Origin of the sequence: Ruegeria sp. HKCCSP351 (assembly GCF_017872535.1) — a bacterium.
GTDB lineage: Bacteria > Pseudomonadota > Alphaproteobacteria > Rhodobacterales > Rhodobacteraceae > Ruegeria.
Map to the genome: position 1 here is coordinate 1 of NZ_JAEDOV010000012.1, position 57,671 is coordinate 57,671.

A 57,671-nucleotide genomic window follows, 5' to 3' on the forward strand; every position below is an offset into this window, starting at 1 on the left:
GCGTGCCGCGCACATAAAGATCGGTGAGCGCCTCCTGATCTTCTGCGGAGAGGGCCGGGGAGGGGCTGGGGAGGTAAGGCGCAAGGGGCTTCATGAGGCACATTCTGCGCGCATTTTCCGGCGAAATCAATCAATCATGATAAGGGGTACTTATCGAGTATAATAGGCAAAATTTCAAAAAAGCAAAGCGCTAAACAATTTGGTTATATTTTGTCTATTATGTTGGTAATATATTGATTTAAATCTAAAAAACTTCTCCAATTCTAAAGCTGCGGCTCTTCCGTGAAGCTATGTATCTGTTGTGGGCTTTTGGTCATTGGACGTCCCAAGATATAGAATGTCACTCAGGTCATGGCTTGGGTTTCGACTGGTAATCGCTGAGATCAATGGGTCTTTGTTCTGGGTTCAAAGAGTTCTGCGTTGGCCCGTCGTTTTTCGATTATTAATGTTTGCCTATAGCCTCGAAGTGCTGCGCGCCGCGCATCGGATACTGTTGGGGTTCCTTCGCCCGGCCAAGTGACCAACCAGACACGGGCACTTGGATGAGCACGCAAGGCGGCCTCATGCTCCGATACAATAAAATTAGCGTCGTTGATGTAATAGAACAGAGGTGTATCCGTCCAATCGCGTGCCTGCCGCATAAAGACAAGGTCATCAGGGCGCATTTCAGGCAGCATCGCTTGTGCAATTCCCTGGTAATCGTTTGGAGCACCGGGCTTTTGGGCGGCATAAGGTATACTGAACACAAACACGATGACGCATATCCCTATCGACACCAGCTTGAGGGGCGGGCGTCGGAACATCCAGACGGCTCCCGCTGCACAGAGGATTAGATAGTAGGGTATGAAGAGTAAAAAGGCCCGGTCGGCCAGAACATATACCTTGTAGGACGCCACAAAAATGATCAGCGGAGAAGCCACTGCAAGAAGCCATAGGAGCAAGGTTCGTTCCTGAGGGTAGTGCAGGGTTTTCGATGGCAGTCTCGGGATCAGCGCGCGCCATGCCGTGCCCATGGTCGGAATAAGGAGCGCAAGAAAGGGTAAAACGGACATTGCCGTCAGCATTTCGGTCCGGCGGTGAGCGATTGAGGCAAGCCACAGCATGAAACAGGCTGAACAGATAGCTGCAAAACCCAAAATCCAAAAAGGAATGTTTCGCTCCAAGCTTACAACCGGCGCTTCGCGCTTTGGCGCTCTCAGACTGGCTGCCAGCAACACGAGGGCAAAGATAAGAATAATCCAGGTCCAGGCTGGCCCGATCTGTAGCATCGGAATGATGCGGTGATCCTTCGCATATAGAAACCCGAAGGAGAAGTATTCTACCAGAAATTCGGGATTTGGATCGCGTACCGCAGCTTTTCGCGCGCGGTAAACTGCATGCGTCAGTGCTGGCGCGGACAGGATGAAGGCCAGGGCTTGTATTTGGAACAGCCTGGGGGTCCGCCACCGATGCGCAAGATATTCAACCTCTACATTGGGCCGGGGCAGAACCAATATTGTCCAGAACAGGTGAAGCAGGATCAATGGCCAGAAGAACTCGACCGTCAGAATTCCGGCCATGACCGAAGCAACATAAGCAATCTCGATTCCAGGTCTCGGTCTGCGTGTCCTTACAAGGGTAATCAAAAGCCAGGTTGCTAAGAGTGACAGGAAAGCCCCGGCAACATACATGCGGGCCATCTGACTCCATGCGATGTGAAAGCCATGGAGCGCCAGCAATAGCGCGGCCAGGCATGCCACGGTCGATCCGAATACGCTTCGCGCGATCAGGAAAATCAGCGGGATGGAGCCCAAGGCAAACAGGACACCCGGAAACCGTAGCGCGAGATGAGAGGTTCCGAACGTTTTGGTCCAGCCCAACATGGCCACATACCACCCCATGGGGTGCGGCTCGTCATGAAAGTGCCACCAGATCGTTTCCGTAAGCCCAAGTCGTGGGGGAGGCTCGGAGATGCCGGGAACAAGAGAGATACCGGGAACGTAGATTTCCGGATGAGAAAGACTACGGGCTTCAATTCCCCATAACCGCAAGATAATCGTCAGTACAATTGTGATTGCCAGCGCAATGAAGACGGCCACGTTTCGGCGCTCACGCCTAATTAAGAACACGCTATCTTTTTCGAGTATGCTCATGACTTCTATTTAACAAAAACAAAGTGTGCCCGGTGGTGACAGGGCCAAGTATTCTTGGGCAACATTACAATAAGTGCCCTGAATTAGAAAATATTTGCGATGGGGATGCATAGGTTCGTGACCCTAACAGCCGCTGTCAGAGATGGCTTTCAGGGCTTTCTCGCCGTGAGGTTGAGATATGTAACGTGACCATCCCAGGGAATAAGTCTCTCCGTTTTGTGCCCTGTTGACGAATGTAGCGACAATCTGACCAGCGCTATTGAGTGCGAATACGCGGCCACGGTTTGCTTCTTCGAAAATCAAGTGCCCGGACGGTGTGAAATCCTGCAAACCTTCCGATACTGTCGCGGCCCCCAAATCTTCCAATGCCGCACGAAAGGGGCTTTTCACTGAACCATCCTCAAAATCATAGATCAAAGTTTCGCTTATGCCTTCCACACGTGCGCCAAGCCCGCGATCATAGGCGTTATTGTTGAACACCGCGATCCGGTGATCATCAAGGATGTCCACGTCATGCTGCGACAACCAGGGGCCTGCCTGGGACCAGATGATTTCGTGGGTCGACGGCCGGTAGAGCATAACAAGAGACGGTGTGCGCAAACTCAGAAACAGGTCCCCACTTTTCCAATGAGGCCCATTGGTAAGAACCGGCTCGATGTCGTTCAGGTGCATTGGGTCGTGATAAAAATTGGCGGCGGGGAACAGCAGGTGGCGCAAACCGTTGCTATCTAAAATTTCATCCAGCGCCTCTTCGAAAACCACTTCACCTTTGGCATTTACTCGCACCAGAGATTCGCGGGCAAATTTAGGTGACAGGTTTTCAGGCCAGTCATTCAGCTTGTAGCTTGGGATCCAGAAACCACCCTGTCCGTCAGGGCTGGTTGAATGGTGAAACAAATATTCGCTTCGTGACCATCGGACGTCACCGCAAGGTGTTAACATGAACAGCGGCGCAATGTGGTTTTTGACCAGAAGATCCCCTTCTTCGGTCAGGTACGGGTGGATATAGCGAAAATAGGCGTTATTCCAGTTTTCGTAGCGTGCGAACCCATCAAATTCCGGAAGTCGGTTAACAGTGGCCAGCAACGTTTCGGGCTCTGGTGACCAAGTCCTGAGAATCTCTCCGGTCTCCAGAGACATCAACTCGATCACGTGTCGCGCCTGATCGCCGTTATAGCGGCTTATTAACAAGTACCCGGTCAGTCCACCAGAGCCAGGCGGTTGCCTCCATGACCATCCGGCGGGCAAATCTGCATCCGCTGAAAGACGAAGAAAGGGCATCATTTTGGTGTCCGGTCGCCCAATCTGCTTAATTGCTTGCCGCGCGTTCTCGGGGATTTCGGCCAGTGCCAGTGCCACTTCACCTATCGCTCCGAAGTGATCGCCGCCCCGGTCTTCATTTCCCCGCTCTTCGTCGAGAACGACCGCACCAAATAAGACCATGCCTAACAGCCCCGTGACCAGAACCAGTCCCAAGACCCAAAGCTCGACTTTCTTAAAAAGAAGCTTTTCCATCACCGGTTTTGACCTTGAGATGATCAGCTCGAAAAAAAAGAAAACTTATGAATTCTGGGGGACCTTACACCAAAACAGGTCGCTTTTCAAAAAAACGCAGCCATCCCTCAGAATGCAGGCAATCACCGTAAGGGAATAAGTCACTTTTTAGTCAGGCAGTTAGATGTCTTGGAACTTATCTTGTCTGTAAGAAAATATGATCAGGGTGAGGGCTCCAAGCCAAACGTTCGGAGCGATTGTCATGGGCTGGATTTTCTAGTTGTCCCGAGTTCCGCTATCTCACGGCCAGCTTATCAAGGTTAGTGTAGAGTGCGTTCGCCGTATGCAGCAATTCGGCGTCAAACAAGTGGTCAGGGGTTTGGTCTGGTGTGTTGCGAAAATAGCCGTCGAAGCACTGGCCTTTTCGGGGAAGCTCCAGCGTCTCGCACAAAGCGTGCATTGTCTGATCAGGACGGGCTCTGAGATCATCCTGCGTGACGATCAAGCATCTGTCGCTTTGCTTTTCGACGTTGTGGAAAGCAGCAATCCAGTAGTGCAGCCAGTAATCCGGTTGCTTTGGATCGATCTGGCCGGGATCGAACGTGTCGAACGCGATGGGCCGGTGCAGCAGGCCAAATTCGAGATGCCCGATGTCCAGCATATAGCGGCGAACGAAATCATCTTCAGCCTGAAGGTTAAGAAAGTTTTTGTGCTGGCGCAGCAGTGAGGCCGCATGTGCGGCCGGTCGGCGCAGCGGGACAATGATGTCGCAGCCGGGGAAATAAGACGGCAACACATTCAATCGCGCGATGTTTGCGTTATTCTTTGACAGATATCGCGCCTGCACCTGCCCGGGGCGCCGTAGCGCAACGATCTTGTCAAAATGTCTACGCAGCCGATCACAGGCTGGTTCGTTTTTGTCACCCTCTTGCCAAAGATCGATGGCTTTCTGGTGATATTTGTCCGGCCAGTAGAGGCGCCATAGCACTTCGTCAAATGCCTCGGGGCTGTCGAGGTCAATCTCAAGCCCGTCACCATGGGCCCGTTCGCGGCGTGTCACCCGATCTGATCGTTTTCCGCCGAGGACTGACCAGAGATAGGGGGCGGTGATAAATGGCATGTCCCGGTATTGGTGCGTTGCGATCACGGGCATATCAAAAAATGCGTTCAAGAGCGCGGTTGTGCCACCTCGGGCCAGGGAAGTGATGAAGATCGGAGGTCGTGATCCCCTTGTCTTATTGGTGAACCTAAAGACCCTGTCATCTGCGGCCGCCAGGGATTTCATTAATAATGGCGTTGAAAAAGCCAAAGCGTGAACCAGGCGGTCACCTTCCGAATAGGCTTCGGTTTCGGAGGGCTCGTTTCCGGGCAAACGCTTCGAGACGAACCGGGCAATAAGGATCGCTGCCACAGTGACGGCGACGATATAATCAAGGCGGAGCATCAGCCCCATCACCTCATCGGTGGTTGCAAGGCCAGCGATATCAGCCAGAAGTATTGGTGCTCCGGCAGCGACAAGCGACAGGCTGAAACGCCAGGCGAGTTGCCAGACGCCTTTCAAGAGCTCGAACGCGGCGCGGCGGACGGCGACCTCTTTCTCTTCATCTGTGGTTTCTGCGTCAAACATCGCAGAAACCCCGCGAACCGAGGATGCAACCAAAGACCGGGCCGCCGCAACAACTCCGGTCTTCAATAAGCCTATTGCAAATCCAAGAACCGCCAGCAGCGAGACGCAGAAAGCGATCATCAATGACGCTCGTCAGGAGGGGTCTCAGCGGTCCTGGTGTTGCGACGGGCATTCAGTGCCCGCTTGATCGGGAACCAAAGAAAGCCGGCTATCAGCAAAACCACGACAACCAGCAGGGCCAGGGCCAGGCCAATCGCGCCGAGACCGGCCCCCGGCCCTATATACGCATGAGCTGGCGTGGCACATGCAAGGCTGACCAAAGCAAATGCAGCGCTCGCTGTAACTGAAAATCGTCTGTTCATGATTTGCTCCTGAGTAATTTCGGGTCCAACACGCCTTTATCAAGCGCGGTCGATGGCCTTTTTTGCGATTTCAATTGTCACAGGACGGCAGCGTGTCAAAGTAATCTGGCGAAACATGAACGGCCGTTGTGATGATCGAATTGTAGTCGTCAGTCAGTATGTTCGACAATTCGCGCACCAAATCCCCGTCTGCCGTCACCTCGATCACCCGGCCCTCCATTGGTGAGGAGATCAGCCAATTGCCATTGGGCAGCCGTTCCTGCTGCCCCATGATGAAACTGTCGAAGACCAATTCGGATCCCGCGAATTTATCGCGCACCTCACCGGTTTTCATATCCATTTCAATAATGGAGGATCGGCGGCGATCGGTATTGTTCGAGTATACCGTAATCGTGCCATCGGGATGAAAATCCGCATCGTGCTGGTGCTCCCACGGCCCCGCTTTGTGCCATTTCAGACGCTTCGTCTTCCGATCGACAACACCAACCAGATCGATTGCTCGGTGTGACATGATAAGGTCACCTGCAGAGAATTGAGGGAATGCCCCGGCCCATTCCGATGGCAGGACTTCGACATCATTTGGGTGAATGATGTCCGGGATTTCATCGGCCTCTGCATTCCAGCGCCACTTGAAACCGTTGGGAATACGGAATGCCAGTTGCGCCTTAGGGTCAGGAAGGATGACGTCTTTCGCCAGGTCAATGCTCTCAAGCGTTTCTCCGGTTTCCGCATCAATCCGGGCCATTTGCTGATCGTGCCCGCCATCCCAGATTTTGGAGGTCCAGGTCCAGAAGCCGCCAAGGTCGGGATCTTCGGTCAGCGAATGGTGAAAGACCATATCTGTGCGCCGCCATATGATGTCGCCGCATGTATCAAACCTCGCCATGCCCATGCTGTCGTCGAAATTGGCAAGGATCGACCCATCGGGCAGAGGGCGAATGGCGTGCACGAATTCGGCTTCGTTCCCACCTTCGATAACTTTTGAATGATCAATCTTCCACGTGTGCAGCACGTTGCCTTCGGTATCGATGAGGTCCGTGAGATAGCCGGGCGCGGGATTGGCGATCCGGTTGATCAGCACATAGCCGGGCGCGACTTTATCAGCCTGGTGCACGACGTATGAATCCGATGGCATGCGCGCCGGGCGCTGGAGGTAGGTTCCGCCCGGGACTATATACCCGGTGGCTCTCCACGATCTGATGGCCTCTTTGGTCTCTGAGAATGCTTTCCAGGGCTCCCAGTTTTTGTGGGTCGTCCACATCCCTAAAATAAACGAAAAGACAGCAACGAGTAAGATTGCGGAGATGTATGAAACAATACGCATTGGCGAAACCTAGATTACAATCGTTACTGTGTATTTGTCCTCCGCAGCCCGAGCCAAGTCAACGTAGGAGTCCCGGCGCGTTGCCATTGGCGCTGAACTCTGACCTTTTTGTCTGAATACTCCTGATTGTTCGTGATCGTTTGCCCGTATTGACTAGTTGTATTGTGCTTTCCAAGACGTTTAGGGAATATGCGATTTGGAAATGTGATGCTGCCATGGCTGCCGTGAAAGCGGGACTGATACTGAGGCCATGCTTCGAACGAGCAATGCAGTGGCGGGATCAAGAAACGGCATCTGGAGTCCAAATGGGTTTGTTTTGCGGAGGCTGGGAGTGGATGACACATTGAGAAGTAATGACTAAAATAAAGACAATGGTTTGAGAGAAGGTGTCGTTTGGTTTCATTGGTTTATGCGGTTTCTGATTGGGCTCCTTTATGAGTGATGATACCAGAGCGCCAGCTTGGGTTTTGTTGCTTACGGCTGCGGTTCTCGCAGCTTTACTTTTTTTGCCGACCGTCGGGATTGGCGTCGTGCGGTCCGGTTTCAATCCGGATGAGTGGAGGTTTGCCGCCGGTCTCGAGCGCGGATTTGCTGAGGTGCATGGTCGTTGGTCGACTCATTGGGCGCACGAGGAACTCTTTGGCTGGGATACGCCAATTGCATTTCTGATTTTTGTTATTTTTGCCGCTCTGTTCGGGGTCTCCGTCCTTATCGCACGCCAGTCCGTGGCCAGGACGGGTTCAATTATGATGATCGCCGTTATTGTGGTGGTTTTTCTGGCAGGGTCTTCTCATGTTTATTTGACTGAAATCCTGCATTATCAGACGCAAGCCCCATGGTTCAGCCTTGGCCTTATGGCTTCTGTTGGTGCGATGACTATGATTGCGCAGCCGCACGCGCAATCAGTCGGAGGTATGGTTCTGCGCATGATCGTAGCCGCCGAGCTTCTGGCGATTTCGATCGGCTTCTATCAAAGCTACGCGCTTATGGGCTTTCTCATCCCGGCTATCGTCTTGATCCGGATCGACGGGTACGACCATCGTGAAAGCGTGCTCTGCATCTTCCGCGTTCTTGTGGTTTCTGTTGTCGCTCTGGCCCTGTATCAACTGCAGCTGCGGGCGACCATTTCCATTCTGGATCTCAGGGCAAATTTCCGTTTTGCAGGCGGGGTGGAGTCGACAGTGATTTTGGAAAAGTTGTCCGCGTTGCATCGGATGGAAAGGCTTATCCATAGCGGTGGGCTTTTGGGAGTGCCGCAGCCATATCGCGGAGTTTTCCTGCTTGGAACGGCGGCTGTCTGTGGGTTGGTTCTTATGGCTGCCCTGAGCGCGCTTCTCGCCCCACGCGCCTTCCCTGGCGGAGGATGGTTCGGAGCGTTTCGTGTGTTTCTCGGTGGGTTCGGCGCCCTGTTCATATTGCCGGTTCTGATCTGGTTCCTCTATCCGGAGCCTTATCTGATTGGTCGCAGCATCGGCTTTATCGGTTTTGTCTTCGCCGGTGTCGCTCTGGCAAGCACTGCGGTTGTTGCTCAGGGGATGGCCGGGGTGCCCATGTCACGCTTTGCCCCGGTTGCAGGGCTGACCCTGGTGCTGATCTTTGGTGTCAGCCAAGCAATTGCGTCATCGCATATCTGGCCACTTTTTCAGCGTGTGGCGGAGCAGGATGTTGCCCTGGCCGACGACATAGTGGAGCGAGCCAGATCGATGAATGGTTTTGATATCACATCGACACCGATCCGTTCTGTTGGTGGGCCTGCTGACCAGCACCTGAGGTTCGGTGGTTTTCAGACACCCAGCACGTTTCATCGTGGCATCGACATGAATTCCATATTTCAGATTCGTTACGGAGCTGCAAATTATGCCGGGTCGGTTCTGACCCCTCCGCGGCCCTGCGCGGCTTTCCCGGAAGATGGATCGGTTTTCATGGCTGAGGGCACGCTTTTTGTTTGCTTCGAAGCTACTGAGCCCCTGCCCAGGCAATCTACCTGCTTTCCTCTGGGGGGCGGAAGGAAAGCTGCGCTTTGTTACTCTGACACTATGGCTGTTCTGCTGGGGCAAACCTGCGCGGATATAGACCCCGGTGACGGCCAGATCGTTGCAACCCAGTTAAACGAAGCTGGCGAGTGGATCAGGTTCAACCGTTTTCCCTGGCAAGCTCTGGCCACAGAAATGAACGGTCTGTGCTACAGGTTTCTGAGTACAGGAGGCGAACCGTTCTCGGTCCTGCGCATTGAGCACAAGACGGCGATGGGAACCGAGTGGACCGTGGAACATGACGCCACAGACGCACAGGCGTTGGAGGAAATATTAAGTACGGGCAATGAGGTGGAGTAAGTGGCCGTGGATCGCCAGAATGTAGTGAGTTTTATCGTCTTTCTCGTATGCGGTGCAACGCTGGCTTTTCTGGCAGGTGTTTCTGCAGCCGTTCTGAATTTGCCGCCGACAGCTTTGGTTCAGGAAGCCAGAAGCACGGTAAAAGAGTTGATCCACGGCCCGTGGTATCGTGACCCCCGGTGGATGCCGCGTCGCTATGAGGGAACCGGCCTTGTCACATATAATCCCGAGCTTAGCTGGGCTGGGTTAACAGTCATGCAAGGCATGTTTGACGATGGCGCACAGGCGCGCGTCTATGATGCTGACGGGACGCTTTTGCGCACCTGGCCGCTGGATTTTCACGCAATTTGGTCCAATCCGGCTCATATCATCCCTGACAAGAATATCCCCAAGGGATCTGGAGAATATCACACTCAGGGGGTTGCCCTGGGAAAGGATGGATCCGTCCTTGTCAATTTCGCCGAGCTGGGCACCGCGCGCCTTGGTCCTTGCGGTGATACCGTCTGGACTGTTGATCAGATGACCCACCATTCGATCACGGAGAACCCGGATGGGACGTACTGGATTCCAAAAAAACGTGATCCGGCCACCATAACCCCTAAATATATGCTTCCGGGCGCTTCGGTCGAAGCAATCATGGATTCCGACAATTACTATGCCGATTCAGCGCTTTTGATCGACCCCGAGGGACGTATCATTGAAGACGTCCCCATCCTGGAGCCAACGATTGACTGGCTGATAGAAAATCAGGAACTGGACATCATCTATGGGCTCAATCCAGAAGAGCTGGACCCGCTACATCTCAATGATATCGAAGTTGTCACCCCTGAGCTGAGCGCGCGCATCTCAGGGTCGGAGCCCGGAGATTTGCTGCTCTCCATGCGTAATCTCCACGCGCTGGCTGTGTTGAACAGATCCAGTGGCAAGATCGTCTGGATGCAGCACGGACCGTGGCTGAAGCAGCACGATCCCGATATCGAGCAGGACGGCACCATCACCGTCTTTGATAATGGCAGCGGTCACCGAATGCCTGGCCGTGATTTCGTGGGTGCCCGTGTCCTTCGGTTCGATCCCGTGACTGGTCTGGCTGAGACGGTTTACCCCCAAAACGATGATCAGCGTTTTTTCAGCTTTATCATGGGTACACATCAGGCGTTGCCCAACGGCAATATTCTTGTAACCGAAAGCACATCTGGGCGCGTTTTCGAGATCACTCGGGATGGAGAAACCGTCTGGTCGATGGTGTTTGTCGCGGGAACCCGCTCTGCCGCACTGATAGAGGAAGCGCGGCGTTATCCTCTGGATTTTGTAGACCGGTCAGTCTGGTCTTGCCCCTGACCTCCAGCTCGGCAGTCGCTCAGTCACGCCGATATACATGAACGTTACCATCGCCCAGTGTTCCGGGGAAGTCATGGACAAGGTCCAGTTGCCCTTTGGCATCCTGCCTCAGTTGTGGGATGGCGCTGAACATTCGGTTCGGAAACAGGACGACCAATGTCACAGGACCAGGCTGAGCTATCGCTTTTGCATATGTTTCGGGGTCGCCAATGGTTGTCCAGTTGGCATTGAAATGGTTCTCAAAGACAGGCCCGCCCGGATTGATGGCGTAAACCCGCTCGGAAGGGGTACGGGTCTGTTCCACAAAGGCAAAAGCTCCGGCCAGATTCTGTTTTGGCGCGGCATAGTTCCGCTGCACAAGAAGCACGGATAAAGCGATCATCGCCGCAACACCGATGGCGAACAGTGGCATTCCAATCCGAGGCTGGCTTATCGCTCGTGCCACAATGCCCGCACCGTGCCAGCAGCCGATGACCGCAAAAATGATGACCGGGCCGATATCAACAAAAAAGAAACGTGGCCATATCCGCATGTCGAGCGACAGGAGAATAGCCAGCGTCACCACGATATGCATAACGATGGACGGGAAAAACAGTGGTTGTGCTGAATGTGCTCCTGCGGCACCAAACGCCAGGGCGATCAATCCGCCGAATGCAACAATCATGGTCAGCGGGCCAGTATCTCCGATTGCCGTCCGTAGCCCTTCCAGCACTGTCCAGACCGGGCTCTGATACTCCTGCATCGGATCGACAGCGGATGTTGCCGCTACCTCGCCCATGGCTTCCACGAGGCTTGGAAAGATCGGCAGATACAACAACACAATTAAGACCAGCGCCATTGCTACGCCAATAAGAGGCCGCAGCACCCAGTCACGGGTCAGGGCGGGGCGCCCAAACCCGGTTACCAGTGACACCAGCCAGATGAAACCCAAAGCGACAAAGAAGAATACCCCGGTCAGGTGTGTGAAAACCGCAGCTGCGGCAGTCAGGCCAAACGCAACCCACGTGCCGACGGTCGGACGGTGCGTTCCCCGCAAAAAGAAAATAAGGCCCAACGTGCTCCAGAATGCGAGCTCGGTATATCCGCGGGCGTTCTGCGAAAACCAAACCTGATGATAGGAAAGTGCGACAAGCAGGGCCGAAATATGAGCGACCTTCGTGCCTGCAACATCCCGCGCCAGCCACCAGATTGCAGCAACGATGCCAACGCCGAACAGCACCGCTGGAAAACGATAGGCCCAAGGCTGATCTCCGAAAATCTGCGAGACCAGCTTAGCCTTCATGCTGAAGAAATAGTGATGGTTCATCGAGTATTCGCGCATCATTTCGCCCCAAGGCAGGCGGACATGCGTATCGACGGTCCAAATTTCATCATACCATAGCGGCGCATTCAGCCCTGCGGTTCGCAGCACGGAGGCGAGAAGCAGTATGAGCAGGAGCACAGCCAGATCATTACGCCCAACTGCGGGGGATTGTTGTATCATGGGGTTTTACCGGTCACATGTGCCTCGGTTCTGGGTGGCATTTGGTAAGTCGACCTTGCGTGAGGTGCGCGCAGCTGTCTGTCGGTATTTTTGCTCCTGTGGTGTATGTGCATGCGAAGGCGCAAACATTGGAAATTCTGCGCAAAGATAGTCGCCTTTTTTTGGATAATGCGACCTGATGGACCTTATTGGTGCTATTTCTGGGCCTGTGACCTTTCTATATGCTGGCCAGCTCTGCCCCGCACCCTTTGGTTGCATCAGATGGCTTGCAGGCAACTGTTGGCGCAACATTATCTCGCAATTCCCATGACATTCGAAATGATCGCCGAGCAACAAAACACCGCCTGTACTGAATAAACGGATTGAACGTCCTGATGGTTCAATTGACGAAAGCTCAAGTCAATGGTTTTCCGTCGGGCGGCTCCGCAAGGGCCTCGGCGGTTAGGCCAAGGCTGCTTTCGACAATGTAAAGTGGGCGTTTGCGGGCCTCGTCAAAGAGACGCCCCAGGTACTCGCCGATCACGCCAAGCACCACGAGTTGCAAACCACCGATCAGCAGCACGGCAACCATCAGCGAGGCATAACCAGGTACGTCCACCCCGTAGATCAGGGTACGTACGATAAGGAAAATGCCGTAGATAATCGCCGCCAGGGCGGTCAGCATACCGACATAGCCAGCAATTCTCAGCGGGACGGTGCTGAACCCGGTAATGCCGTCCAGTGCGAAATTCCAAAGACGCCAGTAGTTGAACTTGCTTTGTCCCGCTGCGCGCTCAGGCCGGTCATAAAGTACCTCGGCATGTCGAAATCCGACCCAGGCGAAGAGCCCCTTCATAAAACGATTATGTTCTCGCAATTGGGTTATTGAGCGAACCACCCTTTGGTCCATGAGCCGAAAATCACCCGTATTGGCCGGAATCGGAACCCCTGAGAGCCTGTTGATGATCTTGTAGAACTTTATCGCCGACCAGCGTTTCATCGCGGTGTCCGTATTGCGGCGGTGCCGGACGGCATAGACGACATCGAACCCTTCGCGCCATTTCTCGAGAAAGCTTTCAATCAGTTCGGGGGGGTCCTGCAAATCCGCATCTATCGGAACGACTGCTCTGCCCGAGGCAACGTCAAGTCCGGCGGTCAGGGCGATCTCTTTGCCGAAATTGCGGGAAAAGTTTACCACTTTGATGCGCCTGTCATGTTCGTGCGCGTCGGCTAAAATTCTGGCTGTGCCGTCTGTGCTGCCGTCATTCACACATATGATCTCATAGCTTTCGCCAAGGTTTCCCAGAAACTGGCCCAGCCGATCAAACAGGATTGGCAGAACGTCCTCTTCATTGAACATCGGCACAATAATGCTGAGTGTCGGGGTATCTTGACCTGCATGACCGGCCCGAGACTGCGACATGGGTGTGTTCATATTTGGCGGCACCGTTTGAATGTCGTTTATTGTGTAGCTGGCTGTATGTGATCATGGTTTGATGCGGGCCTCAAAGAGTTCCGCGCCTGCGCACAGCTTTTTTGAGCATCCGTGTCTGTTTGTAACCACTACATGTCTGCTCTTTTCGTTGGGAATACCGGGAGTATTCTGAAGATTTGACCTAATGGGCCCGGTGCGGGCGCCGTCATATTGGGGCTATTTGCGGGTTGGGTAATTCTTAACAAGCGTGGAGCCGGCATTAAGCCGATCGATTTGGCTGCCCGGCCGCACGCCATATTCGTTATGTCCGTTTGCCGGTCCGGTTGCGTAGTAGATGAACTCACTGTCGTAAAATCCGGGTGCCCCCCGGGATACATCCTGAATGGCGGCGTTATTAAGGATGACCCAATCGCGCTGGTTCTTGTATCCGCTGATTTTACTGACGGCGTTTTGTTCGATAACGACTGAGGTTGAATCCGGGGAAACGCTGATGCGCGGAATGGTGATGCCCCCATCTTTCTCCCGTCTGACCCGGATGACCGAATTTCGCCTGATCGACAGGTTATCTGCCCCATGGATCGAAATTCCGTGTGCATGGGCATTATAAATCACGTTGTTCTCGATCAACACATTCTGATGACGAACCATGGGATCCCCCAAGTTTTTGCCATCTCCGCCCATCCAGATTGTCTGAGCATAATCTCCCGCGCCCATGTCAAAGATATTGTTGCGAATTACGATGTCTGTGCTGCGTCGGTTGGACGCGCGCATGATCTGCAGCATGTCACGGTGATCCTTGCCTCCGCGTATACCGCGAAAATTGTGCAGATGATTGCCTTCGATGATCAACCCATCAACAGCGCCCATGGCCATACCGTCCGAGCGTATGTCGTAGAAGGTGTTTCCCCGGATCGTTATGTCGTTGCCATGCCCACCCGTAAGTCCTTTCCACCATCTGCGGAATGTGTTCTGGGACAGTGTAATCGATACATTGTCCTTGAGGCGGAGTCCGCGGCCATGCCCCACTCCTGATTTGTAGCCACCATCGAACAAGGAGTTCGAGATGGTCACGTTTCTGCTGGAATAGATGGTGAAGCGGGTGGTTGAGTCCTTGTCCCCTGGGGAATACTCATAGTCAAAAATCAACCCATCCAACACGATGTTGCCCGCGCCCTGCAGGCGTAATTCCGTGAAACATGCAGGCGACCCGGGGTTGGCTGAGCGGATCGTGACGGGCTTCTCAAAAATATTGCTAATTTTCAGAGCGCCATAATTCCCGCCTTCAAGAATGAATGTCTCTCCTCCCTTCGCATTTTTTACGGCGCCTGCGAGTTCAGAAGCGTTGCGGAGTGTCTGGCCCTTTTCTGTACCGGACACGTTTGTCGTGGCTTTCGTGTCGGTACACGCCCCGGCGGCATAGGACGGGGCCGAAAAAGAGAGTAGCAAAATGCAGGCACACACCAGCATTCCGAAAGAACTGTGTCTGTCCCGCATGGCAGGTCCGCCCGTGTCACGTTCATCAATTAGGAAGGCTACGGGCATGGATGAGTCGTGTCCATAAAGCTGTGTTGAACAGAACGTTGATGGATTTGATGGGGCACCCACACGGGGTGACGTCACGGCATCGGGCAATTCACCGCCGATATTTGTTCGAGATACGCGGGCCCATGCCGGAATAGTGGCAATTGTGTGTTCATTGTTGCGGCAGAGGAATCAATTCGTAAAACCCTTGGGTACCGCTAAGGGAAGGGGAACAATTCCCGGTAACGAGTACCAATTTCACTCGGAAATGAAGGCGAAGGGACATTATTGTCCCGATGCAGGCAACAATTTCCAAACATAGCCACATTCTGGCCCATCTGTCGCCTTCGTGCGGCTGTTCCTTCTGTCCTGGGTGAGCGGGATTCTTGTGCGCTGCCACTCACAGCGCCTATGCAAAAAGGTGAAAGATGTCGACGACAATCACGGTAACCTCTGCGGCGGAGTTGAACCAGGCTCTGTCTCAGGCGACAGGTGGGGAAACGATACTGCTTGCGGCAGGTGATTATGGGGTGCTGAATCTCAAAAACGCCCTTTACACATCCAACGTGACGATCAAATCCGCTGATCCGAGCGCGATGGCAAGCTTTTCGGAAGTTTATGTCAACCAAACCTCGAACGTCACGTTCGATACTATCGAGTTTGACTATACATATGTCAGTGGGCAGCGTGAGTCTGCCAGCAAGTTCCGGATCGACAACAGCACTAACATAAACATCGTCAATTCGGTTTTTGATGGGGATTTTGCAAGCGGAACCGGGACCTCGGCTGATGGGACAGGTTTCGGCAAGGGGCTTGTGGTCGAGGGTTCGGCAAATGTCACTATCGCCAATTCCGAGTTCCATTCCTGGTGGAAAGCCATAAATGTCGGCACCTCCTCGGATGTTGATCTGATTGGCAACAACATTCACACAATCCGTTCTGACGGCATCAATCTGGGGCGGGTTGACGGCGTTCTGATCGAGAACAACTATATTCACGATTTCGGGGGTGCCGCGGGTTCTTACGATCACCGCGATATGATTCAGATTAAGCGTTCCAGCGGGGATGGCAGCAGCGACATTATCATTCGGAACAATGTCCTGGATATTGGGTCGGGTGACTACACGCAGGGCATTTGGGCCGGGGGCGACAACGCCAACTATTCGGATCCGACGGACTGGCACCAGGATATCGTGATCGAAGGAAACGTTATCTACAATGCCCATACTAACGGCATTGCGATTCACATGACCGATGGTCTGACGATTTCGAACAACACATTGATCGCGGTTCCGCGCTCGGTGACGGGTGGTGTGACCATTCCCAAAATCACCGTCGGATCATCTTCGACCAACGTGATCATCGACCAGAATGTGACATCCGGGATTGCTGGCCACCAGGGACAGTCCGACTGGACGGTTCTGGACAATGCCTTTGTTCAGAATACAGACCCGAACGCAGCCGGATATTATGATGCTCAGTTTACCTATCATGCGACAACCGCAACCGATGGGTACAACCAGTTTGGTGTTATTCCCGGTAGTACAGTAGATGTTCTGGGGGCAGGTTCTGACCTGGTCGATAGTTATCCGCTCTCCTACGATTCTTGGGTTGGAACGGCGACAACGCCTGTCTCCGGTGGAACGGGAACCAGTACACCGCCGTCAGGCACAACGTCCAATAGTACGTCCGGTACGGATACCGGCGGTACATCTGGCACGGATACCGGCGGTACATCTGGCACGGATACCGGTGGTACGTCCGGTACGGATACCGGTGGTACATCCGGTACGGATACCGGCGGTACATCCGGTACGGATACCGGTGGTACGTCTGGTACGGATACCGGTGGTACGTCTGGATCGACATCGCCTTCTGTCCCATCCGGTCAAATGGTCTTTGACGACTTTGTTCTGGATATCGCGAACCTGCCAGATAACGGTCAGGCCGAGCTTATCGGTGATGCGACGGTTGTGGACACGGCGTCGGGTCCGGTGATCCAACTTGACGGAGACCGGGATCTTGTGAAATTGGGGCGTCTGACCGAGTTTGAAGATTCCGAGCAGATTGCTTTCACGGTTGAGTTTACCAGATCTGAAGCAGACGGCAGCACCCAGCGTTTGGTCTGGAACAAGGGCCATGTGGGACTGACGTTGACAGGTGATGGCCTGATTGCGCATGCCGCAAACAATGATGGCAAATTCACCAAGGGATTCCATGTAGATAATCTGGGCCTGAATGATACCGAAACCCATACGATCACCTTCTTGGTCGACCAGAATGCAGATCGTCTACAGGTTCTCGTCGATGGGAATGTGGTGCTTGATGAAACCAATACCGATTTTGATTTTGTCGATGCGCACGGCGGCAAGGAATGGGGTTGGGATCTAGGCTTTGCGAGAAATCGTTATATCGATGGTGAAATCAGCGCGTTTGCAATCGACGACGAGGTCGTTTTTGTAGACACGCAGGTTGTGCAGGACGATTTTTCGATTGCCTGACACGATATGCATCGGCGAAATGTCGGCGCATATATGGTTGAAAAATTACGCTGGCTGGGTGCAAGATCGCACCTGGCCAACTGTATTTCAGGACAGCCATTCCCTGCCCTGGAGAATTGCGGCTGTTTCAGGCCGATCGTGTTGAAAGTTTCGAGTTATGATTTTGTCTGACAGCCATCGTTTTGTGTTCATTCACGTGCCGAAATGTGCGGGAACTTCTGTTCGCAATGCTGTTTTGTCATTCCACGATGCAGACAGCCGGTTTCTGAAACTGGTCGAGCGACATCCTGAACTGGGTGAAATCGACTATCGCCATCTTCCACTGTCGCTGCTGCGTGACCTTGATCCTGAGGCGTTCGGGAAGCTGAAGGAATACGAAAGCTATGCGCTGTTGCGTGACCCGTATCAGCGCTTTCAATCCGCCATGTCGCAACGCGCCAAAATGTATCTGGGCAAGGAATTTGCGCAGCTCAGCGATGATGAAATCCGCGCAGAAACCGAGAAGGTAGTGGCATATCTTTGTTCTGATCCTGCGGTGATTTCTCCGGAATATGTGCATTTTTCCCGACAGTCCGATTTTGTCCGGATCAACGGCGAACGGTTGGTGCGCAATCTCTATCCGGTCGAACATCTTGATCTTTTTGTTCAGGCTTTGACCCGGCAGATCGGCCTCGCTTCGCTGGAAATCGGGCATGCCAACAAGACCACGGTGTTTCGTCACCCACAGCTGAAACGGGTTATGTATGGGGGGAGTGCGCTGGCCCGTCGCGTTCTGCCTAGTCCGGTGCACGAAGCATTGCGTGTCTCCGCCCGTCGCGTTCTGATGAAATCCGGTGGCACGCAACCGCATCCGGTCTTGAGTGAACCTGTTTTCCAGGACTTTATTCGTGACTATTATGCCGAGGATATTGCCCTGCACCGGGATGTTCTGGCAGGTGTTGCAGCGTGATCCGGCAGGCAAGGAACGGAGCGGGCAGGTGCAACCGGTAAAGGAATGGCGCATACATCTGGGTGCGCATAAGACCGCGACAACACATGTTCAGGATACGCTGCTAGCACATCGGGACCAGATGGCGCGACGGGGTGTGGATTATATCCCCCGGGAAGCTTTTGGTCCGTTACAGCGCCGCTATTCAAACCCCGGTCATTGGCGAAGAAGGTTCTGGTCAAGACCATTGGCCAATCAGTTTATGCGCCAGGCTCAGGCGCTGCGCGGCGGAGCAGAGACGGTTCTTGTTTCGGACGAAGATCTGCTGGGCTATTCCGATGGTTTATTGTCGCCTGTCTTTTACCCGTCTTTTCGCGGGGCGCATATTGTCACCGAGATGCAAAAGACGGCTCCTGTTACGCTCTTTCTGGGGGTGCGCTCTTACGACAGGCTGTTGCCCTCAGCCTATGCTCAAATGATGAAATCCTTTGCGCCGGATCCGTATTGGCAATCCCGGCTCGGCGCGGACGTTCTGAAGACGCCGCCCAGTTGGTTCGATCTGATCGAGCGTCTTATGGCGGCCTTTCCCGGTGCAGCATTGCGGGTCTGGCGACAGGAAGACTACAGCGCACACTGGCAGAAGATTCTGACAGCTTTTGCAGGCCGGAACGTGGGTGCATTCCCACAGATTCCACCACCCACAAGAACCACATCGCCATCGCAAGAGGCGATCCACCAAGCCGAGGCTTTGGATCGCTCACTGTCGGTTGAAGAACGCCGCATGCGAGTTAAGAAGATCTTCTATAATGACGGGCCGGATGCCGTCGCTGGCACCCCGTTTCGGCCATATCAAAGTGAAACGGTCAGCGCGTTGCGACAAAAATACGAGCAGGATCTACAAAGGATCGCCCGAGATTACCCGGATATGTTGATCCGGATAGAATGATGCAGCCAACCCTTGCGGGTCAGCCGACCTTGGGGCGTTTGGGAACTTCGGTTTCCGAGACGCGCAGCAATTTCTTCGCAATTTCAAGATGCTGAGCGTTCCATTGCCAGCGTAACTTTTGTACGGGTGCCGCGCCATCGTCCAGAATGCGGGCTACCCGGGCATGATCGCGTTGCCGCAGGAGGCATTCATGTACCAGATGCGGTCCGACACATCCGAATTTAGGGACTTCACGCAGGGCGCGCCGGAACGGGCGGCGCATGTAAATCAGCAGTTCAAATAATGTCTGACACCAGAAATACAGATGCGGTTTCTGGCGATTTTTCCAATACTGAACACTGTAGTCATACCAGTCCGCCATGATGACATTTTGCGGTTCGGAGGCCAAAAACCACGTTGCCACTTCACGCGTATATCCGGGCCATGTGAACCATCGAGTTTCCGGGGTCCAGAAATAGGCAAAGAACCCTCGTTGTCCTACAATCGGCAGCCAGTCATTCAATGGTTTGATACAGAACGCGGTCGCATCCGCCCAAACACCGCCATGTTCTTTCAAAAGCTTGAACCGCAGAATGTTGGAATAAGATTGTATCGACATTTCTGGCGAGAGCTTTGGCATATCGACAAACTCTGCGACCGTGTCCTTGTCGAGAATGCGGAGGGTCCAGTCCGGATTTTTGTCTTGCCAGGATGCAATGCACATCCGCACGATTTCGGGAGCTTCATCAATTCCTTTGTCCCAGAACATCCAGATGTTCTTGGGGATGATCCGCGGCACAGCATTATCGAACCCGTCGGGTTGTGTCTTGCCGGCTTTGCGGGTCAATCTGCGGGCAAAACTGCGAAGCTGTTTACCCTTAACCAAAGATACAAATAAAAATAACCAAGGGTTCCCGGCCAAATCCAACGCTCCTATCGTAACCCATGTCGGTGTTTTAACGACCATTCCAGAGCCGCGCCAGAAAACTATCGCGATTGGCCTGCATCTATTTTTTGCTGTGTATTCACCGCCATGCTTGCGAAACAGTCGCGCGAAATACAGGATATTGTTTTCCCCCAAGCGGTGATGGACCCTTGGATGATGCAGATTATACTTCCCTAGCGTACACGTTAGGCATTGTTGGTAGTATCGCACCGATCAGGTGTTCTCCAGAAAGGCACGGTTCATGTCACTTGTTATGCAGTCCGGTCATCAGACCGCTGCCGGCGCGGCCGAAAAGTCCCGTCACGGGTTCATAATCGCGCTTATGATTCTGTCTTTCGTCATGCCGTTCTTTTTCTTCTTCATCGGCCTGAGGTTGAGCGCGTATCGTTTGTATTTTTTGGCTGCCACAATTCCGGTGCTTATTCAGTGGGCCAAGGGCGCGGCAGGCCCGGTGCGGTCGCCTGACATTCTGGTTTTGCTTGCGGCGATGTGGGCGGCGTTGGCCCTGTTTGCCAATCACGGGATAGGACGTTGGCAATTCGCAGGTATTCTGGTCGTGGAAACAGTCGTCCCGTATCTGTTTGCACGTGTCCTGATCCGGGACTACGTGACATTTCGAACGGCGGTGTGGTGGCTTTTTGCCATCGTTCTGGTGTTGGTCCCCTTCGCACTGTACGAAAATATCACGGGGAAACCGATCCTGCTGAACATATTTGGCGGGGTGTTTCAGGTCTATGCAGACGTGAATCAGGAGCCGAGATTGGGGCTGGAGCGGGCGCAGGCCTCAATGCCCCATCCGATTTTGTTTGGCGTTTTCTGTTCACCCGTTCTTGCGCTGTCCTGGTATGTGCTCAGCCCGGAAGGCGCATTCTTCAAGCAAACTCAACGCTCGATTATTGTTAGTACGGCTGTTTTCAGCTCTTTGTCTTCTGGCGCCTTCATGGGGGTTATGTTGCAGGCTTTCCTGATCGCCTGGGATGAGATTCTGAAGAAAATCAAAAGCCGATGGGTGATTTTCGCCATCATATTCGGCATTATCTATACCATCCTCGAACTGGCGTCGAACCGGAATGCGTTTCAGATCATTGCGACAGAGCTTACATTCTCGGCCGGGTCAGCCTGGAACAGAATTCACATCTTCAACCACGCCATTGACGATATTTTCCGCAACCCGATTTTTGGGATTGGTCTGGGTGAATGGACTCGCCCCAAATGGATGAAGCCAAGCGTTGATAATTTCTGGCTGCTCATCGCCCTGAGATACGGGATTCCGGCCCTGATATTTCTGGGTCTGGCCGTCATTATCGCAAGTTATCAAATCATCCGTGCCCCTTTGACTGGCCTCTATGCACGGGTTCGAACCGGATTTCTGATTTCGTTCCTAAGTCTCAGTGTTTCTGCATTCACCGTGCATTTGTGGGATGCCACCTATTGCCTGTTCATGTTCCTTCTTGGCAGCGGCATGTGGTTGATTGATGCCCGGGAAACACCCGAAGGTGAGGGCGAACAGGTGCAGGGAACATCCGCCCGACGGGAAATCCGCTATACGCGCTTTCCCAAAGGACCTGACCCGGAACCTGCCGAGTAACAAGGTTATACGTTGGAATGTGTTTAACCGGTCACCGTCCAGCGACGCCGGGTCATTCCGACGGCGCGGCGCAGGCGGCGCAGGGCGGGCATGTGACCTGACAGAACGGCCTGCATTTCATCGGGCGACATATCACCACGCAGCGAGGTGCGGGGGCGCAGGAATGTACCTTGCCGCCATTGACCACCGTCGCTTGACCACGCTGTTGTATAACCTGATGCACGCAAGGCCCGTAATACCCGCGCATCATAACGTCCGAATGGAATCCCGGCCTCGGTTATCGACCGGCCGCAGATATCCTCAAGCTGTGCCCGGGATGTCTCCAATTCCTGCCTGAGCACCGCATCGTTCAGTGTCGGCCAGCTGACATGGTCAATTCCATGGCTGCCGATCAACATACCTGCGCCCTGCAGGTTATGCAGGTGCTTCTTGTGCAGCGATCCCGTTTGCCCGAGGCGCCCGGTCAGAACAAAGAAACGTGCATGAAGACCCCGGTCAATCAGGGCGGGCAGCGCAATATCATGATCAGACAGGTTGCCATCATCAAAGGTGATTGCAACAGCCGCCGGGTCAGGCATGGCGGCAACCTGGTCAAGGACGTATTCGAATTGCTCCCGCGACAGCCAATATGGCGCTTCGCCGGGCTCCAGCGAGCGCCCGGGATCTCCGATACCGTGAAAGTTGACGCTTGTCAGGTTGGTCATTTTCGCCGCCTCTTCAAAAGCGAATGCAGCGTTTCCGCGGCGCGGACCGCAGGCGCAGTTAGCCCTTTGGGTTGGAACTCGTAAGGGCCTGCCGCCTGTAGGTCTGCCCCCCCGGTGCGGTGCTTGAACCGTGTGACCGTTGGATTTGAATCAGGGTCTATACCGCCCAGATCGTAGAATTTCATGCCCAGTTCTTTGCAGCGTAGAATGGAATGCCACATCAGGTAGTGTCCGGCATTCAGCCGTCGCCCGGCTTCAGCTGTGGCGCCGAAAAGGTAGACGGCGTTGATGCCGGCTCTGCCAATGGTCATGCCGGCGATGTCAGCACCGTCCTTCCGAGCGAACAGAACCTCATGGTCGAAATCGGGCCCTGTAAGCCCATAGTAAAATTCGGGGGGAATATCCGGGCGAAACCCCTTGGTGGCCTGTACGTCCTGATATAGCGCGTGAAACCGGCTGCGAGCCTCTGCAATCGGAACGATATCCAACTCCAGCCCAGCCTTGAGCGCATTGCGCAGCGGATTGCGCCACTTGCCGTGCAGCGCGCGCATCAGCGTGTCTTCGTCCTGATCACAGTCTACTACGACAGTTCTGTAAGATGGGGACCGCTCTGAGTGGGCAAAACCCTGGCTGGCGGCCAGTTCGTCGAGGGAGGGCACGTCATAGCGGGCAATCACCGGAAAACGCAGGCGCAGGATATGTCCTGTTGCTGTCGCATGCGCGCGCAGTGCCGCGAGCACCGCCTGCACGGTTTCGGGCGAGGGATCGGGGTGATCCCGATGCCGGAGCAATGGTCCCGCTGCAATCCATGCGATTCCGCGCCCAAGCGCGGGCAGGCGTTTGATGCGCAGGCACGCGGCGGCGACGATCTGTCCAGACGGGGTTTCCACCCGGACGAATTGCGGTTCTGCCCCGATCCGCCGTGCGGCTGCCTGTGCATAGGTCAGGCTCTGTTCATAGGTCAGATCCTGAAAAGTGGCGCTGCAGTCCAGCCAATCGGATGCAGACAGGATATGAAGAGATAGGGGTTCAGGGGTCATGACGGATTTATATCCTTGTCCTGACCCAGGCGGTCCATAAAGGTTTATGCCTCAGTGGAAGGATCGCTCTCAGGCGTGGAGTCAGGCGACCGAACCAGAGCCTGTAATAGGCCAGATGCAGCAGGCGCGCCCAACCCAGGCAGAGTTTGAGACGCATCGCGGCAAAGCCCGACTGCCGCGAGATGATCAGGCGGTGAGTGGGAACCGCTTCACCGCCATAGATCAGCTTGTAGCCGTAATCGCCAATCCCGGCCTCAATCCGTGTGATGCCGCCCTCAATCAGTTCTTCGATCATCTGAATCAGGCCGATCTTTCCCAGACTCAAACGTTCAAGCTCGGGGTCGGTTGATCTGGCGGGCAGGCGCCAGTGGCAGACCTGGCCGGAAACCAGGCAGAACTGGGTTGCCAGAGCTGAACTGTGGCCGTGCTGTTCGACAAACCATGTTTTTCCGCTGGTTAGGGTCTTTTTGGCAAGCTCCCTGTAAAAGGCCTCGCTCCCGGCCCAGTCGGTGAAATGGCCGCCTTTTCCAGCCTTTTGCCATTGTTGGTTGTGAAACCTGACAAAGTCCTGGAATTGCACCGCGTTGGGATGGGTCACTTGCGTTGTTAGCCCATGGTCACTTTGCAGGCGTTTTAGATCCCGTCGATACTGATTGCGCCGCTTCTTGGACAATTGGCTCAGATAGCCATCAAAGCTGCCGGGAAGCTCAAAGACGGTGTGTGTGCCCGCAGCCCGATCCTGCAACGCTAATGGCGGGTGGGAAGACGCGTAGTGGGTCACCGCATCACGCGCAGCGTGCAGAACCTGTCCGCGCTCGGACGCGGGGGTGAAGCTGATCAGATCGGCACATCCCCGCCCGAGAAGGTCAGACAGTGCCTCCGTCAGGCTGGGTGTCACGGCCCACTCTTCGGCTGCCAGGCGAAAAACCACTGTGTTTGGGTCTGTTGCAGCAAGTTTTGCGATACGTATCCTGATTGGCCCCAGCCAGACCGCGTGGATCATGAAAGGGATCAGGGCCACGAGATGCCCGTTCGCATTGCGCACCACCAATGCGCGAAGTGTTCGCCCCTGCCCAAAGTGCATCCACCATGTCAGTACCCAAACCGGGTTGGCATAGATATCCGCGCCCACCCGATCGGCAAGGGCGGCCCATTCTTCCACCATGTCACTCAGAGGTTTCACCCCATCAACCCACTGGAATGACAACTGGTTTGAAGCTTCGGTCACTCGACCGGCTCCTGTCTGATCAGATGATACCGCAAGGATGCGCGCGCAAGCCGTCGCCGCGCGGCGGCTTCGTCATGTTGTCCGGTGGCAGACATCAGGAAACGCAACATAGAGGACCCGACAAAGATGGCCCGCCCACAGAACGCCCCCCAAAGGCCGTAGTGCTTGCGTAAATAGATCATTTTGCTTTTTTGCATTTGCACGAACATGCGTGACCGGATCTGAACCGTGCTTTTGCCACCTCCGTCCAGATGCAGAATCTGTGCTGCGGGGGAAAATACGCAAGACCATCCGGCGTCGCGAATGCGGCGGCACCAATCGGCCTCTTCAGAATAGACAAAGAATGCTTCATCTAACAGGCCAACCGCTTCGAACACGTGACGGGGGACCAACATGAACATGCCCGAAACCACATCAACCGGTCGTTCGGAGTTTCGGTCCCAGTCTCCATACTCGGCATGGCCCAGAAGCCGATTTTGCGGCGACAGGCGATGCAGTCCGAATTCGATCAGCGCAAGATTGGCAGGCCCGGGATCGGCAAAGCAGGTGCGCTGAATGGTGTTCTCATCCTCCAATACCTGACAACCGAGGCATCCCACATCGGGACGCTGCCCAAGCCAGTGGACCATTGTGTCGATCGCGCCGTCCAGAATGATGGTGTCGGGGTTGAGCAACAACAAGGTGTCCCCTTGCGCGATTTCCAGTCCTTGATTGTTGGCGGCAGCAAAGCCCCGGTTGGTCTTATTCGCGATCAGCCGCACCTGAGGGAATTCTGTTCGCACGAGTTCGGCCGAGCCATCGTTTGATGCATTATCGACGACAATGATCTCATGCGGCATCATTGTTTCGCGTGCGATGGACATCAGGCAATCCCGAAGAATATCCCGGGTGTTCCAGTTCACGATCACGATTGAAACAGCGCAGGCAGTAGACGTGCTGTTTGGTGATGAAATCATGATACTCTATTCTCGTTAACCATTCACATTTCAAATTACTTAGTCATTGTTTCATTCTATGAATACACTGACCACAATCCTCTGAAGACAATTGTTGTTTTATAGCAGTCGAAAAAGTCAAAGCGTATAGACCAGTATATTGAGGTAATAGTTTGACAGCGCCGGACCTTCGAACCCAAGACGATATCGTGGTCGACTGTAGTGAATCCCTGAACACGGAACAACGCGCGGACTGGGATAGATTCCTGAAAGGGGCAAAACACCAGCACCCGCGGCAATCTCTGGTTTTTGCCCGTTCCGAGCAAGCCTCGGGTCGAAAGGTTCTGTATGCCCGCGCCCACTGCAGGGGCGGCGCTCTGGTGGCTGTTGGCCTACTTTCGCTTGAGCCGCACCCTTTTTTGCCCGGTGCCTGGTCCAAAGCTTATTGTCTGAGCGGCCCGGTATGCGACGACGCCCACAACATGGCTGTGTTTCTGAAGGCCCTTTGCGAACATCCTGAACTGGCCAGCGTGGGCAGTCTGAATGTCACCCCATTCTGGACAGAACAGGACGCGATAACAATGGATGGCGTTCTGGCCGGGGACGGTTGGCGGGTTTCCGAAGAGGAGCAGTTTCGCGAAACCGGGTGGGTGGACATATCCGGGACCCGCGAGGAGATCATGAAAAGTTTCTCCAAGAGCGCCCGGCGCGAAGTCCGCCGCGCTGAACGGCAGGGCGTTACCTTCCGTATTGCAGAAACAAGCGAAGAGTTCGGCATCTTTCTAAGCAGCATGAACCGCCTGCGCGCCACGCGCGGATTGGAAGAATTGGACGTCGCTACATATGAGACGACATTCGAAGACGTGCTGCGCCCTGATGATATTGGAACCGTGATCATGGCCTGGCAGGAGGATGCGTTTCTGGCTGGCTTGTTGGTCTATCGCAGCAAAGACGTCGTGCATGGGCGTCACTTCACAACCGAGCCGGAACATCTCAGGGCTGCCGGCAATCTGCGTATCGCACCGGCATTGTGGCTTGAGGCGATGTGCTGGGCGCAGCAAAAAGGATGCAGCATCCTGGATGTAGAGGGGTATCGCGCTCCGGTTGCGGGTGACAAGAAGTTCAACATCCACAAGTACAAGTCGGAATTCGGGCCGCGCAGTATTCGACGGATTTCCGAGCGGCAGAAAATTGTGAACCGACATGTGTTTCTAACCGGAAATGCCCGTGATCTGCTGCGGGGGCATCTGAAAAAGGTCAAACGGGCGATCATGGGGTGAAGCCTGGATGTGAGAACGGTCGGTGGTGCTGAAGATGAAGTTAGCGAAGAAAGGCAAGATACAGCTGATCCAGGGCGCGGCGCGGCTGGGGCCGGGAATGCTGATCAAACAGGTCTGGCTGGCCTTTCTCGACAGTTTTGTACGCAAACGCCATCTGGTGTTCAGGCTCGATACTCAGAACAGCAGCATGTCGCAGCCCGCTCTGAGCGGGGGTGGACACTTGCGCGAGGTTTTGTCTGCGGACGAACTGGATCAGCCGGATCTGGCTTGGTTGACCGATCCACTGGCTGCGCATGACTGGGGTACTGTGGACTGGCTGGCACTCGGGTGGCGGCTTTGGGTGCTGGAGGAGGATGACAATGTGCAGGCCTTTGCCTGGGTGCGCGATGCGACGCACAGCCGCGATTTCTTTGTCCCCCTAGGCGAGAGGGAGGAGCTGTTTTGGCATGTCTATGTCCTGCCGGATTATCGAGGTCGCAACTTGCAGGAACGGCTATGGCGGATGATTGCGGCGGACCGGGCTTTGGATGGGGTCGAGGGGATTTTCACTAATTGCAGAGATTACAATCTGCCGTCCCGCAAGAATATTCTGAAAATGGGCTTTTCCCCTGTGGGGCAGTGTGACGAAAACCGGATCATGCGCCGCCGGGTTTGGCGAAGCTATTGAACTTTACAGGCTGACATGACCACTAAACCCACCCGGAACACCTTGTATTGTGGCGATCCCCCGATGCGCTTTTCCAACCTTTTCCGGTCGGACCCGGAGGGGGGTTATATGTCTCTGTTCAAGGGGCGTCGGGCGTTTCCAAGCTATAACACCCGTGTTGCGATCCGGGCGGCCTGCGACCTGTTGGAATTGCAGCCCGGGGATGAGGTTCTGGCACCGGCCTACAATTGTGGATCGGAAGTTGATCCGTTGATCCATGCGGGTTTGTCGGTCCGGCTGTTTCCGGTGGCGCAAGATCTGATTGCTGATCCTGCTCGGATCGAGCCGCTGATCTCTCCACGGACCAAAGCGCTCTATGTCATCCACTATTTCGGGGTTATTCAGCCGGCACTGGCAGAGCTGCGCGAGCTGTGCGACCGGCATGGATTGCGGATGATTGAGGATTGCGCGCTAAGTCTTCTGAGCGGGGCATCACCCGCCGAAGGTCGTACCGGTGACGTGTCGGTGTTTTGCTTTTATAAATTTGTTCCGGTTCTGGGCGGTGGTGCGTTGGTGATCAATGCGCCGGATTTGCAAAGCGTCAATCCGTTCAACCGTCCTGCACCGCGCAAGGTTGTCGTGAAAACGCTGGTGCGTACTGGTCTGACCGCCGCGCTTGGTTCAACGCGCGCAAAGGGAATGGTTCAGGCGCTAAAGGGCAAGCCTGTGGCTGAGAATGCCCCCCTTGAGAACGATAAGTTGGAGGATATTCCGGGGCACTACTATTTTAACCCGGCTCTTCTGAACGCAGGGATGAGCGTTTTTGCCTCCCGACCCTTGAAGTCATTTTCCGTCTCTCAGGCGATATCAGCCCGGCGGTCGAACTGGCAGCGATACAGGGATTTGCTTGAAGGAAGTCCGGGTGTTCATCTGTTGCTGCCCGAGCTTGCACCGGAGACCTGCCCCCTTAACATGCCGGTGATGGTGGCAGACAGGGACCGGGTCGTTCAGACTTTACAAAGTAAGGGAATAGGGGCGACGCCGTGGTGGGCGGGGTTCAACCGCAACCTGGACTGGAGCGGTCAGGAAGAGGCAATGGCGCTGAAGAACAAGGCGCTGTCCCTGCCTTTGCACCAGTACCTCGGGGCAGCGCATCTGGACTATATCACAGCCCAATTGCAAGCGGCGCTGTAACGGCATCCCTGGTTCAGGCGCGCTCGCGCCGGAGATGACCGCGCAGACGGGACAGCAGTGAAAAGACCAGTGTTTCAAACCCTTCGGGCCGACCCGCCATGACCCACAGCAGAAGGTGAGTCAATGTGTAGGTGATTACGCCAACGCAGACTTTGACCAGAACGATCACCATGAGGCGCGGGACATGTGCCCCGGTGTGCAGAAGCATATCAGCAAAGATCACCAAGGCGATCATGACGGCGCAGGACAGGATGCTGCGCCAGGCGACGGTCAGCGGTTCAAACAGGCCACCCTTGCCGAACCTTCTGGCAATGATCAGGGTGATAATGAGCGCGGTAAAGCTGGACAGGCCAGCTGCCGCCAGCGCGCCACGAAAGTCAAACTTGGTACCGACCCACATGAAAAAACAGACCAAAGCCAACAAGGTTGCGTTCCGGATGAACAGAATACGCGTTGACCCTTCGATATAGCTGGCGGCTCGAACATTCGCCTGTAGTGTTTCCAAGGCTTTGAGTGGCGCCAGGACCCAGATGACCTGAGCTGCGGCGATCCATTTGTATCCCATACCGACAAGGATCATGTCTTCCGAAATCAGCGCAGTTCCGATGCTGATTGGCAGAACGAAAGCCAGCAGCATCTCGTTGATGCGCATAAACGCTTTCTGGTTTTGCCCGGTTGATCGTGAGACATCTGCCAGACCCGGGTAGATCACGCGTTGCAACGGGGCAAATAACTGTGTCGTCACAATCGTGGTGATGCGGCTGCCGGCCCGGAAAATCCCTGCATCTGCAAGGCCAAGAGTTGCGCCGATAACGATCTGGGGCATGTTGTTGGCCAAAAACTGGGACAGTTGCGCGCCCATGGACCAGGAGGAAAAAGACAGGCTTTCCCGCCAGCGAGATACCGAAAGCCTGGGAAACATCGGTGCAGTTGCGAATGTCCAAATGTTTCGGGTCGCAGCGCCGACAAACAGGGCCACAATAATCGCCCAGAAATCCTGCCACAGCCAAGATAGATAGATGGCGACACTGGCATAAGCGATACGATTGAACGTTTCCTCTGCTGCGGCCAGCGAAAACCTCAGGCCGCGTTCATACAGAAGAAAACGTGGGCTGCGCAGGGCGAGCAAAACCGAAATCGCTGCAACTGCAGGCAAAATCTCGACAAGTTCAGGTATGCCGAGCAAAGCTACTAGGGGTTTTGACAGCCAGACCAACGCGCCAGCTATCAACCCAAGTAGAATTTGCATGGTGAAGACTGTGTCGAGATGCTCGTGGGTTATATCATCCAATCGGATCAACACGATGCTGACCTGGCGCTGCAGCATCTCAAGCAGTGCGGTCGCAATTATGAAATAGGCAATGATACCAAAGTCTTCAGGCCTGAGAAGGCGTGCAGTGATGGCGAGCGTTGCAAAACCCAAAGCCTGTCTGAAGAGGCCGGACGCCAAGAGAGTCGCAGCGCCCACTGCAAGGGCAGATCTGCGAGTCAGCATGCTTGAAGGCAAGCTTACTTTAGGAGAATGCGTCAATCGCACCATCTTTCTACATTTAGAACAAAAAACAATTTAACGCCTCAGTGTTTCTGGTTTTGCCTTCTCCCAAGGCAGATCTGGGCATGTCACCGGTAACTTTTGTGGCAATCCAGGCCAGTCGTTGGTAATCAGTTTGAAGGTTGTTATTCATCTAGTGACAGGGTCGCATGATCTACGCTCAGTGTCAGAAAGCGTTGCTACATTTCAAGGAAAATTTGCGATTAATCCCACAATTTGAAATCAATTTGAGCAAGGACATCGGGTATGTGAAGCCTTGTATTCGATTTAGAAACAATTGAGTGACGACACCAGTTTCCAAGACGGTATGACAGTATGAAGATTGCGATTTTTGGTTTGGGGTATGTGGGTTTCACGGCAGCGTGCTGTCTGACCCGTGAAGGGCACGAGGTGATCGGCATTGATGTGAACGCCGACAAGGTGTCCGAAATCAACGCAGGCCAGCCCCCGATCAAGGAGCCGAAAGTGGCCGGGCTGCTGACCGAGGCGCTTGGGAAAAATCTGATCCGCGCCGTGGTCGAGATGCCGGATCTCGGGGATGTGGATCTGGCCATTGTCTGTGTGGGCACGCCCAGTTCCACTGACGGCTCGCATAACATGAGCTTTGTGGCCGAGGTGACGCGTCAGATTGCCGAAACCGTATCGCCGGATCGGGCGCGGCCTCTGACGGTGGCGTATCGGTCAACCTTCCGGCCGGGCACCGTGCGGCAGCTGATCGAGCCGATCTTCCAAAGCTATCTGGGCGAGCGGACGGCGCAGGCGGTCGAGATTGTCTATAACCCCGAATTCCTGCGCGAGGCGTCGGCAGTGGATGACTTCTTCAACCCGCCCAAGATCGTTGTTGGTACAGCCGGTGGCAATCGCTCGGCGGTGATGGACGAAATGCACGAGGGTCTGGACGCGCCGGTGTTCTACACCGCTTTTGAAGAGGCCGAGATCACCAAATTCGTCGACAACACCTGGCATGCCACCAAGGTGGCCTTCGCCAATGAGATCGGCCGTATCTGCCACAGCATGGGCGTGTCGGCCAAAACCATGCACGAGATTTTCGTCTCGGACACCAAGCTGAACATCTCGGCTTATTACACCCGTCCGGGCGGCGCGTTCGGGGGCTCGTGCCTGCCCAAGGATGTGCGTGCATTGCAGCATATTGCGGGTGAGGTGGGGGCCCATACCCATCTGATTGACAGCCTGTTGCAGACCAATCAGGCGCATAAAACCTATCAGGCGCAGGACATCATGGCGCGGCTGCCCGAAGGCGGTCGGGTGCTGATGGCGGGGCTGGCCTTCAAGGCCGGAACCGATGATCTGCGCGAAAGCCCCAATGTCGATATTGCCCGGCGGCTGCTGCAGGCTGGGTATCAGCTGTCGGTCTATGATCCGGCCATCAAGCCTGCCGATCTGCGGGGGCAGAACCTGGGTTATGCCTTTACCCATCTGCCCAATGTGGGCCGCCTGTTGGTTGATCGCGCCACGGCCGAGGCCGGGCCATGGGATCTGGTGGTCGGATCGAACAGGATCGTGAACGAGCTGAACCTTGGCGATGCAGAGGTGATAAGAACCTATGAATATGACTAGCCCTGTATCCGCTGTTCAGCCGATCTCGTTCGACGAGCTGCGCCAGAGCCAGCCGCTGAAAGGGCTGAAGGTTCTGATCGTGGTGGAAAACCTGCCCGTGCCCTTTGACCGCCGCGTCTGGATGGAGGCCCGCACGCTGGCCGCCGCAGGCGCGCTGGTCTCGGTCATCTGTCCCACTGGCAAGGGGCATGAGGAACGCGTCTGGGAAGACGAGGGGATCAAGGTCTATCGCCACCCGCTGCCATTGGATGCCAGCGGCGCGCTGGGATATCTGCTGGAATATGGCGCGGCGCTGTTCTGGGAAAGCTGGCTGTCACTGAAGATCAAGTTCACCCGTGGGTTTCACGTCATCCATGGCTGCAACCCGCCCGATCTGATCTTTCTGGTGGCACTACCCTTCAAGCTGTTTGGCGTGCGCTATCTGTTCGATCACCACGACATCAACCCCGAGCTTTACGAGGCCAAGTTCGACAAACGCGGCTTTTTCTGGAAGCTGATGAAGACGTTCGAGCGGCTGACCTTCGCCTCGGCACGGGTGTCGATTGCCACCAATGAAAGCTATCGCAAGATCGCCATCGAGCGCGGCGGCATGGCGCCCGAGGATGTCTTTGTGGTTCGCTCGGGCCCCGATCTGAGCCGGTTGCAGCACCTGCCCCCGAACCCCGCGTGGCGCAACGGGCGGACATACATGGTGGGTTATGTCGGCGTCATGGGCGATCAGGAAGGAATCGACCTTCTACTGGAATCCGTGGCGCATCTGGTCAAGGTTCAGGGCCGCGACGACATCCAGTTCTGTCTTGTGGGCGGGGGCCCCAGCCTGGACAAGCTGCGCGAACAATCTGCTGAAATGGGCCTGTCGGATTATGTCACCTTCACCGGCCGCGCGCCGGATCAGGATCTGTTTGAGATCCTGTCGACCGCAGATGTCTGCGTGAACCCGGATCGGGTGAACGAGATGAATGACAAATCCACCATGAACAAGATCCTTGAATACATGGCGTTCGAAAAACCCATCGTTCAGTTCGACGTGACCGAAGGGCGGTTCTCGGCACAGGAGGCCTCGCTTTACGCCAAGGCCAACGATCCGGTGGATATGGCCGACAAGATCACCGAGCTGCTGGCAGATGACGACCGCCGCGCCGCCATGGGCCGCTATGGCCGCGCCCGGGTCGAGGCCGAGATGGCCTGGCCCCATCAGGTGCCCGCGCTGATCGCGGCGTATAAGCGGATCTGGAAGGGGTAGGGCCCTATCGTCGCTCGTTGGCAGCTCTTTCGCTTATGTGCATTTGTCTAGTTCAGGCCTTCGGCAATTGAGCCTTTCCAGTCGATCTTGGTGATTGTGACAGGATAAGGTGGTTGTGTTACAAAGTAATCCGGTCGTGGGAGGATTGGGGCAGTGCCTCGGGACCTCTTTTATTCGTCTGTCTTTGAGCTTGCTGGAGTATTCTTCGATTGCAATCGAGGGAAACCAAGCCGGACTTATACCTTAGATCAAAACGGCACAAACCGCGGCAGGCGGTTCAGGCTGGGTTCCATGAAACGCTGCAGTCTGGCATCCGCGTCCGCCTCGGTTTCGCCGGGCAGGATGGGGGTGACAAATCGAACCAATGCGCCGTCGGTCCGGCCCATGGTGACCCCGTCCTGAATAACACTCATCTTGGCGCGGAAATCGTTGACCATGCGTTTGCCGCGCTGTTCGAACCAGTAGTAGACCAGCTGCTTTGACAGCTCTTTCTGGATGACCGCACGGTTGACGGTAAAGCTGCCGTAGGGGGTGTCGCCCGGATTGATCTCATATGGCTCAAGGCTGAAGATTTCCCAGCCACCTACGGGCAGGCAGACCTCGGGTGAATGGATGCCTTCGCCTTCGGTTTGCTTGTCGTAGAAGGCCACGAACATGTTCACGAAATCACCCGATCCGCTGTCGATATAAGTGGCATGGAGGTAATCGCTGGCGCCCAGAGTTCGTTCAACATTGGGATCAAGGCTGGTGGTCGACCCCGACCAGTCGCCCAATTGTCGCGGATAGAGGACAAAGGGGTCCCGCTCGACGAGTTTCACCTCGGAGGCGGGGCGCAGTGTCCACGCGGTCGAGACCGCAAGCGTCAAAAGCGCCGCGAGAGCCAGCGCGACTGAGGCGCGGATGGCAAAGATACGCAATGCGACGGCACCCAGCCCTTCGGTATCCAGATCGATTGTCTCGGCAAAGGGCTTTGGATCGGGAGCCAGACGCTGCAAGCCGATCGCCATGAGAAACAGAATGGCGACGCAGAGCAGGAAGATGATCCAGCCTTCGAAGAAATGCATGAACCCTTCGGCCTGTTCGATGCCATGCTGATTGACCAGAATGCCGATCACGCCGATGCGGATGGAGTTCATCAGAACGGTCAGCGGCGCGGCCGAGACCAGCAGAACCACCTTGTGCCAGATCGGGCCGCGGTAGAGCAGGGCAAAGAGGTATGAAAAGCTGAGGATCGGGAACAGGTAGCGTAGCCCGGAACAGGCCTCGGCCACTTGCAGCTTGTAGACCCCCAGATCAATGACATTGCCTTCGATAAAGACCGAAACACCGGCGAGCTGCACGAACCAGACGCCCAGCTCGGACGATATCCATTGCAGGAAGATCGTGAGCTTCCAGTAGACGAACTGGGGCAGGGGCAGCATGAAGACCAGATGGATTACGGGCAATTGGTGGTATTTCCCGCGTTGCCAGCCGAAGACGGTCACCATGACGCCACCGGTCCAGATGATCATCGCATAGGTGACGATATCCGGGATACGGGTCAGATTGCCGAGAATGGCGACGGCCAGAGCCAAAGCAATCACTGTGATGCCCGGCCAGCGGTCGCGCACGATGGGATTGGGCGGCGGCATGTCCCGCAATTCACGCAGGAACAGGTACAGTGAAATAATGGGGATCAGCGGTCCGTGACTGTATTCCGGCGTGCTCCACGCCGCGCCCAGCGAGACAATGCCGATCCAGAAAACGGGAAGCGACCCCAACACCAACAGGGCAAACCAGAACAGCCCCGCAGCGTTGATGGCAGGCAGGGCGTTTCGGGCCGTCTCAAGCATTTTGCGGCGGCTGTCGTTCGAATCGAGACGATGCATCACAAACCATCATGCATAATATGAGAGGCCCTGAAATTGTGACGGCCAAAGCTCCCGCGATTTAGATCCGGAAAGTGCACAATACGCGAAGGACGGCATGTTTGTTGATAGGAAAACCCGCTCAGAGAAATCAGGGTTTAAGAGTAAACCTCCGTCCAAGCGTCAGGAAGACCGAGTTAGAGGTCGCCTTAAATCCGTTCTGGTCATCCATTTCGTATTGATAACCGATGTTCATCGCCCAGTCCTTTGTGATCGCGCGGGTATAAGAGGCATCGAAAGTACCGCGCTGACGCGGGTTGGACGGGCCCGGGCCTTCGCTTTCCTGATCGATGAAATTGACGCTGAAAGACAGACCGGATACCGGGTTGATAAAGTAATCATAGGCTAGAAAAGCCACGGTTTCGCGGGTTTCGTTGCTTTGTGTACTGGTACCGACCCGGCGCTGGATTTTTGCAGAGATTTGAGAGCTGGCCAGTTGATAGCTATAGTCGATCTGGCCAATTGGTGTGACTTCGTCAAAGGGCCCTCTGGTAAATCCGGCATTGAAGCTGAACAACCCGCCAGCCCATTGAAAGCTTCGACCAAAGGTGGCGTTGGATCTTGTACCATTCACGCCGAATGTCTGGTCGAGAAAAATATTGGCCGTGCCGTTCGACAGATTTTTGTTCCAGGAAAAGTCCCAGACAAAATTTTCCGTAACGTTATTGGTATTGGTCGTGCGTAGAGTGTTATCGACCTGGGTGTAGCCAATATTCGCACTGACAGTGGTAACTGGGGATACGTCATATGTTGCACCAGTTGACACTGTCGTCGTCTTCCGGTCGGTGCCTACAGCATCGTCTGCATTGAAGTCTATGTAACTAACGCGCACGTTTCCCTGTAGAATCGGAGAGATTCTAAGTATTGCGGTTGCTGCATAGTCATCCGACCTATTGTCGAACAGGTTCGGGTTAATTGTGTTCGTATAGCTGCGTTCGCGGTGGCTGTAGTTAAACCGGAAACCCAAAGGATCATTCAAACCAGTTTGCCAGTCCAGGTTTCCACGCGTATTGACCTGATCGCCCACGGTGCCGATGACATCAGAGGCATCGATGACGCCATCCAGATTTATATCGGTCAGTGACCGGTTGAAGGCCAAATCTCTCTCACGGTATTCGGCAAGCAATCGAAACTGGCTGTTAGCGTTGTCTCGTTGATATGTCAGCTGAGTGAACGGGTCCGAAAAGCTGGATTCTGTTCCAATGATTGGTTCGTTGGCGATCCGATACAGCCCCGACAGGTCGAAGGTCAGAGTAGATCCCGGTGTCTGGTTGACGAGGCCCAAGGCCAGTGTGTTCTCCCACCAAGTGGTCGATCCGAGGGAAGGGTCCGTTAGCCGGAGATTGTCATCATGCCGGAGTGATGACAGATAATCCAACGTTATGTTCAGCCCGGTTCCGGTGCCGCCGGTTTGCCGGGCGGCGGGCGGCAGGCCAACCCTGCGCGCAGGGTTTCGTTGAGCCTGTTGAGAGATGAGTTGTAAGCTGGGGGCGCGTTGTGTGGCCGTCGATGGCGCAGCCGTTTGCTGTACAGTTGTTTGTTGCGTCAGGTTCTGCTGTCCAACCGCAGGCGTCAGCGAAAAGAATAAAGCTACCCCGCCCCCCAGCGTGGTGGATAGTTTATTTTTGGATTTTCCCACCTGTATAAGCCCCTATTCGAACAAACGGCGTGCGGGCACCACAACAACGTCTCCGGTCTTAAGAACTGTATTGCCTTTGATGCCACTGCCCGAGCCATCGTAGTTATATTTATATTTGTTTACCGCGCCTGCTTTACTGTCAGCCCGGCGCAATTCGATGCGCTTGCGAGCCGCGAAATTGGTCAGGCCACCAGCCTGGGCCAAAACCTGAAGAATAGTTGTTCCCTCGGTTGCAAGATATTTTCCGGGTGCGTTGACTTCACCCATGATAAAGACATCAATTGTCGGTCCGGTTGGAGTGAGAGATCCGGGAAACGCAGGAGGTGCGACCCTTGCAATCGATGTAAATACGGTCGGCGGTGCATTGAAATTTGGTGCCAGCGCCGATGCCAGGGATGAACTTAATCCATTCGTTGATAGTCCTCCTGCCCGAATTGATCCGGCAAGGGGAAAGGTGATGGAGCCGTCTGGCAAAACCAGAACGGTTCGGTTCAGGGAGGGGTCTTCCAATACCTCAATCTGAAGAGCATCACCCGGCTGGATCTGATAGGATTGCGCCCAAGCCCCGCTTGCCACGACCATAGTCATGACAAACGCAATCAATGAAGCGATTACTGTCCGCATGTTCAAATCTCTCATATTTTTCCCCTTTATGCCAACTCATTGGTAACGAAACAATCTGCAGCGTTTCATACGGATGCGAGATGCGGCAGATTTGCAGCGGATTCCGCTTTGGAAACACTATTGCCCCAGCTTGTCCGCGGAACTGACCTGTTCGATCTCTTCTTCCAGCGAAGGTGAAATGTTCAGGGGAACTCCCGTCGCCCGTGCTGCACGATACGCGCGCAGGGCGTCCTCTCGACGGTCGACAGCGGCATAGGCTTTGCCCAGATGATATAGAACTGTGGGGTGATCGGGGAATGCGCGCGCTGCGAGTTCAAGATAGCTGACGGCCTCGTCATAATTGCCCATTCTGTAAGAAACCCAGCCATAGGTTTCCTGAAAGACAGGCACGCGGGTGCCGCGGAGTCGCCTTGCCAAAACGCTGGCGCGTTGCAGGCTTTCGTCATCGCTGCGGTGGGTTGTCAACAGGCTGGCCAGGTTGTTGGCCACAACCAAGGATCGGTTGCTGAGCGGGTAAAGTTTTTCATAGACCGAGATCGCCTGATCCAGCTCTCCGGAGCGTTCGTGATCTGCCGCCTGCAGCATGAGAAGCTCGGGGTTCTCGGGCAATCTGGTCAGGGCATCTGTCAGAATGCTTTTGGCCAGTTCAACCTCGTTGCGTTCAACGATCAGTGCGTGCAGTGATAACCAGGCCCGCGTTGTATCCGGATAGTCCTCGAGGATCGCGCGATAGAGCTGCTCAGCCTCGTCGCGTTTGCCTTCGCCCGTCAAAGCGTGGGCCTTGACCAATCGCACCGGCAGAGAATCCGGATCTTCTGCGAGCAGTTCGTCAAGGCGAGCAAAGGCGGCAGTGGCATGCCCCTGTGCCAGCAACGAGCGAATAAGTGCGATATCGGCTGGCAGGCCAAATTCGGGATCATCTGTTAACTCGTTCAGGAAGGCAGTCAGTTCCTCCGTGCGCGCCTGGGCTGCAAGCATGTGGGCCTTGAGTTCATTTGCGAGGCGCCGTGCCTCGGGGGTGTTCAGGTCCTTGACAGAGCGCAGGACAACCTCCAGCCGCGCCCAGTCTTTCATACCCAGATAAACTTCACCCAAAAGGAACAGAAGATCGGGTTCTTCGGGTGTCTGCTGTAGAGATGCGATCAGGATGCGTTCGGCAATTTCCGGGTCATTTTCTTCTATTAAGAACTGAGCGTAGCGCAGTGTTTCCTCCGGCGCATTTCGCGATACTTCCGTCGCCAGGGCCAGCATTTCCCCCATCAGCTCCCTGTCCCCATTGCGTTCATGAGCCTGCGCCATAAGGGTCATCAATTGCGGGTCGCGGGGATCTTGGCGAAGTGCTTCGCGCAATTGAACAATGGCATCACCGATATTGTCTTCTTCAATCAACCATGATGCCTTGAACTTGAGCGCCTCAACTTGGGTGGGATCTTCTGAAAGCACGTTTTCAATCAAGGTTCTTGCTGCGCCGGGGTCGTCAGTTTGGAATAGCATTCTTGCAAATTCCACCTCGTTTTCCCTTGTCTGAATGGTGCGTTGCGCGCCTTCAAGCAATGCGTGCATCTCGGCAATTGCGGTCTGTTTGTCGCCAGAACGGAATTTCAATGCGGCGCGTATCGTTTTGAAGCGTGCGGTATTGGGTCCGTTATGCGTGATGATCGTATCCAATTCGGTAATCGCGGCCGATATACTGCGATTTTCGTTCAAAAACGCGACCAGACGCTGGGCTGGCATGTAATCTGTGTCTTTTGGGTCCACCTCTGAGCGCAGCATCTGCTCTGCGGCATCCAGATTGCCCTGGTCGATAAAATGCTGGACGAGTAACTGTTCGACGCCTTCATCGTCAGGGAACACAAATGCCATTTGTCTGAGCAGCGTTTCGATTTCAGTGGGCTTGTCCAGTTCCCGCAGCGCGCGGAGGCGAATCCCGTAAAGGTTTTCCTCCTTTGGATTGATATCAAGTGCCGCACTGGTCTCGTTCAAGACGCCGGTCCAGTCCTTGTCGCGGACCAGATGGTCAATCACGATCTGCCGCGCAGTCATCAGATCGGGGTGTTTCTCGATCATCTTGAGGGCGGTGTGGACAGTGAAATCCACGCCTGCGGCATCGCCATTTCTGACCGCGTCGGTATAAGTCAGCGTGTTGTTGATGGATTTGATTTCGATATCGTTCGGGGCCAGTGCTGCGGCAGCGCCGCCGTAACGTCTGACATCATCCCAGTTGCCAATTTCCAGTGCCATCTCGGCAAGGCTGCGCTGTCCTTCGAGGTTGTCCGGATATTGCTCTACCAGTCTCAGATACTGGCTGTAGGCACCACGGATATTGCCCCGCTCGCGCTCCAGCCGGGCGAAGGTCAGTCGCGCCTCTTTGTGCTGACCGTTGAGTTTGAAGACATTCCTGAATTCGACCAATGCGCGCTCGACGTCACCAGCTTCCAGATGAGCCAGACCGGCCTGGAAATGCGCCTCCGCGCGTTCTTCGGCCGAGTCGCACGCGCTCAATAACAGGGCTGCGGCCAAGAAGGCGCTGGCCAGTAATTTGTTGATAGAGGTCCCGGCTCTGCTCAATGCTGCACTCCCGCAAAAGTTACGAAATCGCACGCAGCCGACAGTTTTACCCGGCCACGCGTTCCGGGTTTAACACCCGGTGCCGCGCAGGACGACGGAGATAGTCCGGATCAGGATTGACACATCTGTGCCGAACGACATGCTTTTCCAGTAATTTGTGTCGTGATGAGCGCGTTCGGCAAATGAAGACTGGTTGCGCTTGGACACCTGCCAAAACCCGGAAATGCCAGGGCGCATCGCGTTGTAGAATTTGCCGGGATAAAGATCCTGCTGGTTCACCATCATCGGGCGAGGTCCGACCAGAGACATTTCACCCACAAAAACGTTCCAGAATTGCGGCAATTCATCCATTGAGGATTTGCGCAGGAATGTGCCGAATTTAATGATGCGTGGATCGTTGCGAAGCTTCTGGTTGCGGTTCCACTCTTCCCGGGCTTCGGGGTCGGCTGCTAGATGTTCTTTCAGCACGGCCTCAGCGTCATGCACCATAGTGCGCAGTTTGAGCAGCTTGAAAACCTTGCCGTCTTTTCCAACCCGCTCCTGCCGGTAAAACGGTGTTACGCCCTGACTGGCCAGAAATACGGCCAGAAGCACAACCATCGGAACGACGAACGGCGCTGCAAGCAGTGTAAACGCAATATCAAAGATGCGTTTTCCCACACCTCTGTAGAACCCCGGATACTGAACTGAGGTTGGCATAACAGAGATGCTAGAGTAGCCCGCGCCAGCGTTGGCCACTTCTTTTGAATGACTTGTCACTATTTAAACCCCCAACACACACAAATACTCACGAACCACTTGCCAAACTCAGGAACAGAACACGCTCGACCTCAACTACATATACTTAAAATCTTATGTTTTTATGCCACTTCGACCCTGCGCTTGCACATTCGCGAGGCCACTTTCCCGTAACCAAGTGTTAACAAATTCAGCTTGGCTTGCAAAACATTAATACTGGCAAGGACACCTCAGAACGACTTAGTACGAGTGTTTTCCAACAGGATCGTGGAACTTTGCTCAACGGATCTGTTGAAAGTTCAAGAGTTTCTGTTTCCTCTTTGGCTACAATGGATTAAATTATGTGCTTTTGGAGCCAGCTTTGACCTCCCAGAGGCCTTTTTGACTCGTGTTCAAGCCAGATTGCCAAGGCGCCATCGACGGACCTTTTCCAAAGGCGTAGATGGAAACAATTGTGAGAAATATTTCTGATTGAAGGGGGTCGCAGGTCAATTCACCGCGTGTGCAGTTTAGTGGTGCCTGCTATCTTGATTTTGTGGCAAAGTAGTACCCAAGTACTTTTTGTTTATGTGACGTGTTCTTTATGTAAGGGATTTCTGGTGGTTCAGAGTTTAAGTTTGGATAATCTCCAGGGGGCCGGTACGAGGTTTGACAAGGCGGAAGGCAGCCGAGGTGCAATGGCGTCCAGTGACGGGTTTTATCTAGACTATTTCGGGCTCGATCGGCGGCCCTTCACACTGCTTCCGGACCCCGGATTCATGTACTGGTCACCGCTGCACAAGCGTGGGTATTCGGTGCTGCAGTTCGGCATCATGAGCTGCGCACCCATTACAGTGCTGACAGGCGAGATCGGGGCCGGGAAAACAACCCTGGTGCAGCATCTTCTGAGTGAAATGGAAGAGTCGATCACCGTTGGGCTGATCTCGAATGCGCAGGGTGGTCGCGGAGAGCTGTTGCAATGGGTTCTGCATGCGTTGGGTCTGCCAATTAACAACGACGCCCCCTATGTTCAACTGTTCCGGGATTTGCAGGATTTTCTGGTTGCGGAATATGCCGAAGGGCGGCGGGTGGTCCTGATCTTTGACGAAGCGCAGAACCTGACAGTCGAAGGTCTGGAAGAAATCCGTATGCTGACCAATATCAACTCGAACACGGACGAACTGATCCAGCTTGTTCTGGTTGGCCAACCTGAATTGCGCGACATGGTTCTGGATCCCAAGATGCGCCAGCTGACGCAGCGCGTGGCCGCAAGTTTTCATCTGGAACGGATGGATGAGTCGTCCGTCGAAGCCTATATCAGGCATCGAATGAAAACGGCCGGTGGGTCCGGCGGCGAGTTTACAGAAGACGCCTGCAAGCTGATTTTTCAACAGACCCGCGGTGTGCCACGTCTGGTCAATCAGTTCTGCGACTTTGCCCTGCTTTATGCCTGGACAAATGAAGCGGACAAGGTCGACGAAACTATCATCAATCAGGTGATCGATGATGGCGTGTTCTTTGGCGGAAACTCGCTTGAGAAGGAGCTGGCGGTCTAAGATGGGTCCTGTACGCTACTATTCCTCCATTTTCCTGCGGCGGTTTCCGTATTTCCTCATTGTGGCGACGATTGTCTCAGCGATTTCGGTCACTGTGGCAATGACCTTGCCACCAACCTATTCCTCCACAATACGTCTGATTGTTGAATCCCCGCAGATTCCGGGAAATTTGGCGGCCAGTACGGTTACGACATCTCCGTTTGAACAGCTCCAGATTGTTGAACAACGTTTGCTTACGCGACCGGTTCTTCTTGATATTTCACGCAAATATAAGGTGTTGCCGAACCAGGATGAGGCTACTCCGGATGAGATCCTTCATGAGCTGCGCTCAAATACCCGGGTTCGAATTTCTTCCGGTCGCAATCAGGCAAACCTGATGTCGATTACGTTCGACGGCAGAAGCGGGCCAATCGTAGCCGGCGTGCTGAACGAGTATCTAACGGAAATTCAAAAGCTTGATGTCGAGTATCGTAAAGAACGAGCATCTGACACACTTGCGTTCTTTGAGCAGGAAGTCGAGCGCCTTGGTGCTGAGCTCGACAGGGCCGACGCGAGGGTTCTCGAGTTTCAGAGTGAGAACGCTGGCGCCCTGCCGGCCAGCCTGCAGTTTCGCATGGCGCGGCAAGGAACATTGCAAGCCAGTCTTCAGCAAACCGATCAGCAGATTTTTACCCTGCAGAAGCAGCGAGAGAAACTGCTGGAAATCTACAGCACGACAGGTCAGATCACGACTGTTGGACAGCAGCCGCAGACACAGGCCCAGCAACAGCTAACCCAATTGCGTAACCAGCTTGATAACCAGCTGGGGATTTATTCCGAAAGCAGCCCGCAGATTAAGATTTTACGCGCCCGGATCAACCGTTTGGAGGAAGTTGTCGCAGCTGAACAGAGTACAAGCGCAGCTACGACAGCCACACAAACGGGAAACTCGTCACTTGATCTGCAACTAGCTCAGTTGGATTCGCAAATCGCCGCACTTGAAGATCAGCGAACTGTCACTGAGGAAAGCCTTGAAAAGGTAACCCAGTCAATTGAACTGACTCCTGCAAATTCGATTACGCTGGCAGAATTGCAGCGCGACCAAAGTAATATCCAGGCGCAATATAATACAGCCGTTTCCCGTTTGGCCTCGGCTTCAACTGGTGAGCGGATCGAAGTTACGTCTCAGGGGCAGCGTATTTCGGTAATTGAACATCCTTCTGTCCCCAGCACACCGACCAAGCCCAACCGTCTGGTAATTGCAGGCGGGGGAATAGGGACTGGTATCGCCTTGGGTTTGGCTTTGATCTTTTTGCTTGAGGTGTTGAACCGGGCCCCGCGTCGACCTGAGGATCTGATCAAGAAGCTGGACGTGTGGCCCATCGCGACCATCCCATATGTACGATCTCGGGGTGAAGTGATGAAGCAGCGCCTTATCTGGGTTGTAGCCATTCTGGTGATTATGGTTGGTGTGCCTGCAGGCGTTTGGGCTGTGCATACCTATTATCTGCCACTGGATCTGTTCGCTGAAAAAGTGATCGACAAGCTTGGGGTGTTCTAGTGATTTCTGTTCTGATTGAATCAAGGAGGGTGTAATGGACCGTCTTCAGCAGGCGATTCAGAAGGCCCGCAGGGCACGAGACAGCCGTCAACAGCCTCAACCACTGCAGCCAGTAACTGAAGAACAGCTGCATGTTCCCCAGGAAAGCGCGGATGAGGACATCTGGCTGACTGTACCCGAGATCGTGATTGACCCAGGGCTCATCTCCCGCAAGCGTCTGATGTCTTTTAACGGTGGGGCTGATGCAACGCCTTATGACATGTTGCGGACCAAGATGTTGCAGCAGACCTTGTCCAAAGGCTGGCGGAGAGTGGCGCTTACCTCTCCCTATAGCGGGTGCGGTAAAAGTACGGCAGCTGCAAATCTGGCATTCAGCCTGAGCAGACAGGAGGACTTGCGCACGATCGTGATCGATTTCGACATGCGGCGCAGGGGATTGGCAGAGATACTGAAGCAAACCGGAAATTACAGTATGGCTGATGTCATCCAGGGGAAAGTGCCGTTTCACGAACACGCACTGCGCCACGGTAACAACGTGATTTTCGGGTTGAACTTCTCTTCAACACGCAACCCTGCAGAAATTCTGCAAAGCCGGCGGACAATCGAATTTCTGGAGCAGCTCGAAGCGGAATACAAACCCGATGTCATTCTGTTTGACACGCCGCCACTGATGGCCAGCGACGACAGCCATGGTTTTCTTAAGAATGTCGACTGCGCTTTGCTTTTGGCAGCAGCGGAAGAAACAAGCATTGATCATATCGACATCGCCGAGCGGCAATTGGCAGAACTCACGAATGTCATGGGAATTGTTTTGAACAAATGCCGGTATATCAGTGGGGCCTTCGGGAATGAGTACGGCACGTACTGAAGAAGCTCCGGTCGATGCGGTAATCATACCTCATTATAACGACCTTCCAAGGCTGGAACGATGCCTGCACGCACTCAGGAAAAATGACCTGGGTGGAACCGAAGTCGTTGTTGTAGACAACAACTCTCCGATTTCGTTGGATGGCATCCGGCGGGCCTTCCCCGAGGTGCGCTTTCTGGTGGAGCCGCAAAAGGGAGCAGCCCATGCGCGCAATCGTGGCGTAGCGGAAACGACGGCGCCACGTTTGTTTTTTATCGATGCGGATTGTGTTCCTGCGCCGGATTGGCTGACGGTCGGACGCCAGATCGCAGATTTGGCAGATTTGATCGGAGGCCGGGTTGACGTGTTTGATGAAACCCCGTCACCCCGCAGCGGTGCCGAGGCATTTGAGGCTGTATTTGCCTTTAATTTCCGCCGGTACATCGAAGTTCAGGGATGTTCCGGGGCAGGTAACCTGCTGACTCGACGGGATGTATTCGACAAGATCGGTGGGTTCATCAATGGCGTATCCGAGGATCGGGAATGGACCATGCGCGCCGTTGCCCAGGGCTATAGTCTGATTTACCGGGACGAGTTTTGCGTCAGCCATCCATCCCGGCAGGACTGGCCGGCCCTGAAGGCCAAATGGCGACGGACGACGCAAGAGGGATATCAGTTGAACGGAACAAATGCTGCATCGCGTTTGCGGTGGGCTATTCGTGCATTGGCCATGCCAGCAAGCGCAGTCGTACACACCCCGAAAGTTGTATCCAGTAACAAATTGGCCTCAACCGGTGAGGTCTTGCGCGCAATCACCACCTTATTCCGGCTCAGATGTCAGAGGATGGTCTGGATGCTGCGCCAGGCATCGGGCGGTAATATCTGATCAAGCCAATTGAAAAGGGACCGCAAAGCGGCCCCTGGTCATGTAGGTCAGATTTGTGTGTTTTGCTCAGGCAGCCTTGCGGCGACGGGTCAGGGCCAGACCGCCAAGTGCAGTCAGAAGCAGAAGACCACCGGCCGGCAGCGGAACTGCAGCCACATCAAAGTCAAAGGACACGTTTGGTGCAGAAGAAGCCCAGCTAAACACGAGGTTCTGGCTCAGGGTGTTTGGGGACAGGCTGCTGAAGATTGTGCTCAGTGTCGTTGTCACACCGCCCAAGACAGATGTCGAGGCCAATACATTGGAGGGGTTGTTTGCATCGACCCAGCTTACGGTCAGGCCCAGCGGGAAAGCGTTGGTCAGCAGACGAATGCCGATGGTTGCTTGCGCAGATGCGGACAGAGGATCAACCGGCGAAGTGAAATTGACAGAGTAGACACCCGGCCCGCCCGCAGCTGTGTCAACCGCGCCAAAAAACAGGTTATCGGATGTGATGTCATAACTGCCGCCGGCAGATACCTGTGTCAGAGCGCTGGCCGAACTGCTCATAAAGACAGCGGCTACAAGCCCCACAAGCATCATTTTCAAATTTCTAAACATTAAAGGACCCACCTTTTATTTCCACCTAACAGAGTCCATGCATACCCCTAGCACGGCACCTACTGTTAAGATTGATAAATCATTTCTGTTTGATTGCTAAGGTCTTTTTGAGAAATTATGTTTTTTTTGCGGCATCTAGGCGCCCATGAGGGCATAATGTAGCCTTATAGATTAGTTTGTTTCTCTTTTGTGAACATGGGTGGTGTAATTGTTAAGAGAATCAGGGGCTCACGGAACGTCAGGCGCCAAGAGCTTCACTTCCGCTCCAGCCCAAGCACTGCGCGTGCGTTCTGAACAACCTGCATCCTTTTTCCAAATCGTTCTTCACCTGCGTTGCTGAAGTGGTCACCATCCGACCAGAAAAGAACATCACAGGATAAGAAGTCTTCTGGGAAAGACAGTTTGAGCAAGTTGTGTTGTGACATGAATTCCACCGGCGATGCTGAAAGAGTTTCGGCGATCGTAGCTTCGAGTTTCAAAAAGACCTCTTCCGTTCCGGGGCGAAGCATATAAGGGTAATCACATCCCGCCTTCCGGATAAAGGTCGGTTGAACATGTGGCTCGATCCGGGGGGATAGCCAGACTGTCGGAATATGGGATGCGATGCGTTCCAGATATTCTTTTACGGCCTGAACATAACCCATGTGGGGCTCGAAACGGGGTACGGGTTCATTTGGCGACAACCTTTCGAACATACGTCTTCCGCCTAAATCAAACCCGGCCCCGTGCAACAGATAAAACCCCGCCTGTTCATAGACTGCGAATTCAAAAACATCTGGGCGATCTTCAATGAACTGAGCAAGTTCCATGTAAGCACAACCAGGCAAAAGCGTATGTGGACGACACCCGCCTGAGACAACGCCGACTATGAAGGGCTCGTTGGCCTGTGATGTGGTTATAACCGCACCGTAAAGGTCAATCGCGTGGCTGTCGCCTAGAACGAGAACACCGGGACCATACTTCTGCGCACAGTCGGTGGCACGCTGACGAGCGGTCTCATCAAGCGTGCGGATGTCGAAGACGCAGTCGCCATTATCAAAGCGCGACAGCGCATTGGCGAGTTGTTCATTATACGCATGCTCTGTCAGGGTAAGCATACGTTTTTCTGCTTCAGACATGCGCGCCAGATAGGCGTTGCGCCAGCCTTTCGTCATCTGTCCCCAGCCGCCGAATGCCACAAACAACAATGAGACCGTGACCGCCAGGATAAAAACCGGCCGCCGGGCAATGGAATGCGGCCCCGAAGTGCGGCGGAACGGCGTTTCAACATAGCGCCAGCTTAGATACGCGATCACGAATGTCAGAATGATCAGGCAGATGAGAACGGTTGGCGATGGGGCCCATGGCGTCCAGAGACGGGCGAAGGCAAAGAGCGGTTGATGCCAAAGATAGGCGCTGTAGCTGATAAGCCCGAGACCGACGAAGACGGGCTTGGCCAACAGTTTTCCCGTTGCTGTTGTCGGTCCGGCAAACAGGATCACAAAGACTGTGCCACCTACCGGGAGCAGAGCATAGACCGATGGGAATGGCGTTGTCTCATCAAAGGCAAAAATGGAGACTCCGATCATTACGACGCCCAATGCGGCCAGCAAATCATGGGAGGTGGTGCCACGTCGCAGGATCATGGCGCAGAACGATCCGGCCAACAGCTCCCACGCACGCGTCGGCGCAAGAAAGAATGTGGCGCTTGGTGCATTTCGTGCACCCCATTCGCACAGCACAAGGCTGAGCAGGGCCAAAAGCACCAAGATGGGAACAAGCAGTTTTCTTCTATAGGTCCATAACAGCAGCAAAAGCAGCGGGAATACGATATAAAACTGCTCTTCTACCGCGAGACTCCAAGTGTGAAGAAGCGGTTTCTCTTCCGAGTCGAGATCAAAATAACCGCTCTCGACCCAGAACAATACGTTCGAAGCAAAAAGGCCGACGGCCGCGACGCTTTGCGCAAAATTCTTTGCTTCCGTCGGTGTCATCAGGAAAATCGCCACCGGTATGCAGGCGGCGACCATAACTGCCAGAGCGGGAAGAATGCGTCGGGCACGGCGCTCATAGAATTTCAGAAGAGAGAACGTACCAGCTTCGAGTTCCTTAAGAAGGATTGAGGTAATCAGATAACCCGAAATTACGAAAAAGACGTCGACGCCGACAAAACCGCCTTTGAAGAGTGAAAAGCCAGCGTGAAAAAACACAACTGGCACTACCGCGATCGCACGTAATCCATCTACTTCGGGTCTATATTTCATTTTCGAAAACTGGGAACTGATTACTGTCGAAGTGGGGTCCGGAGAAATATAAAAACGGTAGATGAACGTGGCGTGGCTGAGGTCGTCATGCTCTGTTCATGTTCATGGTGCGCGCGCTGTTAGAGGCTGGTGAGCGGACCTGCTGACACGTACAGCAAAAGGTCTGGCCGCTGTCCTGCCTGCATCACCGCACCAATCGTCTTGCAAAAATAAAATTTGCGCCTGAGATCAGGCCCGATTGCACTGCATTCCGGACGGGAAACAATTCCAGCCAAAACGAGACACTGTCTGCGATAAAGCTAATGCATGGCGTCTGCAGACGCCCCCTGCCTGGAAAAAGATATGAAACCCGAAGCTTGTCATATTTCTCCTTCGACGCACCGGAAGTTTCGTGTAGCGTCGAGTTGTTATTGTACTGAGTACAGGCGCTTATTTTCGATCGGATTTTTTGCAGTTTACCCGTTTGTTTGAAGTGCCTGCCTGTAAGCAGGGAGATAATGCGAATTGATGTTGTGCCTGAGACGGCAGAAATTGCGGGAACTGCTGATGAATTCGTCCGGGGGTGTAACCAGCGCCATGAAATTGGGCGCTTTGGTTGGGATATGCATCCGGGAAGTGGCTGAAGGTAACAACTGCCTGTTTCAGCCTGCTGCGATGGCGATGAAGGAGCTGTAGGACGGTGATGGCCGCGCAAACTGCATCGGGAAGATCACCCCGAAGGTTCAGAGGGGCTCTGCTGTTTGCAGCGACGGTGGTCATTTGCCTGGCGGTTTTGGTTATCAATCGCGGCCCTCTCTATTACTTTGATACTGGGAGCTATTTTCGTCAGGGCAATATAGCGCTCTCACTTATCCTGCCTGCGCCAAAACCGGCCGGTGCTCAAAATGGGGCAAGTGGTAACCAGGCAGAACAAAACGGTGAAGAGGATGAGGTAACCGGCGGATCACGCTCGATGGCTTATGCGCTGCTGGTTGCGACTTTCTGGCGGGGTGATGCGCTGGGGGCCGTTGCAGGGGTTCATCTGGCCGCATTGTTGTTCGCAGTCTGGCTGACGATGCGCCTGTTGCAGCGCAGCGCACAAACCGGGCGTAGCACGCTGCAACTGGTGACCATTCCCTTATTAGCGGGGGCAGTGACCTCACTGCCCTTCTATATCGCCTATGTTATGCCGGATATTTTCACATCGGTGATGCTGATCCTGATTGCGGCGGTTGTTGCCGCAGGTCGTTACATGAACTTGATAGAATGGCTGGGCGCGCTGGCCTTGGCAGCGTTCGCGGTGGTCCTGCACCCCTCGCATCTGGGGATTGCCGTACTGATGGTGCCCTTTGTCGTGCTGGCTGCCTTGCTGCGTCTTGGATACGGGCGATGGCTTGCGGCAGGGTTTGTCATATGCCTTGTTGCGCTGGCCATTGCCGAGCGCAAAGCATTTGAATTCGCAACAGAAACCGTTGCGCGGAAAGAGGTAATCTATACACCCTATATCACGGCACGTCTGATCGTTGACGGCCCCGGCCTGGACTATCTGGATGATGTCTGTCCGCGCACCGATCTGGCAACCTGCGCCCTGCACGAGGCTTTGTCCTGGTCCGATGACCCTTACCGATTGACCGCTACTCATATCATTTTCGAACAATCCGAAAAGCTGGGGTCTTTCCGGCTGATGCCGATTGAGGATCAGCGGGCCGTAGCAAGCGAACAGCGGGCCTTTTTCCTGCAGGTTTTGGTCGCCCGGCCGTTCGGGACGATATACGCACTTGGCAAAAATGCGTTCACCCAGCTGGGAATGAACAGCATCGAGATGACCATCCCGAACGAGGCTGTCATCCGAAACGCAAAATCGCTTTCTGGGCTGCCCGAGGCACAGCTGGCGGTTCTCGACAAAATTGTCCTGACGCGCGATCAGCCTTGGCTGGGTCCGGTCAATTCCATCCACGCGACAATCTATCTGATCTCGGCGATCATTGTGATCAGGTTGTTGCTATGGTCTGGACGAGTTGCCCCACCGCTGAAACTGTTCGCCGTGTTCATTCTGATCGGGATCGCGGTCAACGCGCTGGTCTGTGGCGGGGTCTCGCAACCTGCAGACCGATATGGCGCGCGCGTGATGTGGCTACTGCCTTTCACGGCTGCCTTTCTTTTTCTTGTTCAGCGTTCGTCAGTGTCGCAAGGCACGGCCGGAGATACCTCGTGACTTCAGATCAAACCCTTTCCATCAGCGTCGTCATGCCCGCCTACAAGGCCGAGCACCTGCTGCCCCGTGTCCTGACACCCCTGATTGAAATGCTGAACACCGGCCAGGTGCAGCAGGTTCTGGTCGTCGATGACCAGTCCCCGGACGGGACTGCGGCCCTTGCCCGTGAAATGGGGGCCACGGTTCTGACCACGCCGGTCAATGGCGGGCCGGGGGCTGCGCGCAACCTGGCCGCCGAACACGCCACCGGTGACATCCTGTGGTTCGTCGATTCCGACGTCATCGCATGGCCCGATGGCCCGGAGCATATCCGCCGTGCCATGTCCGAGGATAATGTCGGCGCCGTGTTCGGATCCTATGACGACGCGCCGGATGGGCAATCGTGGTTCTCGCGTTACAAGAACCTTCTGCACCGCTATCACCATCAGCGCGCCCGGCGCGAGGCGTGCACCTTCTGGGCTGGGTGCGGCGCAATCCGGCGCGACGTGTTTCTTGAGGTTGGCGGGTTCGACGTGAAAACCTATGAGGTCCCCTCGATCGAGGATATCGAACTGGGCTATCGGATCGCGGGGACCGGTCGCCGTATCCTTGTCGAGCCACAGCTGCAGGGTAAACACCTGAAAGTCTGGACCATACGCAACAGCCTGAGCACGGATATTTTCTGTCGCGCCCTGCCCTGGGCCCGGCTGATGATCTCGCGCGAGGGGCTGACGGATGACCTGAACACCTCGATGGCCGAGCGGGCACGGGCTGCAATTGCGGGGCTGTTGCTGCTGTCGCTTCTGGTCCTGCCATTCTGGCCGGGGGCATGGCCCCTGCCCCTATTGCTGCTTGCAGCCGCCTTTGTCGCCAATTTCGATCTGGTGCGCGCCATGTCCGGGCATGGCGGACCGTGGTTCGCATTCAAATGCCTGCTGTATCATCAGGTCTATTATGTCTACTCGGCCACCATCTATGTCTGGTGCCTGTTCGAATACCACGTGCTGGGGCAGAAACAGAAACTCCATGTCACGCGGAACTGATTGTTCGCGCGACATGGGTGTGTGCCAGAGGCAGGTTCAGAACTGCTTCGCGGGGAGTTGTTCGAACGGTAATTTCTCAACCTGATCGAAGCGCGGGTTGCTTTCATGCACATAGAACGTGTCGTAAAGCGAATTGCGCACGAAATGATAGCCATTGGCGAACAGCAACTCGTTGAGCTCCGGCGTCGGGCGTTCGATTGTCATGGCCAGGAAACGGTATTTGTCGAATGGGAAATTGCGCAGAATCCGCGTTTCCGACCCTTCGACATCCAGACTGAAGTAATCGATATCCTTGGGCGCGTCATAGCGATCGAACACCTCATCCAGAGGTACGGCCTCAACCGTTACAACCTTGCCCTTTTCCCGGAACCGGGCCAGTTTCGAAGCGCGTCGCTCGGTCATATTGTCGGCCTCATCCACCAGCAGGCTGCTGCGCTGACCGTCAATCATGAACTCCAGCTTTCCCGGTTCGGGATCAACCGCCAGCGGAACCGGGGTGGCCGTGCGGTGATGCCAGTTTGTAATCCGATGGTAATTGACCGGGTTGGGTTCAATCAAAAGTCCGGTCCAGCCATAGTGTTTTTCCAGAGCGAACGTGTTTGAGTCTGAGAATCCATCGGCGGCACCAAGCTCGACAAAAAAACCATTGCGCTTGCCATTATAGACTTCGTTGATCACCCACATGTCCTGGCCCCTGTCAGACACACGTTTGGGCAGGTAGCCGAGATTGTTCATGGCGAACCGGCGGCTGACATTCCGGGCGCTGACCACGCCGATATAGGCGAAATAGGCAGGCTTCTGGAGGACCGGGTATGATTCAACCAGTTTTGCAAGATTTTGCTTCATAGAGTTCTCCATTTAACTGCCCGTTTTTCTTCGGGACAAATCTTATATTTCTCAATCGGTGGCTATCTTAGACCCGCTACTTTCGCGATGTCCCAAACCGGGTAGGGTGTCTCACGCGTGCCCTGTCCGAAGATGGTATCAAGTGGTACGCGATAGGCACGTGCAATACTGACCGGAACATCGGTGTTCCCGAGGTCATTTTCGTAAACCGTCTGATCGCGCGCCACCAAAACCCAACCCTCCAAAGCTTCGCCAATTACAGTTTCTCCATCCACCAGAGCTGCTGTTGCCGCGCGTATGAAATAATCTGCGGTCGTAGTGTCAGATGCAGGCATTCTGGCATGAACATAGACCGACAACTGGCCAGCCATATAGCGCTTTTCCAACTCGGCCTGTGTCCAGATGGGCGGGAATGCCCCGGCAATCAGTGCCGGAACAACACGTATCTCGTTCAGGTCAGGGAACGGGCTCTCATCAGTTTCGATAGAGATACGATAGCCAAGATCCCGGGTCTGGGTAAACGGGCGCAGAGTTTCCGGCCAGCTGATCCAGGCGCTGACCGCAAGCCCTGTCAGAGCACAGGCCAGTGCAGAGACCGGAGCAACCTGAACCGGCCGCAAACGCCAGAAGACAATCAGTGGTATGACTGCGGCGGGTGCAAAATGATGGGGCAGGATCCGATAGGCCTGAACATAGAAAAACAGAACATAGGCAATGACCGTCAGCGTCAGTGTTCTGGACAGCTTATCCTGCCAGGGCCAGGCCAGCAGTGCCAGGCCGGGCAGAATCCCGCAAGGTAGCAGCCAGAACAGGAACCGCCCGGTGTCGAAGATCGTCACGAAGCGCAGGCGGCGCAGAATACTGTCAGCCCCAAACTCATCGGACACGTCCATCAGCCCCCACCATGTCAGCATCATCTCAAACAGTGATGCCAGAACCAGGACCCCAAGGGCGACCATCCCTCCGACAATCACCTGCCGGAACGGTAGTGGTCGGGTCAGAAGGAAGTGGGAAATCAGAAAAAACCCGATAAGAAGGGTGCCATTCGGTGCGGTCAGCAAAGCCAGTGTTGACACAAACGCCATCCCGACGAACCTGCGTTCGCTGAAGAACAGGATATAGCCCAGCACCCCCAGCAGGATCATCGGCTCGCGCGCCATGGGCAGCGCAATGTCGGCAAAATACGGATTGTAGGATGGATTGAATGCCATCACGAACGAAAACAGCAGCAGGGCTGCCCCAAGCCCGAAAACGGTTCGTGAGTCAGTATGTCCTTCGGGATCGCGTACAAAGGACAAAATCACCCCAAAAAGGATCGAAACCCCTGGCAAATATGCAAGACGGATAGAGACTTCATAGGGTCCGAAAAACCGCATGAACCCGCTTTGCAGGAAGGTTTCCGTCATCATTTTCGGGGTCGGATATCCCCCGACCCCCCCTGCATCCGGTGGCCAGAACGGCAGGCCACGGGTCATGAACAACATCGCGTTCAGAAAGCTGTGCGCCCCGTCGTCATTCAGCGACTCCCAGTAGAATTTCGGAGCCAGCAGGAGCAGAACAGCCAGCGGCAAGGCAATCATGCCGGCTATATCCCAACCCCTGCCCCGCAAGATATTAGGGTTGGGTCGGGCTGCGATCAGGCCGATGCCGGGCAGGCAAAGCAAAACAAGCAACAGAATGAAGGCCGTCCCGGCCATGGGAACACCGCTGACGGCCTGTACCACAGCAGCGAGCGCAGGCACACCGAACAAGGACAATGTAAACCCCTTGAGCAGCCAGTGCTCAAACCGGTCCCCCTGCGCAGCAATTCCCAAAGCCAGCAGCAACCCCGGTGCCACAAAAAGCGCCGAAGCAGACAGCGCGACCAGAGGAACCCAGACATAGGAAAACAGAACGCCGCTGGCTGCGAAATAGGGCGGTACCTCATCCAGCCGCACCGCATCAGCAGCAAGTGTTGCTGCGACGCCCTGACCGGCCAGTACAATGCCAGCCAACACAATGAGTGAAATAAAAAGGCGCAATACCATCACGTCTTATACAATCTCATCAAATACAGCAGTCGACGATTACCCAATGAAAGGCATACTGGATGTCAGCTGAAAGCATATGTCTTCAATCAACCAATCTACTGATAACATGTAACTCTCATCTGGTTGCGTGTTTTATGCCCAACGGATGGATTGCATGCGCAATGTGATATCAATACTGCAAGCATACCCACATTGGTGATTTCAGGGAAACAAATAGCCGTATAGGTATCTATTTCGGCGTTTCGATCCATCCAGGCAGTATGACCGACACTTTCGCCCCACCCAGAGCGGATGTCCCGATATGGACCATTCCTCCATAAAGCTCGGCTATATCCCGGACAATCAACAGGCCTAACCCGCGTTCACCCCTGTCTTCACCGGTGGACACGTCGGACATCTGCCGACTTTGCTCCATACCCGGGCCATCGTCTTCGATGCAAAGCGTAATCATATCCTTGCTCTCTGCGATCGCTGAAATATGCACGTGGCTTTCAGCCCAGAAACACGCGTTTTCCATCAGGTTGCCAAAAATCTCCTGAATGTCCGCCATCTCGCCGAAAAATATCATTCCGGCATCTATGGTGATTTCCACCTCGGGCATTCGGTCTCTGAAAATAACACCAAGCGCATACATTACGTCTTCGGCGCTGGTGCGAACGGCTGAAGATTTGCCATAAGGACGTTCGGTCCGGGCGCGGCTGAGGTTACGCTTGATGACCCGCGTCATCCGATCGACAAGGCCAATAATCTGATCGCGCCTGTCATCATCCAGCGCTTCGGCAACGCGGATCAGAGCGGCCAGCGGCGTTTTCAATCCATGTGCCAATTCGGCATTCTTCCTACGAGTTTTTTCAAGATTTGTGTTGTTGCGACGATGCAGCTCTCGCAACTCATCAACCACTGGGATCAAGTCTGGCGGCCAGTTTTGCCCATCAATGATCGTATCCTGCTGGCGCATGGCTTTGACAGATTCGCTGAGCCGTTTGAGCGGTCTGAGACCCCGGTTTACTGTAAAATAGACTGAAACCGAAACCGTCAGGGCGATGCCGAAGAAAACCAGTGCAACCAGCTGGGTCGCGCTGCGAATTCCTTCGCTGACACGTCGCATGGGCGCCGCAATCCGGAAACTCAGCCCTTCTTCGGGCGCGGCTCCCGGAAAGGGGGCCGATATACCGCGCACAAAGCCTCCGTTAGGGCTTATGAAATCACCCTTGCCCGAGGGTGGTACGGCAAGAACCGTGCTGTTCGCGGTGACCGGGCCAAGTGACGGAGATTGAAACAGAATCCTGGAGAGCCCCCCCTCCTGATCTTCGATGAGCTGCCAAACCCAGTTTACATCTTCCAGGTCATAAATTCCGCGCCCGACTCCTTCGGACAGCTCTATGTCGGTCCCATTCAAAGTGATCCGGCTGGATTCGATCAACAGATCCTGGGCAAGAATCAATTCCAGTTCGCGGATTTCCTGGACGCGGTAGAGCTGAATGAAAATAGCCGCGCCAAGTCCAAGTACGGCACAACATATCGCGATTGACGCAATCGATACGCGGCGCGGAATCGTGGCCCAGTCACCGATCATCTGTGGGAATCCGATAACCTTGCCTGCGCACGGTTTCCACCAAAGAGGCCGCCATCTTGCGGCGCAAGCGCGAGATCAAAACGTCGATGACGTTTGAATTCAAGTCTATTTCCTCGGCATAGATATGCTCAATCAGGTCTGCCCGGCTGACGACCGAACCCGCATGCCGGGCAAGATGCTCCAGGGCGCGAAATTCAAACGCGGTCAGAGGAATAGTTCGACCCTTGAAATAGGCTGTCTTTTCATCGGGCAAAACTGACAGGTCCCCGACTTCAATCGAGGGCGCACCGCGTCCACTTGCGCGCCGCACCAAGGCTTCGAGCCGTGCCATGAGTTCTTCGGAGTGAAAGGGTTTTGCCAGATAGTCGTCAGCCCCGCTGCGTAGTCCGGATACGATGTCATTCCAACTGTCACGTGCCGACAGGATCAGAACCGGGGTCGCCATGTTGCGACTGCGCCATTCGTGCAGAACCGAAAGCCCGTCCAGTCCCGGCAACCCCAGATCCAGAACGATGACGTCCCAATCTTCGGTCTCCCCCAGAAACAGCGCGTCATTACCGTTATCAGTCAGCCTTACGACATCGCCACGCGCTCGCATCAGGCAACCAAGATTATTGCGCAGCGTATCGTCGTCTTCGGCAACAAGTATTTTCATCAGACCCTCATAGCTGACACGCGCAGCGAACATGAACAGGGCATGACAAAGGCTGACATGTGCCATTCATTCCGCTCTTTCTATAGTGCATCTGACCCGCCGTCGAAAGCGATCAGAATCTGATGTGGTGGGTTTTGCCTCGCTAACCTACTGTAATACCGGAGTTCCGAATGTGTGGCCTGTTTGGTATCTTCCCAGAGGATGCAGCACAAACCCCTGACAATCTGCGGCTGCGCAAAAGCGCGTTTTCCATACGTTATCGCGGCCCGGATGCCAGCCATATCCTGATAGAACCCGGCCTTGGGTTGGCGCACCGACGCCTGTCCCTTGTCGATACCGATATACGGTCGGATCAGCCTTTCAAGGATCCAACGGGCCGTTACACCCTTGCCTACACTGGTGAAGTCTACAACTTCAGGTCCTTGCGGTCTGAGTTGGAAGCGTTGGGGATTTCCTTCCGGACAACTTCCGATACCGAGGTTGTTTTACACAGTCTGATCCAATGGGGTTCGAGCGCACTGATCCGGTTCGAAGGCATGTTCGGACTTGCCTTTGTCGACCGCAGCACGCGGCAGGTCCTGCTGGCGAGGGATCGCTTCGGAATGAAGCCGCTTTATTGGGTGCAAGGCCCGACCAAAGAAGGCCCCGCCTTTCTGTTTGCGTCGGAAATAAAAGCTTTCGAGCCGTGGATGACAGTACAGCCGGACATCAACTCGGTAACAGCTTATCTGATGAATTCCGGAGAACCGGATCCGGATCAGACCTTCTATAATGGCATCCAGAGCCTGGCCCCAGGGACTTGCCTGCAGTTTGACGGGTCGGACAAGATCAAGATTTCATCTTTCTTCCGATTGAACGATTTCTTCGACCCCGATGAAATGATCCGGCTTGACGGCTTGCCCACGCCC

The 57,671-nt window shown here is 54.7% G+C and carries 44 protein-coding genes (1 of these 44 running past the window's edge); 19 read left to right on the forward strand and 25 right to left on the reverse strand.

The features are described from left to right. Positions 1-383 precede the first annotated feature (383 nt). From I9182_RS18750 to I9182_RS18770, 5 genes are all read right to left on the reverse strand, one after another. The gene (locus tag I9182_RS18750; RefSeq protein ID WP_209599249.1) at positions 384-2,132 is read right to left on the reverse strand and encodes a glycosyltransferase family 39 protein; all 1,749 of its coding nucleotides are present in this window, start codon (positions 2,130-2,132) and stop codon (positions 384-386) included. Between the two features lie 123 nt (positions 2,133-2,255). Continuing rightward, complete coding sequence (locus I9182_RS18755; RefSeq protein ID WP_209599250.1) at positions 2,256-3,647, reverse strand: arylsulfotransferase family protein; 1,392 nt, start codon at positions 3,645-3,647, stop codon at positions 2,256-2,258. 274 nt (positions 3,648-3,921) lie between these two features. Continuing rightward, a complete protein-coding gene (locus tag I9182_RS18760) occupies positions 3,922-5,373 on the reverse strand; it encodes a sulfotransferase (protein ID WP_209507420.1) in 1,452 nt (483 codons plus the stop codon). After that, entirely contained in the window at positions 5,373-5,615 is a 243-nt protein-coding gene (locus tag I9182_RS18765; RefSeq protein ID WP_245222731.1) for a hypothetical protein, read from the reverse strand. Before I9182_RS18765 ends, I9182_RS18760 begins: the two co-directional genes overlap by 1 nt. A 70-nt stretch (positions 5,616-5,685) precedes the next feature. Then, positions 5,686-6,750, reverse strand: coding sequence for an arylsulfotransferase family protein (locus tag I9182_RS18770; RefSeq protein WP_209599251.1), 1,065 nt, complete (start codon positions 6,748-6,750; stop codon positions 5,686-5,688). A gap of 935 nt (positions 6,751-7,685) precedes the next feature. Between I9182_RS18770 and I9182_RS18775 the strand changes: the two genes are divergently transcribed. Beyond that, the gene (locus I9182_RS18775) at positions 7,686-9,272 is read left to right on the forward strand and encodes a glucosyltransferase domain-containing protein (RefSeq protein WP_209599252.1); all 1,587 of its coding nucleotides are present in this window, start codon (positions 7,686-7,688) and stop codon (positions 9,270-9,272) included. Continuing rightward, complete coding sequence (locus I9182_RS18780; protein WP_209599253.1) at positions 9,273-10,610, forward strand: arylsulfotransferase family protein; 1,338 nt, start codon at positions 9,273-9,275, stop codon at positions 10,608-10,610. 19 nt (positions 10,611-10,629) lie between these two features. On the opposite strand, the gene I9182_RS18785 is transcribed toward I9182_RS18780, so the two are convergent. From I9182_RS18785 to I9182_RS18795, 3 genes are all read right to left on the reverse strand, one after another. Then, the gene (locus tag I9182_RS18785; protein WP_209599254.1) at positions 10,630-12,093 is read right to left on the reverse strand and encodes a glycosyltransferase family 39 protein; all 1,464 of its coding nucleotides are present in this window, start codon (positions 12,091-12,093) and stop codon (positions 10,630-10,632) included. A gap of 394 nt (positions 12,094-12,487) precedes the next feature. Then, positions 12,488-13,495, reverse strand: coding sequence for a glycosyltransferase family 2 protein (locus tag I9182_RS18790; protein WP_209599255.1), 1,008 nt, complete (start codon positions 13,493-13,495; stop codon positions 12,488-12,490). A gap of 228 nt (positions 13,496-13,723) precedes the next feature. Beyond that, on the reverse strand, positions 13,724-14,974 hold the full coding sequence (locus I9182_RS18795; protein ID WP_209599256.1) for a right-handed parallel beta-helix repeat-containing protein: 1,251 nt from the start codon (positions 14,972-14,974) through the stop codon (positions 13,724-13,726). A 482-nt stretch (positions 14,975-15,456) separates the two neighbouring features. On the opposite strand from I9182_RS18795, the gene I9182_RS18800 reads away from it, so the two are divergent. The 3 genes from I9182_RS18800 (at position 15,457) to I9182_RS18810 (ending at position 19,403) form a co-directional block, all read left to right on the forward strand. Then, on the forward strand, positions 15,457-17,529 hold the full coding sequence (locus I9182_RS18800; protein ID WP_209599257.1) for a right-handed parallel beta-helix repeat-containing protein: 2,073 nt from the start codon (positions 15,457-15,459) through the stop codon (positions 17,527-17,529). A 157-nt stretch (positions 17,530-17,686) separates the two neighbouring features. Continuing rightward, positions 17,687-18,478, forward strand: coding sequence for a sulfotransferase family 2 domain-containing protein (locus I9182_RS18805; RefSeq protein ID WP_209599258.1), 792 nt, complete (start codon positions 17,687-17,689; stop codon positions 18,476-18,478). Further along, positions 18,426-19,403, forward strand: a complete 978-nt coding sequence (locus tag I9182_RS18810; protein ID WP_209599259.1) for a hypothetical protein — start codon at positions 18,426-18,428, stop codon at positions 19,401-19,403. The genes I9182_RS18805 and I9182_RS18810 overlap by 53 nt, the downstream gene beginning before the upstream one ends. 19 nt (positions 19,404-19,422) lie before the next feature. Here the strand turns inward: I9182_RS18810 and I9182_RS18815 are convergent, their stop codons facing one another. Then, entirely contained in the window at positions 19,423-20,229 is an 807-nt protein-coding gene (locus I9182_RS18815) for a capsular polysaccharide synthesis protein (protein ID WP_209599260.1), read from the reverse strand. A gap of 340 nt (positions 20,230-20,569) precedes the next feature. On the opposite strand from I9182_RS18815, the gene I9182_RS18820 reads away from it, so the two are divergent. Continuing rightward, positions 20,570-21,916, forward strand: a complete 1,347-nt coding sequence (locus I9182_RS18820) for an O-antigen ligase family protein (RefSeq protein ID WP_209599261.1) — start codon at positions 20,570-20,572, stop codon at positions 21,914-21,916. A gap of 23 nt (positions 21,917-21,939) precedes the next feature. On the opposite strand, the gene I9182_RS18825 is transcribed toward I9182_RS18820, so the two are convergent. From I9182_RS18825 to I9182_RS18840, 4 genes are read right to left on the reverse strand one after another with little or no spacing between them, the layout of a single operon-like run. Further along, positions 21,940-22,620 carry a polysaccharide deacetylase family protein gene (locus I9182_RS18825; protein WP_209599262.1) on the reverse strand — a complete coding sequence of 227 codons (681 nt, stop codon included), beginning with the start codon at positions 22,618-22,620 and terminating at the stop codon, positions 21,940-21,942. Beyond that, complete coding sequence (locus I9182_RS18830) at positions 22,617-23,660, reverse strand: peptidoglycan bridge formation glycyltransferase FemA/FemB family protein (protein ID WP_209599263.1); 1,044 nt, start codon at positions 23,658-23,660, stop codon at positions 22,617-22,619. The genes I9182_RS18825 and I9182_RS18830 overlap by 4 nt, the downstream gene beginning before the upstream one ends. Positions 23,661-23,667: 7 nt before the next feature. Beyond that, positions 23,668-24,888 carry a GNAT family N-acetyltransferase gene (locus I9182_RS18835; RefSeq protein WP_209599264.1) on the reverse strand — a complete coding sequence of 407 codons (1,221 nt, stop codon included), beginning with the start codon at positions 24,886-24,888 and terminating at the stop codon, positions 23,668-23,670. After that, positions 24,885-25,844, reverse strand: coding sequence for a glycosyltransferase family 2 protein (locus I9182_RS18840; protein ID WP_209599265.1), 960 nt, complete (start codon positions 25,842-25,844; stop codon positions 24,885-24,887). The genes I9182_RS18835 and I9182_RS18840 overlap by 4 nt, the downstream gene beginning before the upstream one ends. 188 nt (positions 25,845-26,032) lie before the next feature. Between I9182_RS18840 and I9182_RS18845 the strand changes: the two genes are divergently transcribed. From I9182_RS18845 to I9182_RS18855, 3 genes are read left to right on the forward strand one after another with little or no spacing between them, the layout of a single operon-like run. Next, positions 26,033-27,103, forward strand: coding sequence for a GNAT family N-acetyltransferase (locus I9182_RS18845; RefSeq protein ID WP_209599266.1), 1,071 nt, complete (start codon positions 26,033-26,035; stop codon positions 27,101-27,103). A 34-nt stretch (positions 27,104-27,137) separates the two neighbouring features. Then, positions 27,138-27,770: a GNAT family N-acetyltransferase gene (locus tag I9182_RS18850; RefSeq protein WP_209599267.1), complete on the forward strand. Its 633-nt coding sequence runs from the start codon at positions 27,138-27,140 to the stop codon at positions 27,768-27,770. A 15-nt stretch (positions 27,771-27,785) separates the two neighbouring features. Further along, a complete protein-coding gene (locus I9182_RS18855; RefSeq protein WP_209599268.1) occupies positions 27,786-28,943 on the forward strand; it encodes a DegT/DnrJ/EryC1/StrS family aminotransferase in 1,158 nt (385 codons plus the stop codon). A gap of 13 nt (positions 28,944-28,956) precedes the next feature. Here the strand turns inward: I9182_RS18855 and I9182_RS18860 are convergent, their stop codons facing one another. Further along, positions 28,957-30,438, reverse strand: coding sequence for an oligosaccharide flippase family protein (locus I9182_RS18860; RefSeq protein ID WP_209599269.1), 1,482 nt, complete (start codon positions 30,436-30,438; stop codon positions 28,957-28,959). A gap of 372 nt (positions 30,439-30,810) precedes the next feature. Between I9182_RS18860 and I9182_RS18865 the strand changes: the two genes are divergently transcribed. Together I9182_RS18865 and I9182_RS18870 are read left to right on the forward strand one after the other, a co-directional pair. After that, positions 30,811-32,073 (forward strand): nucleotide sugar dehydrogenase, encoded by a 1,263-nt coding sequence (locus I9182_RS18865; RefSeq protein WP_209507433.1) that lies wholly within the window; start codon positions 30,811-30,813, stop codon positions 32,071-32,073. After that, positions 32,060-33,316 (forward strand): glycosyltransferase family 4 protein, encoded by a 1,257-nt coding sequence (locus I9182_RS18870; RefSeq protein WP_245222733.1) that lies wholly within the window; start codon positions 32,060-32,062, stop codon positions 33,314-33,316. Before I9182_RS18865 ends, I9182_RS18870 begins: the two co-directional genes overlap by 14 nt. 248 nt (positions 33,317-33,564) lie before the next feature. On the opposite strand, the gene xrtD is transcribed toward I9182_RS18870, so the two are convergent. The 5 genes from xrtD to I9182_RS18895 form a co-directional block, all read right to left on the reverse strand. After that, complete coding sequence (gene xrtD / locus I9182_RS18875; RefSeq protein WP_209599270.1) at positions 33,565-35,184, reverse strand: VPLPA-CTERM-specific exosortase XrtD; 1,620 nt, start codon at positions 35,182-35,184, stop codon at positions 33,565-33,567. 130 nt (positions 35,185-35,314) lie between these two features. Beyond that, on the reverse strand, positions 35,315-36,862 hold the full coding sequence (locus I9182_RS18880; protein ID WP_209599271.1) for a hypothetical protein: 1,548 nt from the start codon (positions 36,860-36,862) through the stop codon (positions 35,315-35,317). 12 nt (positions 36,863-36,874) lie between these two features. Further along, complete coding sequence (locus I9182_RS18885; RefSeq protein ID WP_209599272.1) at positions 36,875-37,501, reverse strand: polysaccharide biosynthesis/export family protein; 627 nt, start codon at positions 37,499-37,501, stop codon at positions 36,875-36,877. 102 nt (positions 37,502-37,603) lie between these two features. Beyond that, the gene (locus I9182_RS18890) at positions 37,604-40,054 is read right to left on the reverse strand and encodes a tetratricopeptide repeat protein (protein ID WP_209599273.1); all 2,451 of its coding nucleotides are present in this window, start codon (positions 40,052-40,054) and stop codon (positions 37,604-37,606) included. Positions 40,055-40,123: 69 nt separating this feature from the next. Next, entirely contained in the window at positions 40,124-40,753 is a 630-nt protein-coding gene (locus I9182_RS18895) for a sugar transferase (protein WP_209599274.1), read from the reverse strand. 716 nt (positions 40,754-41,469) lie between these two features. On the opposite strand from I9182_RS18895, the gene I9182_RS18900 reads away from it, so the two are divergent. The 4 genes from I9182_RS18900 to I9182_RS18915 are packed head-to-tail and all read left to right on the forward strand — an operon-like array spanning position 41,470 to position 45,600. Continuing rightward, entirely contained in the window at positions 41,470-42,327 is an 858-nt protein-coding gene (locus I9182_RS18900; protein WP_209599275.1) for an AAA family ATPase, read from the forward strand. A 1-nt stretch (position 42,328) separates the two neighbouring features. Continuing rightward, positions 42,329-43,867, forward strand: coding sequence for a lipopolysaccharide biosynthesis (locus I9182_RS18905; protein ID WP_209599276.1), 1,539 nt, complete (start codon positions 42,329-42,331; stop codon positions 43,865-43,867). Positions 43,868-43,901: 34 nt separating this feature from the next. Next, on the forward strand, positions 43,902-44,735 hold the full coding sequence (locus tag I9182_RS18910) for a CpsD/CapB family tyrosine-protein kinase (protein WP_209507440.1): 834 nt from the start codon (positions 43,902-43,904) through the stop codon (positions 44,733-44,735). Next, the gene (locus tag I9182_RS18915) at positions 44,716-45,600 is read left to right on the forward strand and encodes a glycosyltransferase family A protein (protein WP_209507441.1); all 885 of its coding nucleotides are present in this window, start codon (positions 44,716-44,718) and stop codon (positions 45,598-45,600) included. The genes I9182_RS18910 and I9182_RS18915 overlap by 20 nt, the downstream gene beginning before the upstream one ends. A 66-nt stretch (positions 45,601-45,666) precedes the next feature. Here the strand turns inward: I9182_RS18915 and I9182_RS20505 are convergent, their stop codons facing one another. Continuing rightward, positions 45,667-46,179 (reverse strand): VPLPA-CTERM sorting domain-containing protein, encoded by a 513-nt coding sequence (locus tag I9182_RS20505; RefSeq protein ID WP_245222741.1) that lies wholly within the window; start codon positions 46,177-46,179, stop codon positions 45,667-45,669. 272 nt (positions 46,180-46,451) lie between these two features. Further along, entirely contained in the window at positions 46,452-48,440 is a 1,989-nt protein-coding gene (locus tag I9182_RS18925) for an acyltransferase family protein (RefSeq protein WP_209599277.1), read from the reverse strand. A 546-nt stretch (positions 48,441-48,986) separates the two neighbouring features. Here I9182_RS18925 and I9182_RS20570 point away from each other — a divergent pair. The 3 genes from I9182_RS20570 to I9182_RS18935 all read left to right on the forward strand — a co-directional run bounded on the left by I9182_RS20570 (position 48,987) and on the right by I9182_RS18935 (position 51,656). Beyond that, a complete protein-coding gene (locus I9182_RS20570) occupies positions 48,987-49,115 on the forward strand; it encodes a hypothetical protein (RefSeq protein ID WP_280922689.1) in 129 nt (42 codons plus the stop codon). 277 nt (positions 49,116-49,392) lie between these two features. Further along, entirely contained in the window at positions 49,393-50,634 is a 1,242-nt protein-coding gene (locus I9182_RS18930; protein WP_209599278.1) for a hypothetical protein, read from the forward strand. Continuing rightward, positions 50,631-51,656, forward strand: coding sequence for a glycosyltransferase (locus I9182_RS18935; RefSeq protein WP_209599279.1), 1,026 nt, complete (start codon positions 50,631-50,633; stop codon positions 51,654-51,656). The genes I9182_RS18930 and I9182_RS18935 overlap by 4 nt, the downstream gene beginning before the upstream one ends. A gap of 36 nt (positions 51,657-51,692) precedes the next feature. Here the strand turns inward: I9182_RS18935 and I9182_RS18940 are convergent, their stop codons facing one another. The 4 genes from I9182_RS18940 to I9182_RS18955 form a co-directional block, all read right to left on the reverse strand. After that, entirely contained in the window at positions 51,693-52,502 is an 810-nt protein-coding gene (locus I9182_RS18940) for an FkbM family methyltransferase (RefSeq protein WP_209599280.1), read from the reverse strand. 62 nt (positions 52,503-52,564) lie between these two features. Beyond that, positions 52,565-54,529: a hypothetical protein gene (locus I9182_RS18945; protein WP_209507446.1), complete on the reverse strand. Its 1,965-nt coding sequence runs from the start codon at positions 54,527-54,529 to the stop codon at positions 52,565-52,567. Between the two features lie 232 nt (positions 54,530-54,761). Then, complete coding sequence (locus tag I9182_RS18950; protein WP_209599281.1) at positions 54,762-56,108, reverse strand: sensor histidine kinase; 1,347 nt, start codon at positions 56,106-56,108, stop codon at positions 54,762-54,764. After that, positions 56,098-56,829, reverse strand: coding sequence for a response regulator transcription factor (locus tag I9182_RS18955; protein ID WP_209599282.1), 732 nt, complete (start codon positions 56,827-56,829; stop codon positions 56,098-56,100). Before I9182_RS18955 ends, I9182_RS18950 begins: the two co-directional genes overlap by 11 nt. Before the next feature lie 104 nt (positions 56,830-56,933). Between I9182_RS18955 and asnB the strand changes: the two genes are divergently transcribed. Continuing rightward, positions 56,934-57,671, forward strand: the 5' portion of a protein-coding gene (gene asnB / locus I9182_RS18960) for an asparagine synthase (glutamine-hydrolyzing) (RefSeq protein WP_209599283.1). The gene runs 1,179 nt beyond the window's last position; 738 of the gene's 1,917 nt are visible here — the first part of the coding sequence; it begins with the start codon at positions 56,934-56,936; its stop codon lies off the right edge, out of view.

Bases quoted from the DNA above. Each gene is read 5' to 3' on its own strand.
- I9182_RS18750 (WP_209599249.1), bottom strand. From the start codon at position 2,132: ATGAGCATACTCGAAAAAGATAGCGTGTTCTTAATTAGGCGTGAGCGC.
- I9182_RS18755 (WP_209599250.1), bottom strand. From the start codon at position 3,647: ATGGAAAAGCTTCTTTTTAAGAAAGTCGAGCTTTGGGTCTTGGGACTG.
- I9182_RS18760 (WP_209507420.1), bottom strand. From the start codon at position 5,373: ATGATCGCTTTCTGCGTCTCGCTGCTGGCGGTTCTTGGATTTGCAATA.
- I9182_RS18765 (WP_245222731.1), bottom strand. From the start codon at position 5,615: ATGAACAGACGATTTTCAGTTACAGCGAGCGCTGCATTTGCTTTGGTC.
- I9182_RS18770 (WP_209599251.1), bottom strand. From the start codon at position 6,750: ATGCCATCGGATTCATACGTCGTGCACCAGGCTGATAAAGTCGCGCCC.
- I9182_RS18775 (WP_209599252.1), top strand. From the start codon at position 7,686: ATGATGATCGCCGTTATTGTGGTGGTTTTTCTGGCAGGGTCTTCTCAT.
- I9182_RS18785 (WP_209599254.1), bottom strand. From the start codon at position 12,093: ATGATACAACAATCCCCCGCAGTTGGGCGTAATGATCTGGCTGTGCTC.
- I9182_RS18790 (WP_209599255.1), bottom strand. From the start codon at position 13,495: ATGTCGCAGTCTCGGGCCGGTCATGCAGGTCAAGATACCCCGACACTC.
- I9182_RS18795 (WP_209599256.1), bottom strand. From the start codon at position 14,974: ATGCTGGTGTGTGCCTGCATTTTGCTACTCTCTTTTTCGGCCCCGTCC.
- I9182_RS18800 (WP_209599257.1), top strand. From the start codon at position 15,457: ATGTCGACGACAATCACGGTAACCTCTGCGGCGGAGTTGAACCAGGCT.
- I9182_RS18805 (WP_209599258.1), top strand. From the start codon at position 17,687: ATGATTTTGTCTGACAGCCATCGTTTTGTGTTCATTCACGTGCCGAAA.
- I9182_RS18810 (WP_209599259.1), top strand. From the start codon at position 18,426: ATGCCGAGGATATTGCCCTGCACCGGGATGTTCTGGCAGGTGTTGCAG.
- I9182_RS18820 (WP_209599261.1), top strand. From the start codon at position 20,570: ATGTCACTTGTTATGCAGTCCGGTCATCAGACCGCTGCCGGCGCGGCC.
- I9182_RS18825 (WP_209599262.1), bottom strand. From the start codon at position 22,620: ATGACCAACCTGACAAGCGTCAACTTTCACGGTATCGGAGATCCCGGG.
- I9182_RS18830 (WP_209599263.1), bottom strand. From the start codon at position 23,660: ATGACCCCTGAACCCCTATCTCTTCATATCCTGTCTGCATCCGATTGG.
- I9182_RS18840 (WP_209599265.1), bottom strand. From the start codon at position 25,844: ATGATTTCATCACCAAACAGCACGTCTACTGCCTGCGCTGTTTCAATC.
- I9182_RS18850 (WP_209599267.1), top strand. From the start codon at position 27,138: ATGAAGTTAGCGAAGAAAGGCAAGATACAGCTGATCCAGGGCGCGGCG.
- I9182_RS18855 (WP_209599268.1), top strand. From the start codon at position 27,786: ATGACCACTAAACCCACCCGGAACACCTTGTATTGTGGCGATCCCCCG.
- I9182_RS18860 (WP_209599269.1), bottom strand. From the start codon at position 30,438: ATGCTGACTCGCAGATCTGCCCTTGCAGTGGGCGCTGCGACTCTCTTG.
- I9182_RS18865 (WP_209507433.1), top strand. From the start codon at position 30,811: ATGAAGATTGCGATTTTTGGTTTGGGGTATGTGGGTTTCACGGCAGCG.
- I9182_RS18870 (WP_245222733.1), top strand. From the start codon at position 32,060: ATGAATATGACTAGCCCTGTATCCGCTGTTCAGCCGATCTCGTTCGAC.
- xrtD (WP_209599270.1), bottom strand. From the start codon at position 35,184: ATGCATCGTCTCGATTCGAACGACAGCCGCCGCAAAATGCTTGAGACG.
- I9182_RS18885 (WP_209599272.1), bottom strand. From the start codon at position 37,501: ATGAGAGATTTGAACATGCGGACAGTAATCGCTTCATTGATTGCGTTT.
- I9182_RS18895 (WP_209599274.1), bottom strand. From the start codon at position 40,753: ATGCCAACCTCAGTTCAGTATCCGGGGTTCTACAGAGGTGTGGGAAAA.
- I9182_RS18900 (WP_209599275.1), top strand. From the start codon at position 41,470: ATGGCGTCCAGTGACGGGTTTTATCTAGACTATTTCGGGCTCGATCGG.
- I9182_RS18905 (WP_209599276.1), top strand. From the start codon at position 42,329: ATGGGTCCTGTACGCTACTATTCCTCCATTTTCCTGCGGCGGTTTCCG.
- I9182_RS18910 (WP_209507440.1), top strand. From the start codon at position 43,902: ATGGACCGTCTTCAGCAGGCGATTCAGAAGGCCCGCAGGGCACGAGAC.
- I9182_RS18915 (WP_209507441.1), top strand. From the start codon at position 44,716: ATGAGTACGGCACGTACTGAAGAAGCTCCGGTCGATGCGGTAATCATA.
- I9182_RS20505 (WP_245222741.1), bottom strand. From the start codon at position 46,179: ATGATGCTTGTGGGGCTTGTAGCCGCTGTCTTTATGAGCAGTTCGGCC.
- I9182_RS18925 (WP_209599277.1), bottom strand. From the start codon at position 48,440: ATGAAATATAGACCCGAAGTAGATGGATTACGTGCGATCGCGGTAGTG.
- I9182_RS20570 (WP_280922689.1), top strand. From the start codon at position 48,987: ATGAATTCGTCCGGGGGTGTAACCAGCGCCATGAAATTGGGCGCTTTG.
- I9182_RS18930 (WP_209599278.1), top strand. From the start codon at position 49,393: ATGGCTTATGCGCTGCTGGTTGCGACTTTCTGGCGGGGTGATGCGCTG.
- I9182_RS18940 (WP_209599280.1), bottom strand. From the start codon at position 52,502: ATGAAGCAAAATCTTGCAAAACTGGTTGAATCATACCCGGTCCTCCAG.
- I9182_RS18945 (WP_209507446.1), bottom strand. From the start codon at position 54,529: ATGGTATTGCGCCTTTTTATTTCACTCATTGTGTTGGCTGGCATTGTA.
- I9182_RS18950 (WP_209599281.1), bottom strand. From the start codon at position 56,108: ATGATCGGTGACTGGGCCACGATTCCGCGCCGCGTATCGATTGCGTCA.
- I9182_RS18955 (WP_209599282.1), bottom strand. From the start codon at position 56,829: ATGGCACATGTCAGCCTTTGTCATGCCCTGTTCATGTTCGCTGCGCGT.